General features: G+C 73.0%; 49 protein-coding genes (2 of these 49 cut by a window edge). 35 read left to right on the plus strand and 14 right to left on the minus strand.

The window, feature by feature from the left end:
* The 3 genes from IGS67_RS00225 to IGS67_RS00235 form a co-directional block, all read left to right on the plus strand.
* Positions 1-1,363 carry the 3' portion of an ABC-F family ATP-binding cassette domain-containing protein gene (locus tag IGS67_RS00225; protein ID WP_192276570.1) on the plus strand. It extends 302 nt beyond the left edge of the window, so the window shows 1,363 of its 1,665 coding nt (coding positions 303-1,665); the start codon falls outside the window, past its left edge; it ends in the stop codon at positions 1,361-1,363.
* Between the two features lie 150 nt (positions 1,364-1,513).
* Positions 1,514-2,533 carry a class II fructose-bisphosphate aldolase gene (gene fbaA / locus IGS67_RS00230; RefSeq protein ID WP_102509927.1) on the plus strand — a complete coding sequence of 340 codons (1,020 nt, stop codon included), beginning with the start codon at positions 1,514-1,516 and terminating at the stop codon, positions 2,531-2,533.
* A gap of 143 nt (positions 2,534-2,676) precedes the next feature.
* The gene (locus IGS67_RS00235) at positions 2,677-3,369 is read left to right on the plus strand and encodes a hypothetical protein (RefSeq protein WP_192276573.1); all 693 of its coding nucleotides are present in this window, start codon (positions 2,677-2,679) and stop codon (positions 3,367-3,369) included.
* Between the two features lie 7 nt (positions 3,370-3,376).
* On the opposite strand, the gene IGS67_RS00240 is transcribed toward IGS67_RS00235, so the two are convergent.
* Positions 3,377-3,802: an STAS domain-containing protein gene (locus IGS67_RS00240; RefSeq protein WP_328741223.1), complete on the minus strand. Its 426-nt coding sequence runs from the start codon at positions 3,800-3,802 to the stop codon at positions 3,377-3,379.
* 194 nt (positions 3,803-3,996) lie between these two features.
* Here IGS67_RS00240 and IGS67_RS14245 point away from each other — a divergent pair, with 194 nt between their 5' ends.
* The gene (locus tag IGS67_RS14245) at positions 3,997-6,177 is read left to right on the plus strand and encodes an ATP-binding SpoIIE family protein phosphatase (RefSeq protein ID WP_328741225.1); all 2,181 of its coding nucleotides are present in this window, start codon (positions 3,997-3,999) and stop codon (positions 6,175-6,177) included.
* Between the two features lie 7 nt (positions 6,178-6,184).
* Here IGS67_RS14245 and IGS67_RS00250 read toward each other — a convergent pair whose 3' ends face one another.
* Positions 6,185-6,520 carry an STAS domain-containing protein gene (locus IGS67_RS00250; protein WP_192277771.1) on the minus strand — a complete coding sequence of 112 codons (336 nt, stop codon included), beginning with the start codon at positions 6,518-6,520 and terminating at the stop codon, positions 6,185-6,187.
* 131 nt (positions 6,521-6,651) lie between these two features.
* Here IGS67_RS00250 and IGS67_RS00255 point away from each other — a divergent pair, with 131 nt between their 5' ends.
* Positions 6,652-7,098, plus strand: a complete 447-nt coding sequence (locus IGS67_RS00255) for a DUF3151 family protein (protein WP_192276576.1) — start codon at positions 6,652-6,654, stop codon at positions 7,096-7,098.
* A gap of 136 nt (positions 7,099-7,234) precedes the next feature.
* The gene (locus IGS67_RS00260) at positions 7,235-8,518 is read left to right on the plus strand and encodes an adenylosuccinate synthase (protein WP_192276579.1); all 1,284 of its coding nucleotides are present in this window, start codon (positions 7,235-7,237) and stop codon (positions 8,516-8,518) included.
* A 159-nt stretch (positions 8,519-8,677) separates the two neighbouring features.
* Here IGS67_RS00260 and IGS67_RS00265 read toward each other — a convergent pair whose 3' ends face one another.
* Entirely contained in the window at positions 8,678-9,832 is a 1,155-nt protein-coding gene (locus tag IGS67_RS00265; RefSeq protein WP_192276582.1) for an LCP family protein, read from the minus strand.
* 137 nt (positions 9,833-9,969) lie between these two features.
* Between IGS67_RS00265 and purD the strand changes: the two genes are divergently transcribed.
* The 13 genes from purD to IGS67_RS00330 all read left to right on the plus strand — a co-directional run bounded on the left by purD (position 9,970) and on the right by IGS67_RS00330 (position 22,838).
* Positions 9,970-12,213, plus strand: coding sequence for a phosphoribosylamine--glycine ligase (gene purD, locus IGS67_RS00270; RefSeq protein WP_192276585.1), 2,244 nt, complete (start codon positions 9,970-9,972; stop codon positions 12,211-12,213).
* 101 nt (positions 12,214-12,314) lie between these two features.
* Entirely contained in the window at positions 12,315-12,674 is a 360-nt protein-coding gene (locus tag IGS67_RS00275) for a PadR family transcriptional regulator (protein WP_235977471.1), read from the plus strand.
* Positions 12,671-13,291, plus strand: coding sequence for a hypothetical protein (locus IGS67_RS00280; RefSeq protein WP_192276588.1), 621 nt, complete (start codon positions 12,671-12,673; stop codon positions 13,289-13,291). Before IGS67_RS00275 ends, IGS67_RS00280 begins: the two co-directional genes overlap by 4 nt.
* Before the next feature lie 131 nt (positions 13,292-13,422).
* A complete protein-coding gene (locus IGS67_RS00285) occupies positions 13,423-14,526 on the plus strand; it encodes a siderophore-interacting protein (RefSeq protein WP_192276591.1) in 1,104 nt (367 codons plus the stop codon).
* An 83-nt stretch (positions 14,527-14,609) separates the two neighbouring features.
* Entirely contained in the window at positions 14,610-15,659 is a 1,050-nt protein-coding gene (locus tag IGS67_RS00290; protein ID WP_192276594.1) for an iron-siderophore ABC transporter substrate-binding protein, read from the plus strand.
* A gap of 4 nt (positions 15,660-15,663) precedes the next feature.
* On the plus strand, positions 15,664-16,713 hold the full coding sequence (locus IGS67_RS00295) for a FecCD family ABC transporter permease (protein ID WP_192276597.1): 1,050 nt from the start codon (positions 15,664-15,666) through the stop codon (positions 16,711-16,713).
* On the plus strand, positions 16,710-17,810 hold the full coding sequence (locus IGS67_RS00300; RefSeq protein WP_192276601.1) for a FecCD family ABC transporter permease: 1,101 nt from the start codon (positions 16,710-16,712) through the stop codon (positions 17,808-17,810). The genes IGS67_RS00295 and IGS67_RS00300 overlap by 4 nt, the downstream gene beginning before the upstream one ends.
* Positions 17,811-18,617 (plus strand): ABC transporter ATP-binding protein, encoded by an 807-nt coding sequence (locus IGS67_RS00305; RefSeq protein ID WP_192276604.1) that lies wholly within the window; start codon positions 17,811-17,813, stop codon positions 18,615-18,617.
* A gap of 168 nt (positions 18,618-18,785) precedes the next feature.
* Complete coding sequence (purS, locus tag IGS67_RS00310; protein WP_192276607.1) at positions 18,786-19,034, plus strand: phosphoribosylformylglycinamidine synthase subunit PurS; 249 nt, start codon at positions 18,786-18,788, stop codon at positions 19,032-19,034.
* A complete protein-coding gene (purQ, locus tag IGS67_RS00315; protein WP_192276610.1) occupies positions 19,034-19,747 on the plus strand; it encodes a phosphoribosylformylglycinamidine synthase subunit PurQ in 714 nt (237 codons plus the stop codon). The genes purS and purQ overlap by 1 nt, the downstream gene beginning before the upstream one ends.
* Positions 19,744-20,859, plus strand: coding sequence for a GNAT family N-acetyltransferase (locus IGS67_RS00320; protein WP_192276613.1), 1,116 nt, complete (start codon positions 19,744-19,746; stop codon positions 20,857-20,859). The genes purQ and IGS67_RS00320 overlap by 4 nt, the downstream gene beginning before the upstream one ends.
* Before the next feature lie 41 nt (positions 20,860-20,900).
* Entirely contained in the window at positions 20,901-21,128 is a 228-nt protein-coding gene (locus IGS67_RS00325; RefSeq protein WP_192276616.1) for a hypothetical protein, read from the plus strand.
* A 360-nt stretch (positions 21,129-21,488) separates the two neighbouring features.
* Positions 21,489-22,838: a COG1470 family protein gene (locus tag IGS67_RS00330; protein ID WP_192276620.1), complete on the plus strand. Its 1,350-nt coding sequence runs from the start codon at positions 21,489-21,491 to the stop codon at positions 22,836-22,838.
* A 168-nt stretch (positions 22,839-23,006) separates the two neighbouring features.
* On the opposite strand, the gene nirD (IGS67_RS00335) is transcribed toward IGS67_RS00330, so the two are convergent.
* Together nirD (IGS67_RS00335) and nirB (IGS67_RS00340) are read right to left on the minus strand one after the other, a co-directional pair.
* Positions 23,007-23,339, minus strand: a complete 333-nt coding sequence (nirD, locus tag IGS67_RS00335) for a nitrite reductase small subunit NirD (protein WP_192276623.1) — start codon at positions 23,337-23,339, stop codon at positions 23,007-23,009.
* On the minus strand, positions 23,336-25,981 hold the full coding sequence (nirB, locus tag IGS67_RS00340) for a nitrite reductase large subunit NirB (protein ID WP_192276626.1): 2,646 nt from the start codon (positions 25,979-25,981) through the stop codon (positions 23,336-23,338). The genes nirD (IGS67_RS00335) and nirB (IGS67_RS00340) overlap by 4 nt, the downstream gene beginning before the upstream one ends.
* Before the next feature lie 413 nt (positions 25,982-26,394).
* On the opposite strand from nirB (IGS67_RS00340), the gene IGS67_RS00345 reads away from it, so the two are divergent.
* Positions 26,395-27,321: a hypothetical protein gene (locus IGS67_RS00345; RefSeq protein WP_192276629.1), complete on the plus strand. Its 927-nt coding sequence runs from the start codon at positions 26,395-26,397 to the stop codon at positions 27,319-27,321.
* A gap of 103 nt (positions 27,322-27,424) precedes the next feature.
* On the opposite strand, the gene IGS67_RS00350 is transcribed toward IGS67_RS00345, so the two are convergent.
* Together IGS67_RS00350 and IGS67_RS00355 are read right to left on the minus strand one after the other, a co-directional pair.
* Positions 27,425-28,639 carry an O-succinylhomoserine sulfhydrylase gene (locus IGS67_RS00350; protein WP_328741228.1) on the minus strand — a complete coding sequence of 405 codons (1,215 nt, stop codon included), beginning with the start codon at positions 28,637-28,639 and terminating at the stop codon, positions 27,425-27,427.
* On the minus strand, positions 28,636-29,058 hold the full coding sequence (locus IGS67_RS00355; RefSeq protein WP_102509951.1) for a rhodanese-like domain-containing protein: 423 nt from the start codon (positions 29,056-29,058) through the stop codon (positions 28,636-28,638). The genes IGS67_RS00350 and IGS67_RS00355 overlap by 4 nt, the downstream gene beginning before the upstream one ends.
* A gap of 352 nt (positions 29,059-29,410) precedes the next feature.
* Between IGS67_RS00355 and IGS67_RS00360 the strand changes: the two genes are divergently transcribed.
* Together IGS67_RS00360 and IGS67_RS00365 are read left to right on the plus strand one after the other, a co-directional pair.
* Positions 29,411-30,169, plus strand: coding sequence for a GNAT family N-acetyltransferase (locus IGS67_RS00360; protein WP_192276632.1), 759 nt, complete (start codon positions 29,411-29,413; stop codon positions 30,167-30,169).
* Positions 30,170-30,284: 115 nt separating this feature from the next.
* Complete coding sequence (locus tag IGS67_RS00365) at positions 30,285-30,860, plus strand: GNAT family N-acetyltransferase (protein ID WP_192276635.1); 576 nt, start codon at positions 30,285-30,287, stop codon at positions 30,858-30,860.
* A 153-nt stretch (positions 30,861-31,013) separates the two neighbouring features.
* Here the strand turns inward: IGS67_RS00365 and IGS67_RS00370 are convergent, their stop codons facing one another.
* Positions 31,014-31,598 (minus strand): pentapeptide repeat-containing protein, encoded by a 585-nt coding sequence (locus IGS67_RS00370; RefSeq protein ID WP_192276638.1) that lies wholly within the window; start codon positions 31,596-31,598, stop codon positions 31,014-31,016.
* Positions 31,599-31,928: 330 nt separating this feature from the next.
* On the opposite strand from IGS67_RS00370, the gene IGS67_RS00375 reads away from it, so the two are divergent.
* Together IGS67_RS00375 and IGS67_RS00380 are read left to right on the plus strand one after the other, a co-directional pair.
* Positions 31,929-32,258 (plus strand): PadR family transcriptional regulator, encoded by a 330-nt coding sequence (locus IGS67_RS00375; RefSeq protein WP_166414862.1) that lies wholly within the window; start codon positions 31,929-31,931, stop codon positions 32,256-32,258.
* Positions 32,258-33,496 (plus strand): hypothetical protein, encoded by a 1,239-nt coding sequence (locus tag IGS67_RS00380; protein WP_192276641.1) that lies wholly within the window; start codon positions 32,258-32,260, stop codon positions 33,494-33,496. The genes IGS67_RS00375 and IGS67_RS00380 overlap by 1 nt, the downstream gene beginning before the upstream one ends.
* 71 nt (positions 33,497-33,567) lie before the next feature.
* Here IGS67_RS00380 and IGS67_RS00385 read toward each other — a convergent pair whose 3' ends face one another.
* The 3 genes from IGS67_RS00385 to IGS67_RS00395 are packed head-to-tail and all read right to left on the minus strand — an operon-like array spanning position 33,568 to position 37,219.
* Positions 33,568-34,521: a MaoC family dehydratase gene (locus IGS67_RS00385; protein WP_192276644.1), complete on the minus strand. Its 954-nt coding sequence runs from the start codon at positions 34,519-34,521 to the stop codon at positions 33,568-33,570.
* Positions 34,521-35,873, minus strand: coding sequence for a 3-oxoacyl-ACP reductase (locus IGS67_RS00390; RefSeq protein WP_192276646.1), 1,353 nt, complete (start codon positions 35,871-35,873; stop codon positions 34,521-34,523). The genes IGS67_RS00385 and IGS67_RS00390 overlap by 1 nt, the downstream gene beginning before the upstream one ends.
* Positions 35,870-37,219, minus strand: a complete 1,350-nt coding sequence (locus tag IGS67_RS00395) for an acetyl-CoA C-acetyltransferase (RefSeq protein WP_192276649.1) — start codon at positions 37,217-37,219, stop codon at positions 35,870-35,872. The genes IGS67_RS00390 and IGS67_RS00395 overlap by 4 nt, the downstream gene beginning before the upstream one ends.
* Positions 37,220-37,282: 63 nt before the next feature.
* Here IGS67_RS00395 and IGS67_RS00400 point away from each other — a divergent pair, with 63 nt between their 5' ends.
* Both IGS67_RS00400 and IGS67_RS00405 read left to right on the plus strand, forming a co-directional pair.
* Entirely contained in the window at positions 37,283-38,092 is an 810-nt protein-coding gene (locus tag IGS67_RS00400; protein ID WP_328741231.1) for a TetR/AcrR family transcriptional regulator, read from the plus strand.
* A gap of 38 nt (positions 38,093-38,130) precedes the next feature.
* On the plus strand, positions 38,131-40,209 hold the full coding sequence (locus IGS67_RS00405) for an acyl-CoA dehydrogenase family protein (RefSeq protein ID WP_192276652.1): 2,079 nt from the start codon (positions 38,131-38,133) through the stop codon (positions 40,207-40,209).
* Positions 40,210-40,276: 67 nt separating this feature from the next.
* Here the strand turns inward: IGS67_RS00405 and IGS67_RS00410 are convergent, their stop codons facing one another.
* The 3 genes from IGS67_RS00410 to IGS67_RS00420 all read right to left on the minus strand — a co-directional run bounded on the left by IGS67_RS00410 (position 40,277) and on the right by IGS67_RS00420 (position 43,169).
* Positions 40,277-40,906, minus strand: a complete 630-nt coding sequence (locus IGS67_RS00410; protein ID WP_192276654.1) for a superinfection immunity protein — start codon at positions 40,904-40,906, stop codon at positions 40,277-40,279.
* 49 nt (positions 40,907-40,955) lie between these two features.
* Positions 40,956-42,410: a heparan-alpha-glucosaminide N-acetyltransferase domain-containing protein gene (locus tag IGS67_RS00415; RefSeq protein ID WP_192276656.1), complete on the minus strand. Its 1,455-nt coding sequence runs from the start codon at positions 42,408-42,410 to the stop codon at positions 40,956-40,958.
* A 105-nt stretch (positions 42,411-42,515) separates the two neighbouring features.
* Positions 42,516-43,169 (minus strand): DUF2599 domain-containing protein, encoded by a 654-nt coding sequence (locus IGS67_RS00420; protein ID WP_192276658.1) that lies wholly within the window; start codon positions 43,167-43,169, stop codon positions 42,516-42,518.
* Between the two features lie 376 nt (positions 43,170-43,545).
* Between IGS67_RS00420 and IGS67_RS00425 the strand changes: the two genes are divergently transcribed.
* From IGS67_RS00425 to cobA, 9 genes are all read left to right on the plus strand, one after another.
* Positions 43,546-44,322 carry a Rossmann-fold NAD(P)-binding domain-containing protein gene (locus IGS67_RS00425; RefSeq protein WP_192276660.1) on the plus strand — a complete coding sequence of 259 codons (777 nt, stop codon included), beginning with the start codon at positions 43,546-43,548 and terminating at the stop codon, positions 44,320-44,322.
* 189 nt (positions 44,323-44,511) lie between these two features.
* On the plus strand, positions 44,512-46,833 hold the full coding sequence (gene purL / locus IGS67_RS00430; protein ID WP_192276662.1) for a phosphoribosylformylglycinamidine synthase subunit PurL: 2,322 nt from the start codon (positions 44,512-44,514) through the stop codon (positions 46,831-46,833).
* Between the two features lie 306 nt (positions 46,834-47,139).
* On the plus strand, positions 47,140-48,549 hold the full coding sequence (locus IGS67_RS00435) for an MFS transporter (protein WP_192276664.1): 1,410 nt from the start codon (positions 47,140-47,142) through the stop codon (positions 48,547-48,549).
* 4 nt (positions 48,550-48,553) lie between these two features.
* On the plus strand, positions 48,554-50,800 hold the full coding sequence (locus IGS67_RS00440; protein ID WP_192276666.1) for a molybdopterin oxidoreductase family protein: 2,247 nt from the start codon (positions 48,554-48,556) through the stop codon (positions 50,798-50,800).
* A complete protein-coding gene (locus tag IGS67_RS00445; RefSeq protein WP_192276668.1) occupies positions 50,797-52,512 on the plus strand; it encodes an FAD-dependent oxidoreductase in 1,716 nt (571 codons plus the stop codon). Before IGS67_RS00440 ends, IGS67_RS00445 begins: the two co-directional genes overlap by 4 nt.
* A 106-nt stretch (positions 52,513-52,618) precedes the next feature.
* Positions 52,619-53,641, plus strand: coding sequence for a hypothetical protein (locus IGS67_RS00450; RefSeq protein ID WP_192276671.1), 1,023 nt, complete (start codon positions 52,619-52,621; stop codon positions 53,639-53,641).
* A 351-nt stretch (positions 53,642-53,992) separates the two neighbouring features.
* Complete coding sequence (gene nirB, locus IGS67_RS00455; protein WP_235977501.1) at positions 53,993-56,548, plus strand: nitrite reductase large subunit NirB; 2,556 nt, start codon at positions 53,993-53,995, stop codon at positions 56,546-56,548.
* Complete coding sequence (gene nirD / locus IGS67_RS00460; RefSeq protein ID WP_192276677.1) at positions 56,545-56,970, plus strand: nitrite reductase small subunit NirD; 426 nt, start codon at positions 56,545-56,547, stop codon at positions 56,968-56,970. Before nirB (IGS67_RS00455) ends, nirD (IGS67_RS00460) begins: the two co-directional genes overlap by 4 nt.
* A protein-coding gene (gene cobA / locus IGS67_RS00465; protein ID WP_328741232.1) for a uroporphyrinogen-III C-methyltransferase crosses the window boundary here: on the plus strand, positions 56,967-57,671 show its 5' portion. Its footprint extends 165 nt past the window's final position; the window shows 705 of its 870 coding nt (coding positions 1-705); it begins with the start codon at positions 56,967-56,969; its stop codon lies beyond the right edge, outside the window. Before nirD (IGS67_RS00460) ends, cobA begins: the two co-directional genes overlap by 4 nt.

Raw genomic sequence — 57,671 nt, forward strand, 5'->3', positions numbered from 1 at the left:
GCTTGACGCGACGACGACCGCGCTCGTCGAGGGGGCCCCGGGGGCCGACGACGCCTACGCCGATGCCCTCGAGCGCTGGCTCGCCCTCGGCGCGGCCGACCTCGAGGACCGCACGGGAGCCGTCCTCGCGGACCTCGGCCTCGACGTCGACCCTGGCCACCCTGTCGTCGGGCTCTCGGGCGGGCAGGCCGCACGCCTCGGACTCGCGGCCCTCCTCCTGTCGCGCTTCGACGTCCTCCTGCTCGACGAGCCGACGAACGACCTCGACCTCGACGGCCTCGCACGCCTCGAACGGTTCGTCGCGGAGCAGCGTGCCGGCATCGTCGTCGTCTCCCACGACCGCGAGTTCCTCGCACGCTGCGTGACGCGCGTCGTCGAGCTCGACCTCGCTCAGCAGCAGGTCGGCGTGTACGCGGGCGGCTACGAGGCGTACCTCGAGGAGCGGGCGACGGCCCGCCGCCACGCGCGCGAGGCGTACGACGAGTACGCGGGCCGGCTCGGCGCCCTCGAGTCCCGGGCGCAGATGCAGCGGCAGTGGCTCGCCAAGGGCGTGCGGGACGCGGTGAAGAAGTCGTCGGACCCTGACAAGCACATCAAGCACGCGCACCGCGAGGGCTCCGAGAAGCAGGCGGCGAAGGCACGCCAGACACAGCGGATGATCGAGCGGCTCGAGGAGGTCGTCGAGCCGCGCAAGGAGTGGGAGCTGCGGTACTCGATCGCGGCTGCGCCGCGCTCGTCGAGCGTCGTCGCGACGCTGCGCGGCGCCGTCGTCCACCGCGGCGAGGCCCCCGAGGGGACGCCGGCCTTCACGCTCGGACCGGTCGACCTCCAGCTCGACGCCGGCGATCGTGTCGCGATCACGGGCGCGAACGGCTCGGGCAAAACGACGCTCCTCGCGGCACTGCTCGGCCGTGCCGAGCTCGCGTCCGGTGCCGCGAGCCTCGGCGCGTCGGTCGCGATCGGCGAGGTCGACCAGGCGCGTGCGGCGCTCGCGTCCGAGCACGGGCAGGGGCTGCTCGACGCGTTCTGCGCGCAGGTCCCCGACATGGCGCCGGCCGACGTGCGCACGCTGCTCGCGAAGTTCGGGCTGCGCGCCGACCACGTGCTGCGTCCCCTCGCGTCGCTGTCGCCGGGGGAGCGCACGCGTGCGTCGCTCGCGCTGCTCCAGGCGCGCGGCGTCAACCTCCTCGTGCTCGACGAGCCGACGAACCACCTCGACCTGCCCGCGATCGAGCAGCTCGAGGAGGCGCTCGCGGCCTACACGGGCACGCTGCTGCTCGTCACGCACGACCGCCGGATGCTCGACGCGGTCTACATGACCCGACGCTGGCGTCTCGACGCAGGACGGCTCACCGAGTCCTGAGGCGGTCCCGGCCCCCGGGACACACCGTTCACCCACCGGACGGACGTCGGACGACCGCGGGTCGAACGGCCCACCCCGCTCCGGCACGGAACGTGAGAAACTATCCCCTGGAAGTTCCTTAGAAACCCCACGCTCAACAGGAGACTCTTCATGGCCATCGCAACCCCCGAGGTCTACGCCGAGATGATCGACCGGGCGAAGGCTGGCAAGTTCGCCTACCCCGCTGTCAACATCACGTCCTCGCAGACCGTCACGGCCGCCATCCAGGGCTTCGCCGAGGCTGAGAGCGACGGCATCATCCAGGTGTCGGTCGGTGGCGCGGAGTACGCGTCCGGCTCGACCGTCAAGGACCGCGTCGCCGGCTCCCTCGCGCTCGCCGCGTACGCGGCCGAGGTCGCCAAGGGTTACGGCGTGACGATCGCCCTCCACACCGACCACTGCACCAAGCAGAACCTCGACTCCTGGGTCCGCCCGCTCCTCGCGATCGAGGCCGAGCAGGTCAAGGCCGGCAAGAACCCGACGTTCCAGTCGCACATGTTCGACGGCTCGAACATCCCGCTCGACGAGAACCTCGTCATCGCCGAGGAGCTCCTCGCGCTCTCCCAGGCCGCCCGCACGCTCCTCGAGATCGAGGTCGGCGTCGTCGGTGGCGAGGAGGACGGCCACGAGGCCGAGATCAACGAGAAGCTCTACACGACGGTCGAGGATGGCCTCGCGACGGTCAAGGCGCTCGGCACGGGCGAGAAGGGCCGCTACCTCACGGCCCTGACGTTCGGCAACGTCCACGGCGTCTACAAGCCGGGCGCGGTCAAGCTCCGCCCGTCGCTCCTCCGTGAGATCCAGGACGGCGTCGGTGCCGCGGTCGGCAAGGAGAACCCGTTCGACCTCGTCTTCCACGGCGGCTCGGGCTCGACGGCCGAGGAGATCGCCGAGGCGGTCGACAACGGCGTCATCAAGATGAACATCGACACCGACACGCAGTACGCGTTCTCGCGTCCCGTCGCGGACCACTTCTTCCGCAACTACGACGGCGTCCTCAAGGTGGACGGCGAGGTCGGCAACAAGAAGGCGTACGACCCGCGTGCGTGGGGCAAGCTCGCCGAGGCCGGCATGGCCGCGCGCATCGTCGAGGCTGCCCAGCAGCTCCGCTCGGCCGGTCAGAAGCTCTGACGCTGACGCGCACGCCCTGACGGGCACCTGCTAGCGACGAAGGCTCCCACCCTCCAGGGTGGGAGCCTTCGTCGTCGACGGCCGTGCAAGCGAGACCGGGCTCACCACACAGACGGTGTGAAAGGACGGGACGGGACGCGTGGGTGCGTGAGCCCCACGGCGCGATCCTGCGGACCGACGACGAGACGAGGCGCCTCATGATGCTGCAGCACTCCCGCCTCGGCCTGCCCGCGGTGGCCCTTGTGACGCTGGGCGTGCTGGCCGCGTGCATCCCGGCACCCGACGACGCCCGGGCGACGGGGACGGTGACGATGATGGTCGACCACGTCGTCTACCCGACGGCCGACGAGCTCAGCGACGCTGCCGACACGGTCGTCCGCGGCGTCGTGCGCGCCTCGGAGGCCGAGTACGTCTCGCTGGTCCCCGACACCTCGAGCGACGACCCGCAGCTCAACCCGCAGGCGGGGCTGTCGGACGACGAGATCGACGCGCACCTCGCGCGACGTCACGGGTACGTCGCGACGGCGCACTCCCTCGAGGTGACCAAGGTGCTGCGAGGCGAGGTCGAGGTCGGGGCCACGGTGACGGTCCCGCAGACGGGCGGGACGCTCGGCGGTGTGACGTTCGTCGTCCCGGGCGTCGCGCAGATGAGCGTCGGCGACGAGTACCTGCTCGTCACGACGGCGGGCACGGGTGGCCGGCTCGCGCTCGTGAGCCCGGAGCAGTCGATCTTCACCGTCGGGGCGGACGGTGTCCTCGCTCCGCTCGCGGCGAACCCGGTCGGCTACGTCCTGCGCGGGACGCTCGCCGACGCGCGCGAGGTCTTCGGCGGGTAGCCCGCGGTCAGCGAGGCGGGAAGGGCTGCCCGGGCAGCCGCTCGATCGTGAACTCGTCGATGGGCGCGAACTCGAAGCCTGGGTCCTCGTCGAGGATCTCGACGAGCTCGCCGACGCGCGTCACCTCGAGGAGGAAGCGCATCGTCTGGGGCGCGCGCAGCACCCGCACCTTCTGCGGAGCCTGTGCCGCGAGCCGCGCGAGGAACGCGACGCCGGAGGAATCCATGAACGTCACATGGTGGGCGTCGACCTCGACGGGAAGGCCGATCTCCTGCGCGTCCGCCATCGCATCGCTGAACTCGGGGGCGAGGTTCGCGTCGATCTCTCCCGACAGGACGATGCGCGTGCGGTTCGCGCCCACGAGGACATGCAGCGTCCCGGGCTCGTCCTGGACAGGGGCGATGTCGTCGCCGGCGGCGTTCTCGTCGCGCACTGCGTGCTCCTCACGTCCTCGGGTGGGTGGTTCCCGGTCGAATCTTCGCACGTCGTGGCCGTTGCGTCGCGGGCTGTCCTCAGCGGGGGCCGCCGAGGACGTCCGAGGAGCGGGACGCGCGGTCGGTCCGGGCACGGGCGCGTCCGGCCAAGTACCCTGCGAGGACTGGAGGAGCGGACTGGAGGAGCAGCAGGGTGGACGGACGTGAGACGGTGCCGGGCGGCGCCGTGCCGGTCGTCGCCCCTGCGGAGGTCGTCGCGCTGCTCCCTGCCCTCGCCGCGCAGCACGTCGGCGTCGGTGTGACGGTGCTCGCGGTGCGTGACGGCGTCGTCCGCATGCTCTGGGTCAACGACGTGTTCACGCGGGTCACGGGCTATGCCGCGCACGAGGTCGTCGGGCTCGAGCCGCGACTCTTCTACTCCGACCAGTGGTCGGAGGTCGGCGTCGCGTCGCTCGCGGACGAGGTGCGGGCGGGGCGCGCGGCGTCGATCACCCTGCCGTTCCGACGTCCCGACGGTGCCGCGGTGTGGCTCGCTCTGTGCCTGACAGCGGTTCCGGCCGGCGACGTCGCGACGGTGCTCGCGGCCGCGCCAGCCATGCCGGCGGGTGACGGGCCCGCCGAGATGTGGATCGCGTCGTTCTCCGACGTCACCGGAACGGTCGAGCGCAGCGTTCACCTCCGGGACGCGGTGCGTGCCGAACGCCGCGCGCGCCTGCACCTCGCGCTCCTCTCACGCGTCTCGGACGTGCTGTCGGAACCCGACGCCGACGAGGCGCTCGCTCAGGTGAGCGCGCTGCTCGCACCGTCGCTCGTGCCGTGGGCCGGGGCGTTCATCGTCGAGGGCGGCCTCCGGCTCGTCGGGCTCGACACGGGACGGGGCGACGGCCAACGGCCGGCGTCGGACCGGCGGCGGACGCTGCGACGTGTCCCTCCGGGCGACCCGACGGGCGCGCACGAGATCGACCGGGTTCTCGGGGGTCTCCAGCCCGAGGCGATCCTCGACCTCACGCTCGTCCACCCGACCGAGAGCGCGGCGGCGCTCGTCCAGGGGCAGCTCCTCGCCGCAGAACCGGGCCTTGCGCTCCTCTCGCCGCGCGTGCGCGTCGTCGCCATCCACGGGTCGCGTTCCGTCCTCGCGCTGCTCGCCCACGCCGTCCACGAGTCCGATGGCACGCCGCGGCTCACCGAGGAGCTCGAGCAGGTGCTCGACGTCGTCGTCCGGCGCATCGGTCTCGCGCTCGACAACGCACGCCTCTACGCGCGCGAGCACGAGCTCGCCGAGACGATGCAGCGTTCACTCCTGCCGCAGCAGGTCGAGATCGACGGCCTCGACCTGTGGACGTACTACGCGCCGTCCGTCGCGCACGCCCAGGTCGGCGGTGACTGGTACGACGTGCTCGAGGTCGCGCCGGGCGTCGCCGGCGTCGTCGTCGGGGACGTCGTCGGGCACGACGTCGAGGCGGCCGCGCTCATGGGGCAGCTCCGCTCTGTCGTGCGGGCGTACGCGTTCGAGGGTGGTACGCCCGCGTCGGTGCTCGACCGCACCGACCAGCTCATGCGTGGCATGCGCGCCCCGCGCGGGGCGAGCGCGGTCTACGGCACGCTCATGCCGCGCGTCGGCACGCCTGGCTCATGGATCTTCGAGTACGCGCGCGCCGGGCACCTGCCTGCGGTGCTCGTGCGCGACGGCCAGGCGACGCAGCTCGCCCAGGGGTCGGGCGCGCTCATCGGCTTCGGACGGCGCGCCCGCACGGGCGGCCGCGCCGTGCTCGTCCCCGGGGACACGCTCATCCTCTACACGGACGGGCTCATCGAACGACGCGAACGCCCCCTGCGGGCAGGGCTCGAGGCGCTCCTCGCGGCAGCCGCCCGGACGCAGGCCGACGACGCCGCGGGCATCGGCGAGGAGCTGCTCGCCGCGCTCGCCGACTCCCCTGAGGACGACGTCGCCGTCGTCATCGCCCGTGTGCCGCGGGCGGGCGGCCCGGTGTCCGCAAGCTCGGCGGGACCGCGCTCCCGACGCTGGTCGATGCCGTCGGACCCGACGGCGATCGCACGGTCCCGTCATGCAGTCCTGCGGACCTGTGAGGCGTGGGGGATCGACAAGGTCGCGGACGCGGAGCTCGTCGTCTCCGAGCTCGTCGCGAACGCCGTCCTCCACGGGTGGGGGACCGTCGAGCTGCGGCTCTTCGATACGGGCGACGGCCTGCGCATCGAGGTCGAGGACTCCAACCCGGCGCCGCCCGTCAAGCTCGACGGGCACGCGCACGGCGTCGGCGGCTACGGCGTGCAGATCGTCGACCGGCTCGCCGACTGGGGCTGGCGTGCGGCGAACGACGGCAAGATCGTGTGGGCGCGCCTGCGCGCTCGGTGACCGTGGGTCAGGCTGACGCGTCGTCGCGCGCGCACGCGTGATCCGTGTCGATGCGGAAGAGGTCGAGCGCCCCGCACACCTCGAGCACGAAGAGGTCTCGCTCGTCGCAGCCCCGCAGGACCGTGGCGCCACCCCGTCGACGTCCCGCGTCCGCGAGGGAGATGAGGAACGCGGCGCCTGTCGAGTCCATGAACGTCACGCCGCACATGTCGAGGACGAGCAGCTGGCGTCGCAGTCCGACGACGCGCGCCGTGATCTCGGGGAACTGGTCACGCTCGGCGAGGTCGAGGTCGCCGGTGATCGTCAACGTCGTCGTCGCGGGCGACGTGGCGATCTGGATCATCGGTGCCTGGCCTTCGTCGTCGTACGGGTGGTGGGACGTCCCGGAGGGACGTGCGACGAGCGTACCCACCGTGCGGGCGCGCTGCGACGTCGGCACGCCACGCCCCGCCGGGGGCGTGGCACGATGGCGCCATGACCTCACCCAATGGCCCCCGCCCCGAGCGCCTCGACCTTGGCCGGATCGTCACGCACCTGCCGGCCGACGGGCCCGACGCGACCGTGCGCGCTCTGCTCGGCGACGGCATGCCCGTCCGCGAGGCCGCGCGCCGGGTGCCGTCGTCGTCCCTCGCGTGGGCGCTGCTCGCCGAGGCGAGCCTCGCCGCCGATGCGGTCGCGTCGTACGCCTACGCGCGCACCGGCTACCACCGTGGCCTCGACGCGCTGCGCCGCGCCGGCTGGCGCGGCGTCGGCGAGGTTCCGCTCACTCACGAGCCCAACGCAGGCTTCCTCCGGGCGCTCGCCGCGCTCGCCCGCGCGGCCCGCGCGATCGGAGAGGACGACGAGGCCGAACGCTGTACGGCCTTCGTCCACGACTGCGGCGTCGACCCGGCCGCCCTCGACGCGCTCGCAGGAGCCTGACACGATCCGACCGTCCCGGAGTCGCGCCGCGCGGGTCCGGTAGACTCACGTGGGATCCCGGCCGCTGTCGCCGGCCCCCGGTGAGAGGCGCAGCCGCCCGGCCGTCACGAGGACAGCTTCGGAAGCGGTGATCCACATGCCAGCGATCGTGGTCGTCGGCGCCCAGTGGGGCGACGAGGGCAAGGGCAAGGCGACGGACCAGCTCGGCTCCCAGGTCGACTTCGTCGTGAAGTTCAACGGTGGCAACAACGCCGGCCACACGGTCGTCGTCGGGAGCGAGAAGTACGCGCTCCACCTCCTGCCGTCGGGCATCCTCTCGCCGGGCGTCACGCCCGTCATCGGCAACGGCGTCGTCGTCGACATCGAGGTGCTCTTCCAGGAGCTCGACGCGCTCGTCGCGCGCGGCGTCGACGTCTCGCGCCTGCTCGTCTCCTCGGCGGCGCACGTCATCGCGCCGTTCCACCGCACCCTCGACAAGGTGTCCGAGCGCTTCCTCGGCAAGCGTCGCATCGGCACGACCGGCCGCGGCATCGGCCCCGCGTATGCGGACAAGATCAACCGCGTCGGCATCCGCGTCCAGGACCTCTTCGACGAGAACATCCTGCGCCAGAAGATCGAGGGTTCTCTCGACCAGAAGAATCACCTGCTCGTCAAGGTGTACAACCGTCGGGCCATCACGGTCGACGAGACCGTCGAGGAGCTGCTCGCGTACGCCGAGCGTCTGCGCCCCATGGTCGCGGACACCTCGCTCGTCCTCAACGAGGCGCTCGATGCGGGCAAGACCGTCCTCTTCGAGGGTGGCCAGGCGACGATGCTCGACGTCGACCACGGCACGTACCCGTTCGTCACGTCGTCGAACGCGACCGCTGGCGGCGTCTGCACGGGCTCGGGCATCGGCCCCACCCGGATCGACCGCGTCGTCGGTGTCATCAAGGCGTACACGACGCGCGTCGGCGAGGGCCCGTTCCCGACCGAGCTCCACGACGACATGGGTGAGTTCCTTCGCACGACGGGCGGCGAGTTCGGTGTGACGACCGGCCGTCCGCGCCGCTGCGGCTGGTACGACGCCGTCATCGCGCGCTACTCCGCGCGGGTCAACGGGCTCACCGACTTCGCGCTCACGAAGCTCGACGTCCTCACGGGTCTCGAGCAGATCCCCGTGTGTGTCGCGTACGACGTCGACGGCACGCGGTTCGACGAGATGCCGCTCGACCAGTCGGACTTCCACCACGCGAAGCCGATCCTCGAGTACTTCCCCGGTTGGACCGAGGACATCACGGGGGCCCGCACGTTCGAGGACCTGCCGGCGAACGCCCAGGCGTACGTCCTGGCGCTCGAGGGGATGTCGGGCTCGCGCATGAGCGTCATCGGCGTCGGCCCGGACCGCGAGCAGACGATCGTCCGTCACGAGCTCGTCTGAGCCGAGCCCCGCACGTGAGGTCCGCCCCCGGTCGCAGCGCGACCGGGGGCGGACCTGTCTGCGGGCTGTGACGCGCGCAGCGGTCCACACGTCCCGGACGCATTGACGGAGCCTCACCGTCGAACGGTGGGGCTCCGTCAATGCGTCGGGGCGTCGGGGTCAGGCGTTGGCGCCCGCGGTCGCCTTCTCGGTCGACGTGTCCGTCGCGCCGTCCGTGGGCTCGTCGGTCGGCTTCGGCGCCGGCTCGTCGTGGATGATGCGCTGCCAGATCTCGTCGGCCTCGGGGAGCCACACGACGCGGTTCTTGTCGCGCGGGTCCGTGCCGAGCGGCAGCTCGGTGAAGACGATGTTCTCGCTCGGGGTGTCCTTGAGGGAGAACGCGAGGCCCGCGAGGGCCGACGTCGTGCCGAGGTCGGGGCTCGTGCTGATGGCCGCGAGGACCGACTTCACGACGCCGTAGAGCTTGGGGGAGTCGGTGACGAGGTTCTGCGAGAGGATCTGGTCGACCATTGCGTCGAGGAAGAACTGCTGACGCGTGATGCGCGTGAGGTCCGAGCGCTGCTCGAGGCCCATGCCCGTGCCCTTGCGGACGCGGAGGAACTCGATCGACGTGCGGCCGTCGAGCGTCTGCTTGCCCGCAGGAAGGTCGATGTTCGAGTACTTCTTGTCGCCGTGAATGGGCTCGGGCAGGTCGACCTCGACACCACCGAGTGCGTCGACAACATCAACGACGCCCGTCATCTTCAGCACGACGTGACTCGTGATGCGCACGCCCGTGAGCTGCTCGACGGCCTTGATGGTGCAAGCCGCGGCGGTCTCGAGGTTCTGTGCGCTGCCGCCCCCGAGCGCGAAGGCCGAGTTGAACATCGCATAGTCGCTCGCGTACGACGTGCCGCCGTCACCCGTCGTGCACGCAGGCAGGGCGACCATCGAGTCGCGAGGGATCGAGACGACCTCGACGTTCTTCCGGTCGCCCGAGATGTGGACGAGCATCGTCGTGTCCGACGCCATCGTGTCGGCCTTGCCAGCGATCGCCTCGTTCTCGGCGTCGCGCAGGTCGGTGCCCATGACGAGGATGTTGAGCTGCTTGCCCGCGTACGGGTCGCTCGGGTCCTCGACGATCGTCGGCCGGTCCGTCCCGAGCAGACCGTCGATGTTCTGGACGTTGAGGGACCGCTGCAGGTCGCTGTTGACCATCGCGGCGGCGGTCCCGCCGAAGGCGAGGATGCCGGCGAGGGTGAGACCGGTCGCCCGCAGGGCTCGGTGGTCGCGGCGAGGCTGGGCGTGGCGGATGAGGCGCGTAGTGGCGGGCACGCGTCGAATCTACTGGTCGCGCCGTCGCTGGTGGCGTGGAACGGCCGTCGGATCAGGTGAGAGTTCGTGAAGAACGCGTGCGAGCGGGGGATGGACGGCCCCGGCGCGCGCGCCGCCGCGCCCGTAGGATTCCCCGCGTGAAGATCCTCGTCCTGGGAACAGGTGCCCGCGAGCACGCCATCGTCCACTCCCTCGCGTCGGAGGACGCGCACGAGCTGCACGCCGCGCCCGGCAACCCCGGCATCGGTGGGCTCGCGACGCTGCACGCGGTCGTCGCGACCGACGCCGACGCGGTCGTCGCGCTCGCGCGGTCGCTCGACGCGGAGCTCGTCGTCGTCGGTCCGGAGGCGCCGCTCGTCGCGGGCGTCGGTGACGCCCTGCGCGCCGCGGGCTTCCCGGTCTTCGGGCCGGACGCCGCTGCGGCGCAGCTCGAGGGTTCGAAGGCCTTCGCGAAGGAGGTCATGGCGGCCGCCGGCGTGCCGACGGCCCGTCCCGTCGTGTGCACGACGGTCGCAGAGCTCGAGGCGGGGCTCGACGAGCTCGGTGCGCCGTACGTCGTCAAGGACGACGGGCTCGCGGCGGGCAAGGGCGTCGTCGTGACGACGGACCGTGCGGAGGCGCTCGCGCACGGCACCGCGTGCCTCGAGGCGCGCGGCGCTGAGGGTCGTGTCGTCCTCGAGGAGTTCCTCGACGGCCCCGAGGTCTCGCTGTTCTGCGTGTCCGACGGGACGACCGTCGTGCCGCTGCAGCCCGCCCAGGACTTCAAGCGTGCGCACGACGACGATGCGGGCCCGAACACGGGCGGCATGGGCGCCTACTCGCCGCTGCCGTGGGCGCCCGCGGGCCTCGTCGACGAGGTTGTGCGGCACGTCGCGCAGCCGACGATCGACGAGATGGCGCGCCGCGGCACGCCGTTCGCCGGCATCCTCTACGTCGGTCTGGCTCTCACGTCGAAGGGGACGCGGGTTGTCGAGTTCAACGCGCGCTTCGGGGACCCGGAGACGCAGGTCGTGCTCGCGCGCCTGCGCACGCCGCTGTCGCGGGTGCTGCTCGCGTCCGCGACGGGCACGCTTGCGGAGCTCGGTGCGCTCGAGTGGTCCGAAGACGCCGCGGTGACCGTCGTCGTCGCGGCGCACGGGTACCCGGCGGACGTCCGCTCGGGCGACCCTGTGGACGGCATCGCTGACGCGGAGGCTGTGGACGGGGTGCACGTGCTCCATGCCGGGACGTCCGTCGCCGGTGGCGCGCTCGTCGCGTCGGGCGGGCGCGTCCTGTCCGTCGTCGGCGTCGGCAGCGACGTTGCCGCGGCGCGCGACGCCGCGTACGCGGGCGTCGGCCGCATCACCCTGCCCGGCTCCCACCACCGCAGCGACATCGCGGCACGCGCCGCGGGGATCGGCGAGCCGATCACCGTGCCGGGCGCCGCCGTGCCGGCAAGCACCGCCCCGGCGGTGCCGGGCGGCGGCGCCGCACGCGACCTGCCGGGCTGGCGCCACGTGTACTCGGGCAAGGTGCGCGACCTCTATGAGCCCGTCGGTGAGCACCCGCTCGGCGACGTCGTGCTCGTCGTCGCGTCCGACCGCATCTCGGCGTACGACTTCGTCCTCGAGAGCGAGATCCCCGGCAAGGGCGAGGTCCTCACGCAGCTGAGCCTGTGGTGGTTCGAGCAGCTCGCGGACGTCGTCGACAACCACGTCGTCTCCACCGAGGTCTCCGTGACACCGGGCGACGGTCTCGTGCCCGCCGAGGTCGCGGGGCGCGCGATGATCTGCCGCCGCCTCGAGATGTTCCCCGTCGAGTGCGTCGCGCGCGGCTACCTCACGGGCTCGGGGCTCCTCGAGTACCGGGCGTCGCGCACGGTGTGCGGGGTGCCGCTGCCCGACGGCCTCGAGGACGGTTCGCGCCTGCCGGAGCCGATCTTCACGCCCGCGACGAAGGCGGAGGTCGGCGAGCACGACGAGAACGTGTCGTTCGACGTCGTGGTCTCGCGGATCGGTGTCGAGAACGCGGCGCGGCTGCGTGCGCTCACCCTCGAGGTCTACTCGCGGGCCGCGGAGCTTGCGCGGGAGCGCGGGATCATCCTCGCGGACACGAAGCTCGAGTTCGGCGTCGACCCGGTGACGGGCGAGATCGTCCTCGGTGACGAGGTGCTCACGCCGGACTCGTCGCGGTTCTGGCCCGCGGACGAGTGGCAGCCGGGGCGCGCCCAGCCGAGCTTCGACAAGCAGCACGTCCGTGACTGGCTCGTCTCGCCGGCGTCGGGCTGGGACCGGGCGAGCGGGGAGGAGCCGCCGGCGCTCCCGGCGGAGGTCGTCGACGCGACCCGCGAACGCTACGAGGAGGCGTACGCCCGCCTCACGGGCACCCCTCTCGCGAGATAGGGGTGCGTGCTCGGGGTAGGGGTCGGTGGACCCCTACCCCCGGGGGCCTCGCACGCGGAAGCGGGTTGTGCGGATACGTCGTCGCGCGATATATATCTGTCATGACTTCGTTTCGCATGACGCAGCAGGCGTACCTGCTCCTCCTCGCGCTCGCCGACGGGCGGCAGCACGGGTACGGCCTCGCGGGCCGCGTGCGTGAGATCTCCGACGGCGACGTCTCCCTCGGCGCCGGCACGCTCTACGGCAACCTCGAACGGCTCCTCGGTGCAGGGCTCGTCGCCGACGACGGCGAGGAGATCGCCGACGGCCGCGCCCGCCGCTACTACCGGCTCACCGACGACGGCCTCCGCGCGGCGCGCGCCGAGACCCTCCGTCTCGCGGAGCTTGCGGCGCGCGGCCGGGCCGCGCTCGGAGCCCTCGGTGCGCCCGGCCCCGACGGGGTCGTGGGCGGTGTCGCATGACGGGGATGGTGCGGCCCGGGGCGGGTGGCGCGGCGGAGCGGGTGTCGTCGTCGGGCGCTGCGGCGTCGGGCCGTACGTCGTCGTCGGCCGACGCGTTCGAGCGTTCCGTGCGCCGCTGGATGAACGCGTACCCGCGCCGGTGGCGCGTGACGTTCGGTGACGACCTCGTCGCGACGGCCCTCGAGCTCGCCGAGCCCGGGCGGCGTCGGCTCGGCCTGCGCGAGGGCCTTGCGCTCGCGCGCGGCGGGTGGGCGCTGCGGCGTCGGGAGCGGCCTCCGCTGCGGGTGCGGATGCTCACCGGGTTCGGGTGGCGCGTCTCGGCGCGGGACCGGGCTGCGCATCGCGCATGGATCGTCGACGTTGCGCTCAGTCCCTGGCTGCGCCTGCCGGCGCAGCTGGCCTTCTTCGTGCCGCTCGCGCTCATGCAGCTGTACGCCTGGTGGCAGGGCGGGTTGGTCATCACCCTCGTGGCGGCGTGCGTCGTGCCCGTGGGGCTGCTCGGGCCGTGCCTCGTCCCCGCATGGGGTCGTCGGGTGAGCCGGGCGACGTGGCGGACACTCTTCCCTGACGAGCCGGTCCCGCCCCTGCTCGAGCGCCCAGCCCGTCCCCCGAGATAGCGTTCCTGCGTCGAGATAGCGCGCGTCACGCGCTAACTCGACGCAGGAACGCTATCTCGCGGACAGGGGGGGAGGCAGGGTGTGAGCGGGGTCACCTTTCAGTGTTGAGGTTAGGCATGCCATAGTTAGGCATGCCTACTTCGACGGTCGCCCGGGTGCGACGCGCTCGCACCGCGTCCGCCTACCGCGCGTTCGACGTCACCGTCGCACGCGTCGCACGGCTCTCGCCGTCGTTCGTCCGCGTGACGTTCGTCGGCCCGGACCTCGCGCACCTCGGCCGTGCCGGCCTCGACCAGCGTCTCAAGCTGGCGCTCCCGACGCCCGACGGTACCCCTGCCCGCGCGAGCGACTTCGACGGCGACGACTGGTTCGCCCGCTGGCGCACCACCCCCGTCGAGCACCGCAACCCCATCCGCACCTACACCGTCCGCGCGATCCGCGGCGAGGGCACCGCGACCGAGCTCGACGTCGACATGGTCCTCCACGGCACCGGCCCTTCGGCCGGCCCCGCCTCCCGCTGGGCCGCCGACCTCGTCCACGGCACGACCGCCGTCCTCTCCGGACCGGACGCCGACTGGGACGGCGCCCCGGTTGGGCTCGAGTGGTCACCGCCTCCCGGCACGCGCCGCGTCGTCCTCGCGGGCGACGAGACCGCTGCCCCCGCGATCGCTGCGATCTGCGAGCAGCTCGCCCCCGGCACGGACGCCGAGGCCTACGTCGAGATCCCGACGCCCGACGACGCCCTCGACCTCACCCTGCCCGCAGGGGTCCGCCTCACCTGGCTCCCGCGGACCCCGGGACTTCCGGCACGCGGCCGTGAGCTCCCCGGCGGCACGCTCGTCGCCGAGCACGACGGCGCGCCGCTCCCGCACGGTGCCCGCCTTGACGATGCGGTGCGCCGTGCCATGGCTGCGCGCGTCGACGGCTGCAGCGTGTGCGCGGTCGGCCGCTCGTGCGGGCTCGGCCACGCCCGGCTGCCCGAGCCCGTCGAGGACGTCGACGTCGACACGACGATCCTCTGGGACACACCCGCCGTCCGCGCCCTCGCAGGCGTGGCCGGCGCAGCAGACTCGCCCGCCGAGCCCTCCGGGGCCGCTGACGGGTGCTACGCCTGGATCGCCGGGGAGGCCGCGACCGTGCGTGACCTGCGCCGCCACCTCGTCCAGGACCTCGGTGCCGACCGCCGCTGGGTGGCCTTCATGGGCTACTGGCGGCTCGGCCGCGCCGAGTGCTGACCCGCGCGACACGAGTCCTCGCGGGACGCTGACACGCAGGGCGCGCACCGTCGCGCCCGCCACCGACGAAAGGCACCACCGACGTGACCCCCTCACGCACCCGCCGCAGCCGCGCGCTCGCGGCCGCTGTCACCGGCCTGCTCGCTGCGACGGCGCTCGCCGCGTGCACGACCGACACCCCGGGCGGCACCACGATGACGCCCGCCCCCACGACCGCCGGGAGCGCCGCGTTCCCCGTGACGATCGACCACGTCTTCGGCAGCACGACGATCGACGCGCAGCCGCAGCGGGTCGCCGCGATCTCGTGGGCCAACCAGGACGCTGCGCTCGCGCTCGGCGTCGTGCCCGTCGCGATGCCGTTCGCGGCGTACGGCGGCGACGCGGACGGCCTTCTGCCGTGGGTGAAGGACGCGCTCACGGGCCTCGGCGCGCAGACGCCCGCGCTCCTCGACGAGGCTGACGGCTTCGACTACGACGGTCTCGCGAAGGCCGCCCCGGACCTCGTCCTCGGCGTCTACGGCGGCTTCGAGAAGGCCGACTACGACAAGCTCTCGAAGGCCGCGAGGACCGTCGCGTACCCGGGCGCCGCGTGGGGCACGTCGTGGCAGGACCAGCTGACGACGACGGGCAAGGCCCTCGGCCGCGAGGCGAAGGCCACCGAGGTCAAGGCGCAGATCGAGAAGAAGATCGCCGACGCGGTCGCCGCGAACCCGCAGATCCAGGGCAAGAGCTTCGCGTACCTGTCGTTCACGTCGTCCGACCCGTCGAGCGTCTACTACTACACGGCGTCGGACGCGCGCGTGCAGTTCGTCAAGGCGCTCGGCATGGTCGACGCGCCGAAGATCACGGAGCTCTCGCAGGGCACCGACGACTTCTTCGGGACCCTCTCGGCCGAGCTCGTCGACGAGATCGACGCGGACGTCGTCCTCGCGTACGTCGACGACGCCGCACACCTCGAGGCCGTGACGAAGGACCCGCTGCTCGGCAAGATCCCCGCGATCCAGCGCGGCTCGGTCGTCGTGCTCGACGACCCGACGTTCAACCTCTCGACGTCGGCGCCGTCGCCGTTGTCGGTGCCGTGGGCGATCGACGCGTACGTGCCGAAGCTCGTCGAGGCCGTCGGCAAGCTCTGACGCAATGACGACGACCGCGCCCGCAGCGGCCGCACCCGGACGGGTGCGGCCGCTGCGCCGTGCGCCCGCGCTCGCCGCGGGGCTCGTCGTCGGGCTCGTGCTGCTCGCTGTGCTCGCGGTCGTTTCGGTGGGGGTCGGCGCGCGGCAGGTGGCACCGCTCGACGCGTGGCACGCGCTCACCGCGTTCGACCCGACGAGCTTCGACCATGCCGCCGTACGGTCGCGGGTGCCGCGCACGGCCGTCGCGCTCGTCGTCGGCGCGGCGCTCGGTCTCGCCGGGACGCTCATGCAGGGACTCACGCGCAACCCGCTGGGCGACCCGGGGATCCTCGGGATCAACGCGGGTGCGAGCGCGGCGGTCGTCCTCGGGATCTTCGTCGCGAGGGTGAGCGACCCGCGCGGCTACGTGTGGTTCGCCTTCGTGGGGGCGGCGGCCGCGGCCGTCGTCGTGCACCTCGTCGCGTCCGCGGGCCGCGAGGGGGCGACGCCCGTCAAGCTCGCGCTCGCGGGGGCGTGCGTCGCGGCTGCGCTCACGAGCCTCGTCACGGCGGTGCTCGTGACGCGCACGGACGCGCTCGACACGTTCCGGTTCTGGCAGGTCGGCTCGGTCGGCGGGCGGGACCTCAGCCAGGTCGCGGAGCTCGCCCCGTTCCTCGTGGTGGGGGCGGTGCTCGCGCTCGCGTCGGGCCGCATGCTCGACGCGGCCGCGCTCGGCGAGGACGTCGCGCGGGGCCTCGGTCAGCACGTGGGGCGGGCGCGCGCGATCGTCGGCGTGGCCGTCGTCCTGCTGTGCGGGGCGGCGACGGCGCTCGCGGGGCCCATCGCGTTCGTCGGGCTCGTCGTGCCGCACGTCGGCCGTGCGATCACGGGGCCGGACCACCGGTGGCTGCTGCCGTACTCGGCGCTCCTGGGGGCGGCGCTGCTCGTCGTGTCCGACGTCCTCGGGCGGGTCGTCGCGGCGCCTGGGCAGCTCGAGGTCGGGCTCGTCACGGCCGTCGTCGGGGCGCCCGTGTTCGTCGCGCTCGTGCGCCGTCGTCGGTTGGCGGAGCTGTGAGCGCGGCCGCGGCCGCGCGCGACGCGGGACCCGCGCCCGACGCTCGCAGCGCTCCTGAGCGCCCGGCACCCGACGCCGCCGTGAACCGCGTCCGCGCTGTCCGCGCGCGCGGCCGACGCCGTTGCGCGACGGTCGCGGCAGTGCTCGTCGTCCTGGTGGTTGCGCTTGTCGTCGTCACGCTGACGCTCGGGCCGTTCAAGGTCGCGCTCGTCGACGTCGTGCGGATCCTCGGCGGGGAGCAGATCCCGGGCGCGACGTTCATCGTCATGGAGCAGCGGCTGCCCCGGCTGCTCGTCGCGCTCGGCGTGGGCGCGGCCTTCGGCGCGTCGGGCACGATCATCCAGACGCTCGTGCGCAACCCGCTCGCGAGCCCTGACGTCATTGGCATCACGGCGGGCGCGAGCGCCGCGGCGGTCCTCGGCATGACGGTCGGCGGGCTCGGCGCGGTCGCGGTCGCGCCCGTCGCGTTCGGGGGCGCGCTCGTGACGGCGGCCGGCATCTACGTGCTCGCGCGGCGCGGCACGATCTCCGGCTACCGCTTTGTGCTCGTCGGTGTGGGCGTCGCGGCGGTCCTCAACGCGGTGACCGCGTGGGGGCTCACGCGCGCGGAGGTCACGGAGGCGTCGCGCGCGCTCGTGTGGATCACGGGCTCGCTCTCGCGTGCGTCGTGGGACCAGGTGCCCGTGCTGTGGGCCGCGCTCGCGGTGCTGCTACCGCTTGCGGCGCTCGCCGCGCTGCGGCTGCGCGCGCTCGAGCTCGGCGACGACGCGGCGGCCGGCCTCGGCGCGCGTGTCGAGCCCGCGAAGGCGGGACTCCTCGTCGTCGCCGTCGCGCTCGCGGCGGTCGCGACGGCCGCGGCGGGACCCGTCGCGTTCGTCGCGTTCCTCTCGGGTCCGCTCGCCCGGCGCCTCACCGGGGGAGGCGTCTCCCTCGGCGCGTCCGCGCTCACGGGCGCGTGCCTCGTCCTCGCGGCGGACCTCGTCGCGACCTCCCTCCTGCCGACGGCGCTGCCCGTCGGTGTCGTCACGGGTGTGCTCGGCGCGCCCGTCCTGCTGTGGCTCCTGGCGCGGGCGAACCGTTCCGGGGAAGGTGGATAGATGAACCACGCTGAGCACACGCTCGCGGCCGCGGGGCTGAGCCTCGGCTACGGGGAGCGGCTCGTCGTCGACGACCTCACGGTGACGATCCCGCCGGGGAAGGTCACGGTCGTCGTCGGCGCGAACGCGTGCGGCAAGTCGACGCTCCTGCGCGGGCTCGCGCGCCTGCTCGCGCCGCGCTCGGGCGCGGTGCTGCTCGACGGCGCGGACATCGCGAGCCGCCCGACGAAGGACGTCGCGCGCGTGCTCGGCCTGCTGCCTCAGACGCCGATCGCGCCCGACGGCATCACGGTTGCCGACCTCGTGGGGCGAGGCCGCTACCCGCACCAGGGCTGGCTGCGCCGGTGGACGCCCGACGACGACGCCGCCGTGGCCGACGCGCTCGAGCTCACGGGCGCCCTCGACCTGGCCGGCCGGTCGGTCGACGAGCTCTCGGGCGGGCAGCGCCAGCGAGTGTGGATCGCCATGACGCTCGCGCAGCGCACGCCGTTGCTGCTGCTCGACGAGCCGACGACGTTTCTTGACGTCGCCCACCAGGTCGACGTGCTCGACCTTCTGGCGGATCTCAACCGTGACCTTGGCCGGACCGTCGTCATGGTGCTGCACGACCTCAACCTTGCGGCGCGCTACGCGCACCACCTCGTCGCGATGAAGGACGGGCGGATCGTCGCGGAGGGCGCACCGGCCGACGTCGTCACGGAGGCGATCGTCGAGGAGGTGTTCGGACTGCGATGCCGCGTGGTGCCGGATCCGGTGACGGGTACCCCTCTGGTCGTCCCCCTCTCCCGTTCCCCCCGCCCCCGCTGACCGCGGGACAGAGGCCGACCGTCCCCGGCCTCGAACGACCCCCCTGTCTCGGGGACAGGTGTCCAGCGTGTGGTTCCCGCGAGGGACCGCAGGAGCGGGGCGGTAGGCTGGCCGCGAAACCCTCACGACCGTCGGACCCCGAGTCCGCGAGATCCTCAGGAGCACCCCGTGGGACGCGTTGTCGTCGATGTCATGCCCAAGCCCGAGATCCTCGACCCGCAGGGCAAGGCCGTCGTCGGGGCGCTGCCCCGTCTCGGCTTCACCCAGTTCACGAGCGTCCGCCAGGGCAAGCGCTTCGAGCTCGAGGTCGAGGGTCCCGTGACCCCCGAGATCCTCGCCGCGGCGCAGCAGGCGGCGGAGACGCTGCTCTCGAACCCGGTCATCGAGGACGTCGTCCGCGTCGCGGACGCGAGCTGATGGCCGCCGCGACCGGCGCCCGTATCGGCGTCGTCACCTTCCCCGGCACGCTTGACGACCGCGACGCCGCACGTGCTGTGCGCCTCGCGGGCGCCGAGGCCGTCGCGCTCTGGCACGCGGACGACGACCTCCAGGGCGTCGACGCCGTCGTCCTGCCCGGCGGGTTCTCCTACGGCGACTACCTGCGCGCCGGCGCGATCGCACGCTTCGCGCCCATGATGGACAAGATCGTCGACGCCGCCCACGGCGGGCTGCCCGTCCTCGGCATCTGCAACGGCTTCCAGCTCCTCACCGAGTCGCATCTGCTGCCGGGCTCGATGATCAAGAACAACCACCTGCATTTCATCTGCCGCGAGCAGGTCCTCACCGTCGAGAACGCCTCGACCGTCTGGACGAACGAGTACGCGGCTGGCGAGCGCATCACGATCCCGCTGAAGAACCAAGACGGCCAGTACGTCGCCGACGAGCGCACGCTCGACGAGCTCGAGGGGGAGGGCCGCGTCGCGTTCCGCTACGAGGGCGTCAACCCCAACGGCTCGCGCCGCGGCATCGCCGGCATCACCAACGCACGCGGCAACGTCGTCGGCCTCATGCCGCACCCCGAGCACGCCGTCGAGGCCGGCTTCGGCCCCGACTCCGAGCACGGTGCCAAAGCCGGCACGGACGGCCTGCGGTTCTTCACGTCCGTCATCGCCTCACTCGTCCACGCATGAGCGCCGGGCACCCCGGGGCCTCGGCCGCCGGGGTGCTCCCGGCCGGCGTGACCCTCACGGACGTCCCGTGGGACGACGCTGACGGCGCGCGGCTGCGCGCCGCGCAGCAGGCGGAGATTGCCCTCCGGTACGGCTCCGACGACGCCGCCCCGCCCGACGATCCTCACGACCCCGGCACGGACCCCAGGCCGCGCGGCAAGCCCGCGCCCACCCCACCTCCAGGCCCGACCGACGAGGCGTATCACGGCGTCAACGCGGCCACCATCGTCGCGGCCGTCATGCTGCACGTCGACGGTGATCCTGTCGGGTTCGGTGCGCTCCGCGACATCTCAGGGACCGACGACCCGTCGGGCATCATCCACGCCCCCGGAACCGTCGAGCTCAAGCGCCTCTACGTCGCGCCCGGCCACCGCGGCCGCGGCCTCTCGCGGCTCCTCCTGCGCGCGCTCGAGGTCCGCGCGCTCGCGCTCGGCATGCGCCGCATCCTCCTCGAGACCGGCACGCAGCAGCCCGAGTCCATGGGCCTCTACCTCGGCGAGAACTACCAGCCGATCGAGCAGTACGGCGAGTACTGGGGCGAGCCCGACTCCCGCTGCTTCGCGAAGGACCTGCCGCTGCCCGTCGTCGTGACGCGCACGGCCTGGGACGACCCGGCCGGACGCGACCTGCGCGCCCGCTTTCAGACGGACGAGGTTGAACCGCACTACCCGCACCTCAGCAAGGCCGTCGCGAGCGCCGGTGGCTTCGAGGTCGTCGACGCAGCCCTCGGCGAACGCGTCGTCAGCACGGTCCTTGCGCGGCGCGACGACGCCGTCGTCGGCTGCGGCTCCCTCGCGACGGCCCCCGCCGGCACGGACGACGAGGACGGCCTGCTCGAGGTCGTCAAGGTGTACGTCACGCCCGAGGCCCGCCGCTGGGGCGTCGCCCGCGCCGTCATGAACGAGCTCGTGATGATCGCGCGCGACCGCGGCGCACGGCGGCTCGTGCTCGTCACCGGGGTGCGCCAGCCCGCTGCGGTGACCCTCTACCGGTCGCTCGGGTTCCGGCCCGTCTACCCGTTCGGAGAGCACGCAGGCTCGGCGACGGCGCTCTTCTTCGCGCTCGACCTCTGACACTCTGGCGCGACCGCAGCGCGGGCGGATACGTTCGTGCCATGACGAACGGTGCAGCCCCCGACCCTGCCGACACCACGCTCGACGACCTCGGAACACCCACGCCGGACACCACCGAGACGCCGAGCGCAGACCCTGCCGCCCGCTTCCGGCACCTCCCGGAGCCCGTCGACCCGCGCACGCTCGTCGCGAGCATCGAGACCGAGGCGGCCCCCGACCCCGACGGCGGCCGCGACGCGAACACCGAGTGGATGCTCCGCCACGGGTGAGTCCCTGGGGCCTACGCCCGACTCGCGGGCCGGACCGGCTCGCCCCGGATGCCAGCACGTCCGATCTCGGTTAGCGTCTGGTGACGGGTGGGCTGAGGCGCATGAGCGCGAGCGGAGGCAACCATGGGCACAGGCGCGATTCGCATGGTGGGCGGCAACCGCCGCACGGGGGCGCCTCGGCGCCCCACGACGCGGCGCAGACGATGGGCGGCACGCTCCCTCGTCCTGTCAGCGGCACTCGTCGGAAGCGTGCTCGTGCCCGCTTCCCCCGGGAGCGAGCAGGTCGCTCACGCTGCGCAGCAGCCCGTCATCAAGCGTTCGGTCAGCTTCACGTCACTTCCTGGGAACCCACCAGCGGGCATGCCGCGTGTCACCAAGGTGGCCGTCGTCCAGGACGTCGCCGCCAAGACCGTGCGGGCCACAGCCACCTGGTCGTCGCCGCAACCCGCAGGTGATCCCGCAGCGCTCTACGTGTTCGTCGGCCGCTCGAGCGGCGGGACCTGCAGCGCGAGCCTCGGGCTCGCCCTCCATGCGGGTGCGAACGACCACGCCGCCGTGCTCCTGCCGAGCGGCACGACGATCCCTTCCTCCCGTGAGGTGTCCGGATCGACCGGAAGCGTGACGGCCTCCGGCCGCAGCGAGCTCGGGACCACCGTCTACACGTGCGCGTACGCGGCAACGATCGCGAGCGGCACGACGTACCAGGAGTCAGCCTGGTACGGCCTCACCGAGGAGCGTCGCAAGGCGCCCGAGCTCGAGCTCGTCGCCCTCACGCCGCGGGCAGGAGCCACGGTCGGCAGGTGGAAGACCGTCAAGGTGCGCGTCCGCAACAACGGCGACGCGACCGCCACAAAGGTCGTCGTCCGGATCAAGGGAGCCGGGGTCAAGACATCGTCATCGAAGGTCTCGGTCGGGACCATCAAGCCCGGCAAGCAGGTGACGAAGAAGATCAGGGTGCGCATCGCGTCGAACAAGACCCGCACCGCCACGCTCACGGCAACGGCATCCGGAGGGCACAAGGCCACCGCGAAGCAAGTCATCCTGCCCGCGAAGCGCACGACGACGCCGAAGTCGCTCTCGGGACGCCTCTACTGGGGCGCTGACTCGAGCCTGGACGAGGCCTGGCAGAATCGCATGGTCTGGTTCGTCGACAAGCGCTGGGCCTACACAGGCATCGCCCAGAAGGGCCGGCCCGTGTGCAAGAGCGGCAAGAAGGACTGCGTCCGCTACACGTACTCGCCCAAGACCGGCAAGGTCAAGGTCGGCAACCGCACCGGCAAGGTGACGAGCAAGGCGCTCATGCTGCCACCGCGCAAGGGGGCTCCCGTCGACTCCTACGTGCCGGTCTCGATCCCCAAGGCGGGCACCCGTCTCGCGACTAAGCTCGTCCACCAGGGCTCGAGCGGCTGCGGCTATGGGTACGGAAAGACGTGCTACACGTACACGTGGCGACTCCAGCTCGCGAAGAACGGAAAGTTCGTCGAGCGGCGCAAGGGCCTCACGAGCACGACGGTCGGGGGCAGCTGGTTCATCGGCGGGTCGGACGACGAGCGCGGGACGTACAAGATCCTCAGCAAGGGGCGGATCCTCCTGAAGTACGCCAACGGCAAGTCCGAGATCAAGACCTTCGGGATCCTCCAGGACGTCCGTGAGAAGCCCGACGCTACGCACGTGGGCGTCGTCATCCGGGGCACCAAGTACTACCCGTGAGTCCGTCGGGCCCGGCCGGAGCGGCCGGGCCCGACCTCTCGCGACGAGCGGTCTCCTCGACGAGCGTCGTCCCGCGGCAGGGCTGCCGCGGGACGCCTCGCCTCGGCTCCACGCGCTGTCCTCGCGCGACACGACACGGTCGCACCCGAGATGCCGTGACCCGACGCGTCACGAGCCGACGTGCACTGTCCCGTCACGCACCTCGACCGCGAACACCGCCAGATCGACCGGATCCTTGCCAGCCGCGTCGAGGCACTCGCCCGTGACGAGGTCCCACACCTGCTTGTGCATGGGCGACGTCACCGTCGTGCGCTCACCGTGCGTCCCGACGATCCCGCGCGAGACAACGTTCGCGCCCGAGAACGGATCGTGGTTGGCGACGCCGAGCACACGGCCGTCGTCGAGCAGGAACAGCGCGACCTGCACGCCGTCGACGAGCGCGGCCACGCCGCGCTCCGGGTCGAGCGCCGCGAGCTCGCACACCGGGGTCCACCTAGTCACAGGGCATCCTCCATCTCGACGTCGGACGGGCGGACCGCGATGGTCCGCGCGATGACAGGGTTCGGGTCCGAGACCTCGCCCAGACGGGCCGGGCGCACCTGCCCGCGCTCGGGCGTGTACGCGAGGTCCGGATCGGGGGTGTCGGGCGCATTGACGAACGACGCGAACCGCGCCAGGCGCACCGGGTCGGCGAGCGTCGCCGCCCACTCGTCCTCGTACGCCTCGACGTGCGCCGCGATCGACGCCTCGAGGTCCTCGCAGATGCCGAGCGTGTCGTCGACGAGCACCTTGCGGAGCTCGGCGATGCCGCCCGGATAGTCCGCGACCCACGGTGCCGTCCGCTGCAGACGGTCGGCCGAGCGGATGTAGTACGCGAGGAACCGGTCGATGACGCGCAGCAGCATCTCGTCGTCGAGGTCCTCCGCGAGCAGCTCTGCGTGCCGCGGCGTGAAGCCGCCGTTGCCGCCGACGTAGACGTTCCAGCCGCGCTCCGTCGCGATGACGCCGACGTCCTTGCCGCGGGCCTCCGCGCACTCGCGCGCGCAGCCCGAGACGCCGACCTTGAACTTGTGCGGCGCCCGCAGGCCCCGGTAGCGCAGCTCGAGGCGCACACCCATGCCGACGGAGTCCTGCACGCCGAAGCGGCACCACGACTGCCCGACGCACGACTTCACCGCACGCAGCGACTTGCCGTACGCCTGCCCCGACTCCATGCCCGCGTCGACGAGCCGCTGCCAGATCGCCGGGAGCTGCTCGAGGCGCGCACCGAACATGCCGATGCGCTGCGCACCCGTGATGCGCGTGTAGAGGCCGTACTCGCGTGCGACGTCCGCGATGACGGCGAGCTTCTCCGGGGTGATCTCGCCGCCGGGGATGCGAGGGATGACGGAGTACGTGCCGTCCTTCTGCATGTTGGCGAGCGCGTGGTCGTTCGTGTCCTGCAGAGGAGCGTTCGCGGGGTCGAGAACGTGCCCGACGCCGAGGGACGAGAGGATCGACGCGACGACCGGCTTGCAGACGACGCAGCCGCGACCCGTGCCGTGCGCCGCGACGACCTCGGAGAACGTCCTCAGCCCCTCGGCCTTGACGAGCGCGAAGAGGTCGGCGCGCGTCATCGGGAAGTGCTCGCACATCGCACGCGACACCTCGACGCCCGACGCCTCGAGCTGGGTGTTGACGAGCTTCGTGAGGAGCGGCACGCACGAGCCGCAGATCGTGCCCGCCTTCGTGCACTTCTTGACGTCCGCGACGGACGTGCAGCCGTGCTCGGTCACCGCGCCGCGCACCGTCCCGGCCGTGACGTTCGCGCACGAGCACACGACGACGTCGTCGGGCAGGTCCGCGCTCGGCACCGCCGCGCCGCCCTCGGGCGCGAGGAACGCGCTCGGGTCCGCGCCGAGGGCGCGGCCCAGCATGGGCCGCAGGCTCGAGTAGAGCGCCGCGTCGCCGACGAACACGCCGCCGAGGAGCGTGCGCGCGTCGTCGGACACGACAAGCTTCTTGTACGTCTTCGCGACGGGGTCCGCGAACGTCACCTCGAGCGCGCCCGGCGTGAGCGCGTTGACGTCACCGAACGACGCGGCCTCGACCGGCACACCGTCGTGGAGGACGCCCTTGAGCTTCGTGCCCTCGGGCGCGGGGGCGTACTCGGCGGTGCCGCCGAGCAGCTGGTCGACGACGACGTCCGCCTGCGCGTTGCCCGGCGCGACGAGACCCGCGCACACGCCCTCGTACGACGCGACCTCGCCGATCGCCCACACGAACGGGTCCGACGTCCGGCACGTCGGACCGACGACGACGCCGCCGCGCTCGCCGATCGCCAGGCCAGACTCCCGCGCGAGGCGGTCGCGCGGGCGGATGCCCGTGGAGAAGACGACGACGTCGACGTCGAGCGTCGACCCGTCGGACAGGACGAGCAGGCCAACCGCGCCGTCGGGAGCCGCGACGAGGCGCGTCGCACCCGTCCCGAGGCGCACGTCGACACCCATGTCGGCGATGCGGACGCGCAGCGTCTCACCGCCGCCCTCATCGAGCTGGACGGACATGAGACGATCGGCGAACTCGACGACCGTCGCGTGCGCGCCGAGGCGCTGCAGCGCGCTCGCGGCCTCGAGACCGAGGACGCCGCCGCCGACGACCGCGCCCCGCAGGGGACGGCCGAGCGTGTCCTCGCGGGCCTGGATCCAGTCGCGCAGCGCCGAGACGTCGTCGAGCGTGCGGTAGGACACGACGCCCGGGAGCTCGATGCCCGTCGTCCGTGGCGTCCATGCCCACGAGCCTGTCGCGAGGACGAGGTTGTCGTACGGGACGCGCACGCCCGCGCGCGTGACGACGACCTGCTCGTCGCGGTCGATGCTCGCGACCGCGTCGCCGGTGCGGAGCGTGACGCGCGCGTCGTCCCACACCGTCGGGGCGAGCGCGAGGGCGTCGGCGTCGCGGCCGTCGAAGAACTCCGAGAGGTGCACGCGGTCGTATGGGCGGTACGGCTCGTCACCGAGGACGGTGATCTCCCAGGCGGCGTGCTCGCCGCGGGCGAGCATCTGCTCGACGAGGCGGTGCGCGACCATGCCGGCGCCGACGACGACGACGCGTCCGGGGTCGGTGGGTCCGCCGGTGGGACGGACGGGCGAGACGACGGTCATGGGTGTCCTCCTGGGATGCTCTGTCCAGAATTCAACAGGCTACCTCCGAAGGAATGATGGGACCTTTGGCTCGGCCGCGCCCGGCCGCGGTGGCGGGCCAGACGCCCGAGCTCGCCTACCCGCGGGTTTGTGCGCTACCCGCAAGTTCGAACTTGCGGGTAGCGCACAAACTTGCGGGTGCATGGCACGGTCCGGCGCGCGTCCGGGGCGGGGCGGGGTCGGGCGGGGGAGGGTTGTGCACAGGTGGGTTTGCGGGGTGGGCATCCACAGGTCGAGATTCGTCTGCTGCGAGCTGGTCGCAGAGATGGTCGGCTGCGTTCATGGCCCGCCGAGAGCGCATCGTCCCACTGTCACCGAGGCAACTCCTCCCGATCCACCTTGCCTCGCAGCTCGATCCCACGACGGTGCGGACGATGCTCCGCGACGGTTCCTGGGTCAAGGCCCGGTCAGGTGCCTACGTCTCGCGGATGGACCTCGACGACGCAGCCCAGCGGCTCGCTGCCGAGCGGTATGCACGTCCGACCACCTTCGACCACGAGCGCGCGCGTGCGCTCGCCGGCATCTCGGCGGTCGTCGCGCGGGCCCAGGTGCGTGGCGTCCCGGAGACGCTCGTGCACCAGAGCGCGGCGCTCGTCCATGGGCTCGACGTGTGGTACATACCTGCGAAGACTCACGTCGGGAGGCGGGGCTTCCCCGGACGAGGCACAGCGCCTGACCTGGCAGTGCACACCGCCGCGGTCCACGAGGACGAGATCGTCACGGTCAACGGTGCGCGGGTGACCGGCGTCGTCCGGACCGCGCTCGACATCGCGCGGTTCAATCCGGTGCGCGACGGTGTGGTCGTGCTCGACCGCGCGCTGCGCGCGGGCATTCCGCGCGCAGCGCTCGACGCGGCGGTGCGTGGCCTCGGCAGCGTGCCGGGGTCCCGTCGCGCGAGGGTGGCGCTCGAGCACGCGGACGACGGCGCCGAGTCTCCGTGGGAGTCGTGGACGCGCGTCCGGGCGCTCGCGTTCGGGCTTCCACGTCCGACGACGCAGCTCGAGATCGTCACGGATATCGGAGTCTTCTACGTCGACATGGCCTGGCCCGAGCTGCGGCTCGTCGTCGAGTACGACGGCCAGGTGAAGTACGACGACCTCGCCGGGGGAGACCCGGCGCGGGTCGTCGCTGCCGAGAAGGACCGCGAGGACGCGATCCGTGCGCAGGGCTGGACGTTCGTGCGGATGACTGCCCGGCAGCTCAGCACGCCGGACCTCTTCGAGGGGCGTCTGCGTCGGGCCATTGCTGGCCACCGGCCCGTCCCGCTGGCGCCTCGACCGGAGCTCTTCCTCCGGAGGTGATCCGGCTACCCGCAAGTCTGTGCCCTACCCGCAAGTTCAGACTCGCGGGTAGGGCACAAATTTGCGGGTAGCCGAGCTGTGGCCGACGAGCGCCGCTGCTGGGCTATGCGTCGAGCGCCTGGCGGAGGTCTGCCAGGAGGTCCTCGACGTCCTCGAGACCCACCGAGAGGCGCACCGTCGTCTCGCCGATGCCGACGCGCGCGCGGCCCTCGGCCCCGACCTTCTTGTGCGTCGTCGTCGCCGGGTGCGTGACGAGCGACTTCGCGTCACCGAGGTTGTTCGAGATGTCGATGACCTGCAGCGCGTCGAGGAAGCGGAACGTCCGCTCCTTCGCAGCCTCGGGCGACGTGCCGTCGGGCACCGCGAGGTCGAACGTCACGACCGTGCCGCCCGCCGACTGCTGCCGCACCGCGAGCTCGTGCTGCGGGTGCGACGCGAGGTACGGGTAGCGGACCTGCGCGACGCGGTCATCGGCCTCGAGCGCCGTCGCGACCTCGAGCGCGGCCGCGGACTGCGCGCGCACGCGCAGCGGAAGCGTCTCGAGCGCCTTGAGCAGCACCCACGCGTTGAACGCGGACATCGTCGGGCCCGTGTTGCGCACCAGGTGCTGGACCGGCCCGTGGACGAACTCCTCGGAGCCGAGGATCGCGCCGCCGAGGACGCGCCCCTGCCCGTCGATGTGCTTCGTCGCGGAGTAGATGACGACGTCCGCGCCGAACTCGAGCGGCCGTGAGAGGACGGGCGTCGCGAAGACGTTGTCGACCATGACGATCGCGCCCGCCGCGTGCGCGAGGTCCGCGACCGCGCGCATGTCGACGATGTCCATCATGGGGTTCGACGGCGACTCGAAGAACACGACGTCGGCGGGCGTCGCGAGCGCGGCCCGCCACTGCTCGACGTCGTGGCCGTCGACGAGCTCGGTGACGACGCCCCAGCCCGCGAGGATGTCCGTGAGCACGACGAGCGTCGAGCCGAACAGAGCATGCGACGCGACGACGCGCGAGCCAGCACGGCACACCGCGGCGAGCGCCGTGAACACCGCGGACATGCCCGTCGCGGTCGCGAAGCACGCCTCGGCGCCCTCGAGGAGACGCAGCCGCTCCTCGAAGTTCGTCACCGTCGGGTTGCCGTAGCGCGAGTAGACGTAGCGGTCGATCTCGCCCGTGAACGCGGCCTCGCACTCGGCGGCCGTCGGGTAGATGTAGCCCTGCGTGAGGAAGAGCGGCTCCGCGGTCTCGTCGTACGGGGTGCGCTCCTGGCCGCCGCGCACCGCGAGCGTCGCGGGGCGCAGCCCCTCGGGCAGGGGGCCGCGGCTCACTCGACGGGCCCGGCGTACGACGTCGTCGGCAGGCCCGCGTTGAGCCAGCCGTTGACGGTGCGGCCGCCGAGCGCGTCGAAGTCGCCCTCGAAGCCCTGCAGCACGTTGTACGACGACGCCCAGCCGGCGGCCGTTGCGGCCTCGGCCGCGGCGACCGAACGGCCGCCCGAGCGGCACAGGAAGAGGACCGTCGCGTCCTTGGCGACGCCTGCGGCCTCAAGCTGTGCGAGGAAGCGCGGGTTGGGGCCGTCGTGCGTGGCCCACTCGACGAAGCGGACGGGCTTGTCGTCGCTCGGCGAGTCGGGGACGCCGACCTCGAGCCACTCCTCGACGGTCCGGACGTCGACGAGGACCGTCTGGGGGTCGATTGTCAGCTGGTCCCAGGCGTCGCGGGGGGTGACGTCTCCTGCGTAGGGCATGGCGTTCTCCGTTCGCATCGGCCGTGGCGGGAGCACCCTGACCCGGTCCGGGGGGTTGCTGCGGCGTCGTCGTGCCACGTCACTCGGCCGCTCTGGATGGTGCCTCGGATGCTACCGGTGCGCCGGTGTGCGGACACGGGCCGTCCCGGTGGCCGGACGGGGCGTCCGGGAGGTGCGGCAACGCGTGTGACGAGCGTCGCGACGCAGCGGTGGGTGAAGTCGTCGGAGCCGCAGGATCTTGCGGCTCCCGACAGTTCACGCCGTTGTCCACAGGCAGCGTTCCGTGCGCGCCACCGACAGTTCGCCGTCCGGGTGTTGGCACACGGCCTGAGGTGTGTTCTTATTTTTCGCTGTGGAGCACGATCGCACTCTCTCGGGGCACGGTTTTCGCCTCGAGCCGCTGACGCAGAAGCACGTCGGCGACCTCGCCCGCATGGTCGACGCAGACCTGTGGTCCGGGATGAGCACACCCCTGCCCGAGGGCGAGGTGGGGATGATGAACTACATCGAGGACTCCCGCTCGCTCGAGGGCTGCTACCCGTTCGCCGTCGTCGACGCGATCAGTGCTGAGGTGCGGGGCTCGACGGCGCTCGTCGCGCACGATCCCGTGGCCCGGCGGGTCGAGATCGGCCGCACCTTCTACGACCGCGCCGTGTGGGGTCGGCTCATCAACCCCGCCGCGAAGTTCCTCCTCCTCGAGCACGCGTTCGAGGACCTCGGCGTCTTCCGGGTCGCGATGCGCGCCGACGCGCGCAACTCCCGCTCGCTCGCTGCGATCGAGCGGCTCGGCGCAACTCGCGAGGGCACGCTCCGTGGCTTCCGCGACGGGCCCGACGGCACGCGCGTCGACTCGGTGATGTTCTCGATCCTCGCGCCCGAGTGGCCGGGCGTGCGCGAGCGACTGATCGCCCGCATCGACCCGCTGCGCGCCATCGAGGGGCAGCTCGGCGGCGGCCAGCTGGCGGCCGTCGGCGCGTCGGTCGGGGAGCCGTCGTCGGTCGACGAGCCCGTGCTCGACGTTCCGGGAGCCGCAGGTGCTGGCATGGCGTCGCGCCGCTGGCGCGGCCCGCGCCTGCGCGGCAAGGGCCGACGCCCGCGCCCGCAGCGCTGACCTGGCGAGCTAGTCCTGCGGGGACCCTAGGTCGCGTCGCGAGGACTGTCTCACGTGGCGTCGGCGGGTCGGAAAGCGGCTGCGACGTGGTCGGTCGACGTGTGAGGGTAGGCGCATGACGGCAATCCCCACCCTCGTCGGGCGTGGTGTGCGGCTCGAGCCGCTCGCGGCCGAGCACGCGCCTGCCCTCGCCCCGCTCGTCGACGCCGCCCTGTGGGCGGGCATGACGACGCCGCTGCCGGACACGACCGACGGGATGGAACGGCACGTCGCCGGCCTCGCGGCCCGCCCGGGTGTGATGGCGTTCGCGGTGGTCGACGAGTTGCTCGAGCCGGGCCTCGTCGTCGGCATGACGTCGTTCTACGACGTCGACCTGCGGATCGGCCGCGTCGAGATCGGTCACACGTTCTACGGTCGCCGCTGGTGGGGGACGCACGTCAACCCCGCGGCGAAGCTCGCGCTGCTCACGCACGCGTTCGACGGGTGGGGTGTCGAGCGGGTCGCGCTGCGGGCCGACGCGCGTAACGTGCGCTCGCTCGCGGCGATCGAGCGGCTCGGGGCGACGCGGGAGGGCGTGCTGCGCTCGCACCGGCTCGCGCCCGACGGGTCGCGCGGCGACACGGTGTACTTCTCGGTCCTCCGCGACGAGTGGCCGGCGACCCGAGCGTCGCTCGAGGCGCGACTCGCCTGACCTCCGGCCGCCCTCTCCCGAGAATCCGCGCGCCTGGCTAGTGGCAGTAACCAGACGCGCGGAATCCCGGGGCGGGGGTGGACGCGCGGGCTGGCTGGCCCGTGGCGGACGGACGGGCCTGCGCGTGGGTGGGTGGGGCGTCGGTGTGCGGGGTCAGCCCAGCCTGATGCCGAGGGCAGCCGCCATGCCGGCTGCGAGGCCGTGGAGCTGGGCGGTCGAGACCGTCGCGCCGCGCAGCCCGGCGGCGCCCTCGACCTCGGCGAGGTCGATACCGCGCAGGTCGACGTCCTTGAGCCGCGCCTCGGAGGCGACGAGCCGCCGGATCGTCGTCCCGCGCGTGCGGAGGCGGGTGACGGTCGCGCCGGCGAGGTCGAGGTCGCCGATCGTCACGCCGTCGAGGTAGAGGCCGTCGACCTTGGCGCCGCGCAGGCTGAGGTGGTCGATGCGTCCGCCGACGATCGAGAGGCGGGCGACGCTCGCGCCGGGTGCGGTGAGGGCGCCTGCGCGCAGGTCGGTCCATGTGCCGCCGAGGATCGAGGCGCCCTTGAGGCTCACGGCGGTCCCGCGGACGTCCTCCCAGTCGGTGTCGACGAGGCGCGCGCCGGTGAGCGTGACGTCGTCGAGCGTGCAGGCGCTGAGCGCGCACTCGAGAAAGCGGCTGTCGGTGAGATCGCGCCCGGAGAGATCGACCCCGTCGAGCCGGACGTCGTCAACTGTCGCACCCCGGGTGATCTCCATCCCCCCACCCAACCACGCCACCCCGACAGCCGGTGACGTGCGCGACCTAGTTCTCCTGCTTCGGCCTAGTCGGCGCGGGCGACTAGGTCGAAGCGGGAGGACTGGCTCGGCGCAGAAGGGCCCGCTCAGCGCAGGGGGGCTGGCTCGGCGAAGAAGGAGCAGGCCGACGATGCGGGAGGGCGACGCAGTACGACACGCCGCAGGGTTCTGCGTGCCGGACGGTAGTGCGCGTTGCGTAGTAGTGTGCGGTGCGTAAGGTCGGGACGACGGGGCAGGGGGCTGCCGCGCCGACGGAGGGCGAACGCCGCGCGCGCGGCACGAGAGGGACGCATGGACACCACACAGCTCCTCCGAGGAGTGCTCGACGCGGCGGTCCTCGCCGTGCTCGACCGCGAGGACGGCTACGGCTACGACGTCGTCCGCCGCCTGCGCGCCGCGGGGCTCGCCGAGGTCGGCGACGCCTCCGTCTACGGGACGCTCCGCCGCCTCTACGCGGCCGGCTCCCTCACGAGCTACGTCGTGCCCTCCGACGAGGGCCCGCACCGCAAGTACTACGGCATGACACCCCAGGGCCGCGCGTCGCTCGAGACGCAGCGCAAGGAGTGGCACGAGTTCTCCGGGGCCCTCACCGGCCTCCTCGACCTGGAAGGAGCCGCGTGATGACCGCGCCCACGACGCTCGACCCCGTCGTCGCCTACGCCGCGGCGGTGCGCGACCACCTCGCCGACCTCGGCCCCGAGGTGCTCGACGACCTCACGGGCGGCCTCGAGGCCGACCTCGCCGAGTCCCTCGCCGACGCCCTCGGCGGCGCCGCGCCGACCGACACCGACCTCACCGCTCGCTTCGGTGCCGCGCAGGCCTACGCGGCCGAGCTCCGGGAGTCGGCCGGTCTCCCACCCGCAGGGTCGACGCGCAGGCGCCCGACCATCGCGGAGAGGCTCACGCGTACCGGCCACGCCTGGGCCCGCGGCCTCGACGCCCTGCCCGGCGGTGCGCAAACGCGCGACTTCCTCCTCGCGCTGCGGCCGGTGTGGTGGGTCCTGCGCGGGTGGGCCCTCATGATCCTCGTCGGCGCCTCGTTCGATCTCGTCCTCGGCGCGTACGCCATCTCACCCCTGCCGCCGCAGACGCTCCAGTCGTGGGTGCTCACCGGTGCGGCCATCGTCCTCTCGGTCCAGCTCGGCCGAGGAGCCTGGACGCTGCCCCGCGGGTGGTCGACGACCTGGCGGATCGCCTCCGTCGTCCTCGTGCCTGTCGCGATCTGGGCATCGGCGTTCGTCCTCGCGGGCGCCGGACGCGGCCCGATGATCGTCACCATCCCTGCCTCCGGAAGCACCGGGCCGCAGCTCTCGGAGTCCCAGAACGCCGTGCTCTGGGCGATGCGAGACGACACGAGCGGGATCGTCGTCGACGGCGTGCGGGCGACGAACCTCTTCGTCTACGCCAAGGACGGCACCCTCGTCGAGGGAGCCCAGGTCTTCGACCAGGGCGGCAGGCCCGTCGTCCTGGGCCCGACGGACACGCTCGTCTCAGGGGGGCTGTGGGCAGGCGGCTGGTGGACGGACGACAGTGTTGGCCAGGCTCGGTTCCCGCTCCGAACGACGGACGGGCTCGCGGTGCGCAACGCCTTCCCGCAGCCCGAGATCTGGTGGGCAGACGGTGCGGTGCGGCTCGACGACAGCGGCGTGCCGCTGCTGCCGGTCGGTCTCACGCCGTCGACACCGGCGCCGCGTGCGACCCCGGTGGTCCTGGGCTCCGATGACCGAGAAGACGCGACCACGGACGGCGCCAAGCCGGGCACCGCCGACCCCGGGACGGCCGACCCGGACGGCGCCGGCCCCGACGCCTCGGGCGCAGCGTCGGACGCGAGCAATCCTTCGCCCTCAGCGACGTCCTGACGACCGTGCCGCCGCGGGTCCGGGGACCCGCGGCGGCACGGCGCTGCCGTCGACCACGGCACTGCCGTCCGTCAAGCGTTGGGGATGACGGTCCCCGCGAGGTGGGGGCGTCCCGACGACGAGCGCCCCGCGTAGGTCCAGGCGCCGTCCGCCCCGGTCGTGTACGTGACGTCGACGCGGCCGGGCAGGAGGACCGGCTTGGCGAACTCGACGGTCCAGTCGTACGTCGGGCCGCGCCGGGCACCGACGTCCGCGAGGGCGCGGGCTGCGGTGTACATGCCGTGCGCGATCGCGCGCGGGAACCCGAAGGCCTTGGCGGAGAGCGCGGACATGTGGATGGGGTTGCGGTCTCCGGAGACAGCGCCGTAGGCGCGTCCGACGTCGGCGCTGAGGCGCCACACGACGGACGCCCCGACCTCGCCCGACGACTCCTGGTCCGACGCGTCAGCAGTGACCGACGACTCCGCGTCCGACGACTCAGCGCCCCCCACGAGGTGAACCCCCTTGGCGAGGTACGTCGAGATGCCCCGCCAGGCGACCTCGCCGTCGACGGCTATCTCGGCGCACACGTCGAGCTGCGTGCCGCGCCGGTGGGCGCGCAGGTCCTGCGTCCACGCGGTGACGTCGAGGGCATCGCCCAGGTGGACGGGCCGCAGGACGGACGCGGCGTTGGCGACGTGCACCATGCCGAGCAGCGGCAGCGGGAAGTCGGTCCGCACCATGACGGCGGTCGCGACGGGGAACGCGAGGACGTGGCAGAAGCCTGACGGCAGGGCGTCGGACCCGGTCTCGCCGAGCAGGTGCTGGTAGGAGGTGAGGTGCCCGGGGTCGACGCGGACACCCTCGACGCGGTGTGCGACGGCCGGCAGCGTCGTCGCCGTCGTGCGGCCCGGGATCTGGGCCGCAGCCGAGCCCGCCGCGCCGCGCACGTAGAGACCGCCGAGGCCCGGCACCGACGGCAGGGTCTCGACGCGTGTGCCCGGCGGCGGCCCGGTGACCGTCCGCGAGGGGGGAAGGACGGTCATCACGCCCCCACGAGGTTCTGGCCGCACACGCGCAGCACCTGGCCGGAGACTGCGCCCGCGCCGGGGGACCCGAGGAACGCGACGGCCTCGGCGACGTCGACGGGCTGCCCGCCCTGCTGGAGGGAGTTGAGGCGCCGGGCGACCTCGCGCGTCGCGAACGGGATGCGCGCGGTCATCTCGGTCTCGATGAAGCCGGGTGCGACGGCGTTCGCGGTGCCGCCGACGTCCGCGAGCAGCGGCGAGGTCGCGCGGACCATGCCGATGACGCCGGCCTTCGACGCGCCGTAGTTCGTCTGCCCGCGGTTACCCGCGATGCCGGACGTCGAGGCGAGGGAGACGATGCGCGGCGCGTCACGGAAGAGGTCGGAGGCGAGCAGCACGTCGTTGATCCGCAGCTGGGCCGCTGTGTTGACGGCGAGGACGGAGTCCCAGCGGGCCGCGTCCATGTTCGCGAGGAGCTTGTCCCGCGTGATGCCGGCGTTGTGGACGACGACGTCGAGGCGCCCGTGCCGTGCACGGGCGTGTGCGACGATGCGCTCGCCCGCGTCGTCGGCCGTGATGTCGAGTTGCAGCGCGGTGCCACGGACCTCGTTGGCGACCTTCGCGAGGTGCTCGCCCGCGGCGGGCACGTCGACGCACACGACGGCCGCGCCGTCGCGGGCGAGGGTGCGGGCGATCGCGGCGCCGATGCCGCGGGCGGCGCCGGTGACGACGGCGACGCGGCCCTCGAGCGGCCGGGCGTCGTCCTGAGCGGGGACGTCGGCGGGACCGACGGTGAGGAGCTGTCCGTCGACGAACGCGGAGCGTGCCGAGAGGAACCAGCGCAGCGGGGCGAGCACGCCCTCGCCCCCCGCGGCGGCGCCGCCGGCGAGCACGAGCCCGTTCGCGGTCGCGCCGCCCCGCAGCTCCTTGGCGAGCGAGCGTGTGAAGCCGTCGACGGCCTGGCGTGCAGCGGCGAGGGCCGGAGCGTCGTCGGGCTGCGGCTCACGGACGAGCGTGACGACGCGCGCGCCGCGCGCCGTCTGCTTGAGCACGGAACCCGCGGCGAGGACGTGCTCGGAGAGGTCCTCGACGCGCTCGATCTCCGTGAGGACGAGGACGACGGCGCCCCAGCGAGCAGTGCCTGTCGAGGGGGAGCGGTGGACGTCGAGGTCGAGGCCGAGCAGGTGCTGCGCGACGGCGTCGGAGTCGGAACCGTCGTGCGTGTCGGGTCCGAGGACGAGGACGGGGCCGGGCACGAGAGGGTCGCCCGCGCTGAAGCGGCGGAGGATCGCGGGCTGCGGCAGGCCGAGGCGCTTGGCGAGCGTCGCGGTGAAGCCCGTGTTGACGAGGTGGGTGTAGCGGTCGGTCATCGCGGGTCTCCCTCGGTGGTGGGGACGGACTCGAGGATCGCGGCGACGCCGAGGCCGCCGGCGGCGCAGATCGAGACGAGCGCGCGGAACGGGCCGGCCGCGGGTGAGGCGGCCTGGAGCTCGGCGAGCTGCTTGGCGGTCTGGGCGACGATGCGTCCGCCGGTCGCCGCGAAGGGGTGGCCTGCGGCGAGCGAGGAGCCGTTGACGTTGACCTTGGCGGGGTCGATCGTGCCGAGGGCGCCGGGCAGGCCGAGCTCGGTGCGGCAGTAGTCGTCGTCGGCCCACGCGGCCTGGGTCGTGAGGACGACGCTCGCGAACGCCTCGTGGATCTCGACGAGGTCGAGGTCGCCGAGCGTGAGTCCCTGGCGGGTGAGGAGGCGGGCGACGGCGTGGACGGGAGCCATGAGGAGGCCTTCGTGGCCGTGGACGAAGTCGACGGCGGCGGTCTCGGCGTCGACGACGCGCGCGAGGAGCGGCAGGTTGCGTGCGGCGGCCCAGTCGGCGGAGCCGAGGAGAACGGCGGACGCGCCGTCCGACAGGGGAGTGGAGTTGCCCGCGGTCATCGTCGGCATGTGGTCGAGGCGCTTGCCGAAGACGGGGCTGAGCTTGCCGAGCTTCTCCGCGGAGGTGTCGGGGCGCAGGATCTGGTCGCGGACGAGGCCGCGGTAGGGGGTGACAAGGTCGTCCTGGAAGCCGCGCTCGTAGGAGGCGGCAAGGTTGTGGTGGGAGCGCAGGGCGATCTCGTCCTGGGCCTCGCGCGTGATGCCCCAGCGGGCGGTCGTCACGGCCTGGTGCTCGCCCATCGACAGGCCGGTGCGGGGCTCGTCCGTGCGCGGGGCGTCGGGTGCGAGGTCAGCGGGGCGGACCTTGGCGAACGCCTTGAGGCGGGTGGGCAGGTCCCGGGCGCGGGCCGCGGTGAGGAGCGCGCGGCGCAGGCCGGGGGACACGGCGACGGGGGCGTCGGACGTCGAGTCGACTCCGCCGGCGATGGCGGACTCGATCTGGCCGAGGCGGATCTTGTTGGAGACGGTGATGACGGCTTCGAGGCCGGTCGCGCACGCCTGCTGGAGGTCGAAGGCGGGGGTGCGGGGGTCGAGCGCCGTGCCGAGGGCGGACTCGCGGACGAGGTTGAAGTCCTTGGAGTGCTTGAGGACGGCGCCGCCGACGATCTCGCCGAGGCGTTCGCCCTGGAGCCCGTAGCGGGCGACGAGGCCGTCGAGCGCCGCGGTGAGCATGTCCTGGTTGGACGAGCGGGCGTAGGCGCCGCCGACCTTGCCGAAGGGGATGCGGTTGCCGCCGAGGACGTAGGCCTCGCGGGGGCTGCTGGGGGTGGGTGACGTCGTCATCGTGGGCCTCTCGCTCCGTTGCTCGGGTTCCTGGAACTCAGAGTACCTGATACTGTGGGTTTCGTGAGTCCGATCACACCGGGACGTGGCACCGACGCCACCGAGGACGACGGCGCCCCCGTCGCCCGTCGACGCACGTCCGCCGCCACCACGCCGCGCACGACAAGCCTCCCCTCCCCGGCCGAGTCCGTCGACGGCCGGTCCACCCGCTGGGACACGCACCGCGAGGCCCGCCGCCGCGAGCTCACCCACGCCGCCCGCCGCGCGGTCCACCGCCGCGGCCCCGACGTCTCCATGGACGACATCGCCGCCGACCTCGGCACCTCGAAGTCCATCCTCTACCGCTACTTCACCGACAAGGTCGGCCTCCAGAACGCCGTCGGCGAAGCCGTCGTCGCCGCCATCACCGCCAACCTCCGCGCCGCCGTCGAGAACGCGCCCACCCCGCGCGCCGCCCTCCACGGCATGATCGACGCCTACCTCGCGATGATCGAGCACTCGCCGAGCGTCTACTACTTCGTCACCCGCAACACCGCGATCGCCAACGCCGTCGCGCTCCCCGCCCAGGGCGACGCAGCCCGCTCCGCACCGCTGTCGTCGTTCCTCGGCTCCATCACGACGGTCGTCGCCCAACCCTTCGCGCAGGCCGTCGGCAGCGACGACCACCTCGACGTCGAGGCCTGGGCCGCCGGCGCCGTCGGCTTCATCTCCGGAACCGGCGAATGGTGGCTCGCGCGCCTCGGCGAGCCCGGCACGCCCGGCCGCGAGCACATCGCGACCCGCATCACCGCCTGGCTGTGGGCTGGCCCCATCGGCCTGCTCGCCCGCGAACGCCAGACCACCACCGACCCCCAGGACACCACCCAGGGCTGACACCCCCCACCCGCACCGTTGGAGACGAAGGAGTCCCGATGACCGCGACAGCAGCACCCCGGAACGCACAGCAGACGGCGGACGACGACGTCACGCTCGACGCCGCTGCCCTCACCCCCCAGCTCCTCGGACGTTGGGGCCACCTGCGTGCGTTCACGCGCGAGATCCTCAAGGACGAGAAGTTCCACAAGATCGAGGGCCTGACGAAGGAGGAGCACCGCGAGCGGGTCCTCGGCCAGCTCAAGGCGCTCGTCACCGAGGGCAAGGTCCTGCGCGCCTTCCCCGAGCGGCTCGGTGGGGGCGACGAGCACGGCGGCTCCCTCGCCGCGTTCGAGGAGCTCGTCGCGGGCGACCCGTCGATGCAGATCAAGGCCGGCGTCCAGTGGGGGCTCTTCGCGTCCGCGATCCTCCACCTCGGCACCCCGGAGCAGCAGGACCGGCTCCTGCCCGCCGCGATGACCCTCGAGACGCCCGGCGCGTTCGCGATGACGGAGATCGGCCACGGCTCGGACGTCGCGTCGATCGCGACGACGGCGACGTACGACGCCGAGACGCAGGAGTTCGTCATCCACACGCCGTTCCGTGCCGCGTGGAAGGAGTACCTAGGCAACGCCGCCCTCCACGGGCAGGCCGCCGTCGTCTTCGCACAGCTCGTGACGAAGGGCGTCAACCATGGCGTCCACGCGTTCTACGTGCCCGTGCGCGAGCGGCTCGCCGACGGCTCGGCCGGTCCCCTCCTGCCGGGCGTCCAGAGTGAGGACGACGGCCAGAAGGGCGGGCTCAACGGCATCGACAACGGTCGCTTCGCGTTCGACCACGTGCGCGTGCCGCGCACCGACCTCCTCGCGCGCTACGGCTACGTCGCCGAGGACGGCACGTACTCCTCACCCATCGAGAGCCCCGGGCGACGGTTCTTCACGATGCTCGGCTCCCTCGTCCAAGGTCGCGTCTCGCTCGACGGCGCGGCCGTCAACGCGCAGAAGATCGCCCTCGCGATCGCCGTGCGCTACGCGACCGAGCGACGTCAGTTCCCCGGCGCAGGCGGCGAGGAGACCGTCCTGCTCGACTACGGCGAGCACCAGCGTCGCCTCGTGCCGCTCGTCGCGCGCACGTACGCGGGTCTCTTCGCGCACGCCGAGCTCCTCGAGCTCTTCGACGACGTCTTTTCGGGACGCAACGACACTGACGAGTCCCGCGAGGACCTCGAGACGCTCGCCGCGACGCTCAAGCCCGCATCGACGTGGACCGCGCTCTCGACGATCCAGACGTGCCGCGAGGCGTGCGGCGGCGCGGGCTTCATGGCGGAGAACCGCATGACGGGCCTCCATGCGGACCTCGACGTCTACGTGACGTTCGAGGGGGACAACACGGTGCTCCTGCAGCTCGTCGGCAAGCGGCTCCTCGCCGACTATGCGAAGAAGTTCAAGGGCATCGACGCCGCAGGCATCGCGCGCATCGCTGCCGAACGAGCAGCGGACACGGTCCGCTACGCGACGCCTTTCGGCCGCGCGCTGCAGAAGATCTCCGACTCGGGCCAGGCGGCACGTAAGGTCGCGCACCTGCGGGGCGAGGAGGCCCAGCGGGCGCTCCTCACCGACCGTGTCGAGACGATGGTCGAGGAGGTCGCTGACCGGCTGCGCCCCGCGCAGAAACTGCCCGACGACAAGGCGACGGCGCTCTTCAACCAGCACCAGCACGACCTCATCGAGGCAGCGAAGGCGCACGCCGACCTCGTCCAGTGGGAGGCGTTCACGCGGGCGCTCGACGCGGTGACCGACGACGGCAACCGCACGATCCTCACGTGGCTGCGCGACCTCTACGGCCTCGCTGTCATCGAGGAGAACCTCGCGTGGTACCTCATGCACGGTCGCCTCACTGGCGAACGCGCGCGCATGGTGTCGTCGTACATGACGCGCCTCGTCGGACGCCTGCGCCCGCACGTCCTCGGCCTCACCGAGGCGTGGGGCTACGCGCCCGAGCACCTGCGCGCACCCATTGCGACAGGTGCGGAGAAGGTCCGGCAGGACGAGGCGATCGCGTACTACAGGGCCCAGCGGGCCTCGGGGGACGCTCCGATCAGCGAGAAGGCGCTCAAGCGTCACGCGAAGAAGCGCTGACCCGCGGCTGACGAGGCCCCCGCACGCGGCGCGTGCGGGGGCCTCGTGCGTCGGCCGTCAGGTGTCCTCAGGGGTGCGTGTGCCCCGTCCAGGCGTAGCCGTCCCAGAACTGCTGGCCGACGCCCGTCGGGCTCGGGTACCAGCCGGGCGGCGGGAGCGTCGAGGTACGGGTCGTTCCGGTGAGCGACCAGATGAGGCCGATGATCCAGCCGATGCCCGTCCAGCCGGTGAACAGGGTGACGAGGGCGATCGCGACGGTGGAGTCGTGGCGTCGCGTCACAGCGATCGCCCACGGCAGCATGTAGAAGCCCGTGAAGACTGCGGCGATCCATGCGACGACGACGAGCGTCGTGTCGGTGCCCTGCTGGTACGTCTGAGCGCCGTAGGCGGGCTGGTATCCCGCCGGCCCTTGCGGGTATCCCGCTGGGCCCTGCTGGTGGCCCGTGGCGCCCTGGGGGTACCCCGTCGGGGTGCCGTACGGGTCGCCGCCGTAGGGAGCGGCGGCCGCGGTGCCGCCGCTGTACTGGCCCGGCGTGTAGGGGCCGAGGCCCGACGTGCCGCCGCCTCCGCTCGCGCCGTACCCTCCGGCGGGTGACGTGCTGCCGCTCAGCGGGCGGCCCGCGCTGTCGTAGCGGAGCTCGGGGTACGGGGTCGAGGACGACGGCGGTGTCACTGGTCCGTACGGGTTGTCAGTCATGGTGGTCCCTGGGCGTGGCGGTGCGACGCCGGTCCGTCGCGCGACCAGCCTAGGGGACCTCGGGCGGGCCTGGCAGGTGCGGACGTCCCGGACCGCCGTCGCTCGGCATCCGGAGCTTCTCGCCCGACGTGCGGACGGCGTAGCGCGACGCGACCCACGCCGTCATCCGCTCGAGCGGGCCCTTCCCGAGCGTGAGCGCCCAGAGGGTCGCGGCCGGCAGGAGCACGCCGACCTGCCAGAGCCAGGTCATGAGCCCGGCCGGTTCGACGAACCTCGGCACGAAGAAGCTGACGATGTGCAGGGAGTACACGGTGAGCGGCATGCTGCCGAGCGCGGCGATCGGCACGAGCAGCTGCCGCAGGACGCGCGGACGTCCGAGCGCGAGGCAGAGGCCGAGCGTCGCGAGCACGAACCCGCCGGAGCCCACGACCTCGCCGAGTCCCCCGGAGTGCGGCTCCGCGGAGACGAGCGCCCCGCGGACCGCGTCCCACGTGAGGCTGTCGGTCATGAGGGGCGAGCGCCACCATCCGTCGGCCGGGTCCGCGCCCCACCCGGACGACGCTGCGCTGCCGAGCTCGATGAGCGTCGAGCCGGACATCACCGAGCCGGGCACAGGTGCCTCGACGGTCGCGCCGGCGGTGCGCCAGCACGACACCGACTCCTCGTCCTGCCGGATGCAGGTGAAGCCTGCGAGGTCGACGTCCTCGCCAGGCACCTCGACGATTGACGACCCCGGGTCGGAGGGTTCCTCGACGGGCGGCGCGTCCGCGTCCGCCGGCGCGAGGAGGGTTGCTCCGCCGTAGCCTGCGATGCAGAGGACGATGCCGACGGCGACCATCGCCCCGGCCCGGCGCAGAGAACCGAGATCGCCACGGCCCACGACGAGGCCCGTGAGGACGAGCGCGAGCCACACCGGCAGCGGGTACATGCCGAGGAGGACGAGCTGGGCGGCGCTGCCGCCGAGGAGGTAGGTGGCCTTCGCGAGCGACACGAGCGGGCCGAGCACGACGACGAGGACCGCGACGAGGAGGAGGAGCCGACGCGTCGACCACCCGACGACCGGCGCCACGATGATGAAGAGGATCCCGTAGAAGCCGAGGATGATCGCGACGGGTGAGCCCACGAGCTCGAGCAGCACGCCGAGCCCGAAGACGACGACCCCGCGCCCGACGAGCGCGAGCCGGGTGCGACGCACCTCGTCGGCCGGTGCCGTCCGGACGCCTCGGGTCATGAGGGCGATCGACACGCCGGCGACGAGCGCGAAGAGCAGGGACGAGCGGCCGTGGACGACACCGGCCCACGTCCCGGGGTCGCCGACGACGAACTGCGGCGGGTTCCCGACGTGCGCGGCGATCATGCCGACGACGGCGAGGGCCCGGGCGACGTCGAGGCCCGCGACGCGTGGTGGGCGGACGATCCGCGACCAACGCTCACCGATGCCGCGACGAGGGCGGGACGGCGTGCTGGACAGTGGGGCGCCAGCGCCCTCGAGTGTGGTCGTCACGGGTGCGAGCCTAGGGGCTGCCGGGGGCCCGGAGAACGAACTGCGCAAGCGCAACTTTGCGGATCCTGTGAAGGAAGTTGGACGGTGTCCGCGCAGGTCAGGCGCTCACGTGGGGTTGCAGCGGGCCAGAAGGTACGCGAGGTAGTCGACCTCGGGCCGCCATGGCTCGAGGTTCCACGTCTCCTTGCCTGGGGCCCCGAGCGCGTGGCAGCGCAACTGGTGGTCCATGACCGTCGTCGTCGCGTCGGGCCCCGAGGCGACGAGCTCGGCGCGCACGGCCTCGAGCGCGGCCGTCGAGCCCGAACGGCCGAACGCCGTCGGGTCCACCTGGAGGGAGCGGCCGCCCTCGACGTCGTCGGCCCACGTCGCGCTCTCGACGGCGCGCGGCGCGACCGTGAGCGTCACGTTCGCGGGCGGGGTCGCGGTCGTCGACGATGCCGACGCGCGGGCTGCGACCTCGACGACGAGCCGGCGGCCGTCGTCCTCGGTGCGGGTGCTCACCCGGCGGATGCCGTCGGCATCACGGGCCGACGGGTCCGTGCCGCCGACGCGAGGAGGGTCTGCGGCGTCGGTGAGCGTCGCCGACCCGTCCGGGTACGCGGCCCAGCGGGCGCCGTCGACGGTGACCTCGAGCGACTCGCCGTCGCCGAGCGTCGCGGACACGACGACGATGCCGTCAACGAGTGCGGCCTCCGGCGCGTCGGCCCCGCCGGGTGCGGTCACCGTCGTCGCGCGCCCGAGCGCGTCGGAGACGCGCACCGACGCGGACGGCGACGGTCCGGTCGTGCCCTCGGGAGCGGCCGACGGAGGCGTGGCGGACGTGGTCGGCTCCGCCAGCGTCGGACCACGGCCGTCCCCCGACGGGCCAGGGCCGCACGCAACCAGCGCAGATGCGCAGGTCAGCGCCGCGACGAGGCGTCGCACACGCCTCGTCACGACACGCTGCCCAGTGCTGGTCGTCGACGTCACCCTGCCGACCCTAGCGACCCGCTCCCCGTGCGAGTGCCGGGTGAAAGCACCTACGCTGAGCGCGGTCCGGGTGAGACGAGACGCGCGTCATACCGACACGTGTCACGACGGTGCCACCCTCATGGGCGGACCCGCACGAGCGACGAGCAGCACGAGGAGGACACGGGTGGGGCGCACGATCATCGTCGGCACAGGAGTCCTCGCCCAGGCCGCGGCCCGGGCGATTGAACGACACGGACGCCAGGCCGTGCTCGTCGGACGCCGCGACGGCGTCGACGTGCGCGGACCCATCGACCTCCGTCCGTTCACCGACGGCGAGCCCGTCGACGCGGTCCTCGAGGCGACGAGCACGCACGCGAACCGCCCAGCGGACGCCGTCCGGTTCTTCGAGGCGTCCGCCCGGCACGTCGCAGCCGCTGCCCACGACGTCGACGCCGGCATGCACGTCGTCGTGTCGATCGTCGGCTGCCACCGCGCGACCGGGTACGCGCACTACGCGGGCAAGGTCGCGCAGGAACGCGCCGCGCGCGCCGCCGCGACCGACGCGACCCCCGCGATCATCGTCCGGTCCACCCAGTGGTTCACGTTCCCCGGACAGCTCGTCGACCGCCTCGCGCGCGGCCCCGTCATGCCCGTCCCGAGCATGCGGCTGCGACCCGTCGCGCTCGACTCCGTCGCCGACGTCGTCGCCGAGATCGTCGTCGGGAAGCGTGAGCGCGAGAGCGCATGCGTGTGCGGGCCCGAGACGATGACGCTCGCGCAGATGGTCGCCCGCCTCGAGGGGAGGCCCGCGGTGCGCATCCCCGTGCCGCTGCCCGGCGCCGCGCGCGAGGCGCGCACCGGGGCCCTGCTCCCGACCGGCGGCGTCGAGGTCGTCGGGCCCCGCTTCGAGGACTGGCTGCGTGAGCACCCCGACGGACGCCAGCGCGAACTCGACGCCTGACCGGCGCGACGGGCCGTCCCGCGCCTGCCGAACCCGCGCCGCCGGAGGCTGAGACGCGCGTCCGGCGCGTCCGCAGGCGCGGCTAGACTGGCGGCGTCTCGCACCGTACGGAGGAGCACCCGGCCGCGCCCACGCCCGCGCGGACGACGCCGGCTCGCCGCACGCCGCCCACCACGCCCGAGGGAAACGATGACCGCGCCCAAGCCCACCCTGGACACCGTCGAGAACGCAGCAGCCACTCCCGACGAGGAGCAGCCCTTCGCGTCTCTCGGGCTCAAGCCCGACGAGTACCAGCGGATCAAGGACATCCTGGGTCGCCGCCCCACGGCCGCCGAGCTCGCGATGTACTCCGTCATGTGGTCCGAGCACTGCTCGTACAAGTCCTCGAAGATCCACCTGTCGAAGTTCGGCGCCAAGACGACCGACGAGATGAAGAAGCACCTCCTCGTCGGCATCGGCGAGAACGCGGGCGTCGTCGAAATCGGTGACGGCTGGGCCGTGACCTTCAAGGTCGAGTCCCACAACCACCCGTCGTTCGTCGAGCCCTACCAGGGCGCCGCGACGGGCGTCGGCGGCATCGTCCGCGACATCATCTCCATGGGCGCGCGCCCCGTCGCCGTCATGGACCAGCTGCGCTTCGGTGACGTCGAGCACCCCGACACGGCGCGCGTCGTCCACGGCGTCGTCTCCGGCGTCGGCGGCTACGGCAACTCCCTCGGCCTGCCGAACATCGGCGGCGAGCTCGTCTTCGACGCCTCCTACCAGGGCAACCCCCTCGTCAACGCGCTCTGCCTCGGCGTCCTGCGTCACGAGGACATCCACCTCGCCAACGCCTCGGGCGTCGGCAACAAGGTCGTGCTCTTCGGCGCCCGCACGGGCGGCGACGGCATCGGCGGCGCCTCGATCCTCGCGTCCGAGACCTTCGAGGACGGCGTCCCCGCCAAGCGTCCGTCGGTGCAGGTGGGCGACCCCTTCATGGAGAAGGTGCTCATCGAGTGCTGCCTCGAGCTTTACGCAGCCGAGGTCGTCGAGGGCATCCAGGACCTCGGCGCAGCCGGCATCTCCTGCGCGACGAGCGAGCTCGCGTCCAACGGTGACGGCGGCATGCACGTGTGGCTCGACGACGTCCTGCTGCGCGACCCGACGCTCAACGCCGGCGAGATCCTCATGTCGGAGTCGCAGGAGCGCATGATGGCCGTCGTCACGCCGGCCAAGCTCGAGCAGTTCCTCGCGATCACGAAGAAGTGGGACGTCGAGACCGCCGTCATCGGCGAGGTTAACGACTCCGGGCGCCTGACGATCGACCACCACGGTCAGCGCATCGTCGACGTCGACCCCCGCACCGTCGCCCACGAGGGACCGGTCTACGACCGTCCCTACGCGCGTCCCGCGTGGCAGGACGGGCTCAACGCCGACACGACCGTCGCCGCTGGCCTCGCCCGCCCGGCCACGGGCGACGAGTTGCGCGCCGCCGCGCTCGCCGTGCTCGGCTCGCCCAACCACTCGTCCAAGGCGTGGGTGACCAACCAGTACGACCGCTTCGTCCAGGGCAACACGGCGCTCGCGCAGCCCGACGACTCGGGCGTCGTCCGCGTCGACGAGTCCACGAACCTCGGCGTCGCCCTCTCGACCGACGCCAACGGCCGCTACGCGAAGCTCGACCCGCGCACCGGCGCCCAGCTCGCGCTCGCCGAGGCGTACCGCAACGTCGCCACGACGGGCGCCCGCCCCCTCGCGATCACCGACTGCCTGAACTTCGGTTCGCCCGAGGACCCGGACTCCATGTGGCAGCTCGTCGAGGCCATCGAGGGCCTCGCCGACGGCTGCTTCGAGCTCGGCACGCCCGTCACGGGCGGCAACGTGTCGCTCTACAACGGCACGGGCGAGCCCGGCCAGATCGACTCCTCGATCCACCCGACGCCCGTCGTCGGCGTCCTCGGGGTCATCGACGACGTCACGCGCGCGACCGCGTCCGGCTGGCGCACCGAGGGGCAGACGATCTTCCTCCTCGGCACGACGCGCGCCGAGCTCGACGGCTCGGCCTGGGCCGACGTCGTCCACCGCCACCTCGGTGGCGTGCCCCCGCGGCTCGACCTCGCCGCGGAGAAGGCGCTCGCCGACGTCCTCGTCAACGCCTCGCGCGACGAGCTCGTCGACGCCGCGCACGACCTCTCCGAGGGCGGCCTCGTCCAGGCGCTCCTCGAGTCCTGCCTGCGCTACGGCGTCGGCGCGCGCGTCTCGATCGCGGGCCTCGTCGAGCGCGACGGCGTCACCGAGTTCGAGGCGCTCTTCTCCGAGTCCGTCGCCCGCGCCGTCGTCTCCGTGCCGCGCGGCGAGGAGCAGCGCCTCGTCGACGCGTGCGTCGCCCGTGGCGTGCCGCTCCTCAAACTCGGCGAGACCGGCGCGGTCGTGGGCGACGAGCCCGCGCTCGTCGTCGACGGCCTCTTCGAGGTGCCGCTCGCCGAGGCCCGCGAGGTCTTCGAGGGTGCGCTCCCCGCGATCTTCGGCTGAGCTCGGAGCTGCGGCGAAGTAGGGGGCTGCGCGCGAGGTAGGTGGTCGCCCGCGAGGTAGGGCCCGACAAGGCCCTACCTCGCGTGCGCGGGCCTACCTCGGCGACGCCGGGGCGCTGCCGGACCCCGACGACGCCAGGCCGCGGCGCCGCGACGTCGCAGCGCCGCGAACCGGCGGCTCGGCGCTTTGCCTCACAGAGGTCGGCCCCGCGATGTGCGGACCTCGTTACGGGTGATTTACCCCGACCCAGCGGGGGCGAAACAACGCGCCGAAAGACTCCTTCCACGCCCCTGGAAGGAGCCCGCCATGACCGCACCCGGCACGACAGCACCCGTCACGACAGCACCCGTCACGACCGAGCCCGCCGCGACCGAGCCAGTCACGACCCCGCGAGCAACCGCGGCCCCGCCCACGCTCACGACCCGCCCCGGCCGCTGGATCGACGGCTGGAACCCTGAGGACGAGCGGTTCTGGACCGCCGTCGGCCGCAAGGTCGCCCGCCGCAACCTCGTCGGCTCGGTCTACGCCGAGTTCCTGGGGTTCTGCGTCTGGGCGCTGTGGAGCGTCGTCGTCCCGCACCTGCCCGCCGCCGGGTTCGACCTCACCGTCGACCAGCAGTTCTGGCTCATCGCCGTCCCGAGCCTCGTCGGTGCCGCGATGCGCATCCCGTACACGTTCACGGTACCGGTCTTCGGCGGCCGCAACTGGACGATCATCTCCTCGCTGCTGCTGCTCCTGCCGGTGCTCGCGCTCGCCTGGGTGGTCCAGCGCCCCGAGACGGGCTTCGGCACGCTCCTCGCCGTCGCTGCGCTCGCGGGCTTCGGCGGTGGCAACTTCGCGTCGTCGATGACCAACATCACCTTCTTCTACCCCGAGCGGGAGAAGGGCAAGGCGCTCGGCCTCAACGCGGCGGGCGGCAACCTCGGCACCGGCCTCGTGCAGCTCGCCGTCCCGCTCGTCATCGTCACGGGCGCAGGCCTGAACCTCGAGCGTGCCGGGCTCGTGTTCGTCCCGCTCGTCCTGATCGCCGCCGTCGTCGCGTGGCGGTTCATGGACAACCTCAGCGGCGTCGCGAGTGACCCCCGCAGCTTCGCCGCAGCCGGCCGCCACCCGCACACGTGGCTCATCTCGTTCCTGTACATCGGCACGTTCGGCTCGTTCATCGGCTACTCGGGCGCGTTCCCGACGCTCCTCAAGACGCAGTTCCCCGAGGCGACGACGTCGCTCGCCTTCCTGGGCGCGCTCGTCGGGGCGCTCATGCGTCCGCTCGGCGGCGCGCTCGCCGACCGCGTGGGCGGTGCCCGCCTCACGATCATCTGCTTCGGCGGGCTCGCCGTCGGGGCGGGTGGCGCGATCCTCGGGCTGCAGGAGCACTCGTTCCCGCTGTTCTTCGCCGCGTTCCTGCTGCTCTTCGCGTCGTCCGGCGTCGGCAACGGCTCGACGTACCGCATGATCCCCGCCGTCTTCCGCACGGGTGTCGCGCCAGCCGACCTGGGGCGCGCCCGCCAGGCCGCTGCAGGCTGCCTCGGCATCGCGGGCGCCGTCGGCGCCGTCGGCGGCTTCCTCATCCCGCGCGGCTTCGCGATGTCGACGTCCCTCGCCGGGACGCTCGTGCCCGCCCTGACGATCTTCATCGCCGTGTACGTCGCCATGGCCGCGCTCACGTGGGCGCTCTACGTCCGCCGCGGCTCGGCGTTCGCCGCCGAGGGTGTGTGAGCCTGTGCCGGCCACGGAAACGCACTGCCCGTACTGCGCGCTGCAGTGCGGCATGCGCCTCTCCCCGCCGAGCGCGGAGGACCGCACGGCACCGCCCGACGGCGGGGAGCGCCGTCGGCTCCCTGTCACGGTCGAGGGGCGGCAGTTCCCCACGAACCGGGGCGGGCTGTGCCAGAAGGGCTGGACGTCCGCGAGCGTACTCGCGGCCCCTGACCGCCTGACGACGCCGCTCGTCCGGGACGCCACCGGCACCCTCGTCGCGGCGACGTGGGACGACGCGCTCGACGTCGTCGCCGACCGGTTCCGCGCGGTCCGTGCGCGGTACGGCCCCGACGCCGTCGCCGTCTTCGGCGGCGGCGGGCTCACCAACGAGAAGGCCTACCAGCTCGGCAAGTTCGCGCGCACCGCCCTGCGCACCCGCAACATCGACTACAACGGACGCTTCTGCATGGCCTCCGCAGCCGCAGCGGCGAACCGCTCGCTCGGTCTCGACCGCGGCCTGCCGTTCCCCGTCACCGACCTCGACGGCGGGCAGGCGATCCTCCTCGTCGGCTCCAACCCCGCCGAGACGATGCCCCCGCTCGTCGCGCACCTCGCCGGAGCGCGCGAGCACGGCGGGCTCGTCGTCGTCGACCCACGGCGCTCCGCCACGGCCGAGCTCACCGACGACGGCGCCGGGATGCACCTGCAGCCCGTCCCCGGGACCGACCTCGCGGTGCTGCTCGGGCTCGCGCACGTCGTCGTGCACGAGCAGCTCGCCGACACGGACTACCTCGACGCCCGCACGACGGGGCTCGACGACCTGCGGCCAGACCTCGCGCAGTGGTGGCCCGAACGCACCGAGCAGGTCACCGGCGTCCCCGCCGACGACCTGCGCCGCGCCGCACGCCTGCTCGCCCACGCCAGCCCGCACCGCGGCGGCGTAGGCGCCTACGTCCTCACCGGCCGCGGGCTCGAGCAGTCCCGCCAAGGGACCGACGGCGTCACCGCCGCGATCAACCTCGCGCTGCTCCTCGGGCTCGTCGGCCGGTCCGGGTCGGGGTTCGGTACCCTCACCGGCCAGGGCAACGGGCAGGGAGGCCGCGAGCATGGCCAGAAGGCCGACCAGCTCCCCGGCTACCGCTCGATCACCGACCCTGCAGCGCGCGAGCACGTCGCGCGCGTGTGGGGAGTCGACCCGGCGGAGATCCCGGGGCCAGGCCTGCCCGCCGCCGAGCTGCTGCGGGCGCTCGGCACCCCGGGCGGACCGCGCGCCCTCCTCGTGCACGGGTCCAACCTGCTCGTCTCGGCGCCCGACGCCGCGCGTGTGCGCGAGCGCCTCGCTGCTCTCGACCTGCTCGTCGTGTGCGACTTCGTGCCGTCCGAGACCGCGCTGAGCGCCGACGTCGTGCTCCCCGTCCTGCAGTGGGCAGAGGAGGACGGCACGATGACGAACCTCGAAGGTCGCGTGCTGCGCCGTCGAGCCGCGCTGCCTGCGCCCGAGGGGGCGCGCAGCGAGCTGTGGATCTGGTCCGAGCTCGCGCGACGGCTCGACGCGCCCGGCCGCTGGTCCACCGACCCGTCCGCCGTCTTCGACGAGCTCGCCCGCGCGAGCGCAGGCGGCCGCGCCGACTACTCCGGCCTCTCGCACGCACGCCTCGACGCGCACGAGACCGCGACCAACGGCGCCGACGGCGGCGGCCTCTACTGGCCCGTCCCCAGCCCCGACCACCCCGGCACGCCGCGCGCCTTCCTCGACACGTTCCCCCTGCCCGGCGGCCGCGCCCGCCTCCTGCCCGTGCACCACCGCGGGCCCGACGACGTCCTCGACACCGCGCACCCCGTCCACCTCGTCACCGGCCGGGTCCTCCAGCACTACCAGTCCGGCGCGCAGACGCGCCGCGTCCCCGAGCTCGCCCGGGCCGTGAGCGACGCGTACGTCGAGATCCACCCGCTGCTCGCCGAGCTGTACGACGTCGCGGAAGGCGACACGGTCCGCCTCACCTCACGTCGCGGCACCGCGGTCGCGGTCGTGCGCCTGACGCGCAGCGTGCGGCCCGACACGCTGTTCATGCCGTTCCACTGGCCCGGCGAGAACAGCGTCAACAGGCTCACCAACCCGATCACCGACCCCGTCTCCGGGATGCCCGAGTTCAAGGTCGCGACCGTCCGGCTCGCGGTCGTCACCGGGGAGACCGTGGGTGCCGCGCCGGTCGCGGTCGTGACGGTCGCCGCCGCGCCGGTCGCGGTCACGAGGGGAGGGGCGCGATGAAGGTCGTCGTCGTCGGGAACGGGATGGTCGGGTCGCGGCTGGTGACGGAGCTGTGCGCGAGCGCCGAGCCGGGCGCCGCCGCGCTCGACATCACCGTGCTCGGTGCCGAGGACCATGCGCCCTACAACCGCGTCCTGCTCAGCGAGGTCGTCGCCGGGGCGTACGACGTCGCGGCGATCGACCTGCCAGGCGTCGTGGACCCCCGGGTCGGGGTGTGGGCCGGGGTGTGCGCGGTCGCCGTCGACCGCGCAGCCCAGGTCGTCGTCGACTCGACCGGTGGGCGGCACCGCTACGACGCGCTCGTGCTCGCCACCGGTGCCGCAGCGCGCGTCCCCGAGCTGCCGGGGCTGCGCCGCGACGACGCTGCCCTCACGCCACCTCCGGCCCTCACCCCGACCGGCCTGGGCTGCGACGCCGCAGGTGCGGCCGCCAGCCCGCTACCCGGCTTGCTCGCCCCACGAAGTGACAGCGCGGGCCTCGTCCCTGGCGCGCACGTCCTACGCACGATCGACGACGCCCGCGAGATCGTCGCCGCGAGCGTCAACGCACGCCACGTCGTCGTGCTCGGTGCGGGCGTCCTCGGGGTTGAGGTCGCCGTCGGGCTCGCCGGCCGGGTCGGGCCGGACGCGGTCGTGCACCTCGTGCACCCGCGCGGGCTCATGAACGCCCAGCTCGACGCGGCCGCCAGCGAGGTGGCAGCCGACGCCGTCGCGCGCCTCGGCGTGCACGTGCGCACCAACGTCGGCGCGGCCGCGGTCGTGCTGCACGACGGCCGTGTCACGGGCGTCGTCCTCGACGACGGCACCCAGCTCCCCGCTGACCTGCTCGTCGTCACGGTCGGGACCCTGCCCGAGACGACCCTCGCTCGAGGCGCGGGACTCGACGTGGACCGTGGCGTCGTCGTCGGGCCCGACCTCGCGACGCTGCGTGACCACCGCGTCTACGCGGTCGGCGACTGCGCGCAGCCGCCGGATGGCGGGTCTGGGCTCGTGGGGCAGGGCTGGGACCAGGCCCGACGCCTCGCGCGGACCCTCGCTGAACGTGCCGGGGCGCTCGCCGTGACGCCTGCCGGCCCACGCCCGGAGGCCTCCGACGGCGTGCCGGGCGACGACTGCTCGTGCGGTCCCGTCGACGACAGCTCGGTCGTCAAGGTCAAGGGACGCGGTGTCGACATCGTCGCGATGGGCGTGTCCGGCAGCGCGCGGCCCCCAGCGTGCGGCGCGCACCCGCGCCGCACGGTCCGCCTCAGCGACCCTGATGCTGTGCGGCACCTCGAGGTCGTCGTCCAGGGCGGCCGGGTCGTCGGCGCGACGTGCGTCGGAGGCGGCGCCGTCGCCGCGGACCTCGTCGCTGCATTCACTCGCGGCACCCCGGCGCCGCGCGACCCGGCGCAGCTCCTGGTCCGCGCCGTCGGCCCGGTCGGCGGCAGCGCCGAGACGCCCGTGCGGATCCCGGACCGCGCGACCATCTGCCGGTGCAACGGCGTCACCAAGGGCGACCTGGTGCAGGCCTGGGCCGACGGCAGCCGCACGGTCGAGGACGTCGCCCGGACGACGCGCGCCACAACGGGCTGCGGCGGCTGCAAGGCTCCGGTCTGCGGCATCCTCGACTGGCTCCGCGCAGCAGAGCCCGCGCGGTCGGCCCCGGCTGCGCCCACCGCCCCGGCCGCCGCAGAGCGCGGCGAGGTCGTGAGGTCAGACTCGAGGTCGTGAGGTTTGGCTCGCGACGTCGGTGTGAAGGTCGCGACCTCGGGGGAAGCGGCCGAGAGAAACATGTGGACAACCGCTGTCGTGTGCGCGGTGCGTCTTTGCTTGGAGGATGAGCTTCCGACGGATGCCCGCCGCGCGTGAGACCCGGGCGATTCCGACCATCCACCTTGCCGCGCAGCACTCGCCTCATGACGTCCGCGCGCTCGTGGCCGACGGCGTCTGGCGTCGCGTCCGGCGGGGCGCCTACGTCGACGCGGACTTTCTCGAACCGCTCGCGGATCCAGCCGGCACGGTGCCATCCCGTCACGTGCTGGCACGACGGGCCGCGCTCGCTCAGGTCGCGGCGGTTGCGGCCGACCACCGGCTCCGCGGTGCGGACGTGGTCCTCAGCTACGAGTCGGCGGCGCTGCTCTGGGGCCTGCCGTTGTGGCGGGTGCCGGACCGAGTCCATGTGGTCGTCAGCGAGAGGCGGTCGGCTCGCGCGGCCGCGGACGTCGCTGGTCACCGCGTGCGCCTCACACCTGGGGAGGTGACCAGGCGTGCTGGGATCCTGGTCACCAGCCTCGAGCGGACGGTGCTGGACCTTGCGTCGCACCGGTCCGCAGCCGAGGGGCTCGTGGTGGCCGACGCGGCGCTGCGGCAAGGAGTGTCACGGGCGCGTCTCGAGGAGCTGATGACCGAGCGCGCCGCGACCCGTGGGATCGCTCGCGCGCGCGAGGTGATTGCGCTAGGTGACGGCCTCGCGGAGTCACCGTGGGAGTCCTTCACGCGGCTGCACGTGATTGCTGCCGGTATGCCCCCGCCCCAGCTGCAGGTTCCGATCCTCACGAGGCTCGGGACCTACCGAGCGGACATGGGGTGGGACGAGTGGCGAGGTCTCATCGAGTTCGACGGGCTGGTGAAGTACACCGAGCTCGCGGACGGCGACCCGGCGCGGGTGGTGTTCGAGGAGAAACGTCGCCATGACGCGATCGAAGAGTGCGGGTGGCGGATACGACGAGTGACGAGCCAGGACTTTCGCGACCATCACGCGCTTCACGAGCGGATCAGGAGTCTGGTTCCGGCGGCTGCGCGGCGCCGGCTCGTGCCCCGTCCGCACCTGCTCCTCGCGACTCGTACGTCGAGGTCGTGACTTCGAGACCCAGGTCGTGAGTTCCACGGCACGACCTCGCGCCCGAACTCACGACCTCGACGGGAAGAGGGGAACGGGGTGGGCGGGGCTCACAGCGGGGGAGCGGGGGGCGTGAGGAGAGGTTTACTGCCGGGTAACAGCCGGGGTATGGCGTCGAAATCGCGCGGCCATAGCGTCGCAGACATGAACACTTCTCCCTCCCAGACCCAGCCCGACGGCGGCTCGGCCGATCCCGACGTCGCCGCACGTCCGCTCGCCGGCTCGACCGCTGCCGCGCTGCCCGCGGAGGTCGCCGCTCCCGCGGCGTCCCAGGTCAGCGCGCCGCAGCGGGTCGTGGTGGTCGGCGGTGGGATGGTCGCGCAGCGGTTCGTCGAGGCGCTCCGCGACCGGGACGACGCCGGACGTCACCACGTCACGGTCCTCGCCGAGGAGCCGCGCGCGCCCTACGACCGCGTCGCGTTGACGTCGTACTTCTCGGGCCGTGACCCGGAGGCCCTTGCGCTCGGCGACCCCGCGTTGTGGCAGGACCCGCTCGTCAGGCTCGTGCGCGGTGACGCCGTGACGCGGGTGGACCGCGACGCGAGGACGGTCATGACTGCCTCGGGCCGCACGTTCCCGTATGACGAGCTGGTCCTCGCGACCGGCTCAGATGCCGCAGTCCCGCCGATCGAGGGCAACGACCTGCCGGGCGTGTTCGTGTACCGCACGATCGACGACGTCGCGGCGCTGCGCGGTTGGGTCGAGGAGCGTGCGGCGGCGGCGAGCCGGCCCGTGCGGGGCGCGGTGATCGGCGGCGGCCTGCTCGGCCTCGAGGCGGCGGGCGCGCTCAAGGCGCTCGGCGCGCAGGCGACGGTCGTGCAGTTCGGCACCCATCTCATGAGCGCGCAGGTCGACCTCGGTGGTGGTGAGGCGTTGCGCCGCCTCATCAACAGCCTCGGGGTGGCGGTGCGCGTCAACACGGCGACGCAGCGGATGCGTCCGTCGCGGCGGACGGGCGCCGTCGGTCGCCTCGACTTCGCGGACGGCGGCCGGCTCGACGTCGACGTCGTCGTCCTCGCGACGGGCGTGCGGCCGCGCGACGAGCTGGGCCGTGCCATGGGTTTGGAGATCGGCGCGCGGGGCGGGGTCGTCGTCGATGACGCGTGCCGCACCGCGGTGCAGAACGTGTGGGCGATCGGCGAGGTCGCGTGCATCCAGGGAGCGTGCATCGGTCTGGTGGCGCCGGGGTACGCGATGGCGGAGGTCGTCGTCGACCGTCTGCTGGGCGGTGCGGCGACGTTCCCGGGTGCGGACACGGCGACGAAGCTCAAGCTGGCGGGGGTCGACGTCGCGTCGTGGGGTGACGCGTTCGGCTCGACGCCGGGCTCGATGGAGGTCGTGTGGGCGGACCCCGTCGGCGGCGTCTACAAGAAGCTCGTGCTCGCGGACGACGCACGCACCCTCCTCGGCGGCGTGCTCGTCGGTGACGCGACGGCGTACGCGAGCCTGCGGCCGATGCTCGGCCGTGCCTTGCCGGGCGACCCGGCGGCGTTCCTCCTGCCCGAGGGCGGCGCGGGCGCGCCCGAACTCGAGCTGCCCGACGACGCGGGTGTGTGCTCGTGCAACAACGTCTCCGCGGGCACGGTGCGCGCGGCGGTCACGGAGCACGGCTGCACGGACCTCGCGGGGGTCAAGGCATGCACCCGCGCGGGCACGAGCTGCGGCTCGTGCCTGCCGCTCGTGAAGAAACTCATGACGGCGGAGCTCGCGAGGTCCGGAGTGGAGGTGTCGAACGCGCTCTGCGAGCACTTCGACCTGTCGCGTGCGCAGCTGTACGACGCCGTCCGGGTGGCGGGCCTGACGTCGTTCAGCGAGGTGGTCGCGCGGTTCGGGACGGCCGAGGCGGGTCGCGGCTGCGACATCTGCAAGCCGGTGGTCGCGTCGATCCTGTCGACGGTCGCTCCGGCGCACGTGCTCGACGGTGAGCGTGCGACGCTCCAGGACACGAACGACCACGTCATGGCGAACATGCAGAAGGACGGCACGTACTCGGTGGTCCCGCGCATCCCGGGCGGGGAGATCACGCCGGAGGGGCTGCTCGTGATCGGGCAGGTCGCGAAGGACTTCGGGCTGTACACGAAGATCACGGGCGGTCAGCGGATCGACATGTTCGGTGCGCGGATCGACCAGCTGCCGGGGATCTGGCAGCGGCTCGTCGACGCGGGCTTCGAGTCGGGCCACGCGTATGGCAAGTCGTTGCGCACGGTGAAGTCGTGCGTCGGGTCGACGTGGTGCCGGTTCGGTGTGCAGGACTCGGTCGGGCTCGCGGTGGATCTCGAGCTGCGGTACCGGGGCCTGCGGTCGCCTCACAAGATCAAGCTCGGGGTGTCGGGCTGCGCGCGGGAGTGCGCGGAGGCGCGTGGCAAGGACGTCGGGGTGATCGCGACGGACAACGGCTGGAACGTGTACGTCGGCGGCAACGGTGGGTTCACGCCGAAGCATGCGGTGCTCCTCGCGGAGGACCTGTCGACCGAGGAGCTGGTGCGCACGATCGACCGCTTCCTCATGTACTACATCCGGACCGCGGACCGCCTGCAGCGCACGGCCGCGTGGGTGGCCGACTACGAGGGTGGCGTCGACGCGATCCGCGCCGTGGTCCTGGAGGACTCGCTCGGCATCTGTGCCGACCTGGACGCTGCGATGGTGTTGCACCTCGAGACGTACGAGGACGAGTGGGCGGCGACCCTCGCGGACCCGGACAAGCTGCGGCACTTCCGCAGCTTCGTCAACGCTCCTGACGAGCACGACCGCACGCTCGCGTACGTCGCGGAGCGGGGGCAGGCGCGCCCGGCGACGGCGGCCGAGCGTGCGGGTGCAGGGGCAGGCCCTGTCCTTGTTGCCGGAACTACCTTGGAGGTCCGCTCATGACCCGCAGCCCGGCTCTCATCGCCGCGACCCCCGACGCCGCGACGCCCGCCGTGTCGCCCGACGACGCCTGGCTCCCGGTCTGCGCGCTCGCGGACCTCGCGGTCGAGCGCGGCGCGGTGGCGCTCATGGACGGCGAGCAGGTCGCGCTCTTCAGGCTGCTCGACGACACGGTCCTCGCAGTGCAGCAGCACGAGCCCCACACGCAGGCGATGGTCATGTCACGGGGAATCGTCGGGACGCGCGGCGGACGCCCGGTCGTCACGTCGCCCCTCTACAAGCAGGTGTTCGACCTGGCGTCGGGCGAGTGCCTCGACACGACGAAGGGCGAGCGCGTTGCTCTCGTGACGTGGCAGGTCGAGGTGCGCGACGGCGTCGTGCACCTCGGGTCGGCGCACGGCCCAGGCGCGAGGGCTGCGGCGTGAGCGTGCCGGGTGCGGTCGTGCTCGTCGGCGGCGGCCCTGGTGCGGCTGACCTGATGACGGTGCGCGCGCGGCGCGCGCTGTTCTCTGCGGACGTGGTCGTGGCGGACCGGTTGGGCCCGACGTCGGTGCTCGCGGACCTGCCGTCGCGCGTGCGCGTGATCGACGTCGGCAAGCGCCCGGGCGCGCACCCGGTGCCGCAGGCGCGCATCAACGAGATCCTCGTCGCGGAGGCGATCGCGGGGAACCGCGTCGTACGGCTCAAGGGCGGCGACCCGTTCCTGTTCGGCCGCGGGGGCGAGGAGGTGGCGGCGTGCCGTGCTCGCGGTATCGCGGTCGAGGTCGTGCCGGGCGTGTCGAGCGCCCTCGCGGCCCCCGCGGCGGCGTGCGTGCCGGTCACCCATCGCGGGACGGCGTCGGCGCTGCTCGTGGTGCAGGGTCACGGCTCGCTGCCTGGGCTCGCGGTCCAGGCGGTCGTGACGCGGGCTGCGACGGTCGCGGTGCTCATGGGTGTCGCGCGGCTTGCGGAGCACGTGGCGGTCCTGCTCGCCGCCGGGGCGAGCCCGTCGACGCCGGTCGCCGTCATCGAGCAGGCGACGACCGACGACGAGCGCACGACCTTCATGACGCTCGGGCGGGCCGTGCGGACGTGCGCGGAGGCCGGGGTGCGCTCGCCTGCCGTCGTCGTGCTCGGCGACGTCGCG

It is taken from the genome of Flavimobilis rhizosphaerae (assembly GCF_014852685.1).
GTDB classification, from domain to species: domain Bacteria; phylum Actinomycetota; class Actinomycetes; order Actinomycetales; family Cellulomonadaceae; genus Flavimobilis; species Flavimobilis rhizosphaerae.

Coding starts and splice junctions, on each gene's coding strand:
- IGS67_RS00390 (WP_192276646.1), bottom strand. CDS start 35,873: ATGACCGACCGCTACACCCACCTCGTCAACACGGGCTTCACCGCGACG.
- IGS67_RS00450 (WP_192276671.1), top strand. CDS start 52,619: ATGAGCTTCCGACGGATGCCCGCCGCGCGTGAGACCCGGGCGATTCCG.
- IGS67_RS00305 (WP_192276604.1), top strand. CDS start 17,811: ATGAACCACGCTGAGCACACGCTCGCGGCCGCGGGGCTGAGCCTCGGC.
- IGS67_RS00325 (WP_192276616.1), top strand. CDS start 20,901: ATGACGAACGGTGCAGCCCCCGACCCTGCCGACACCACGCTCGACGAC.
- IGS67_RS00410 (WP_192276654.1), bottom strand. CDS start 40,906: ATGACTGACAACCCGTACGGACCAGTGACACCGCCGTCGTCCTCGACC.
- IGS67_RS00355 (WP_102509951.1), bottom strand. CDS start 29,058: ATGCCCTACGCAGGAGACGTCACCCCCCGCGACGCCTGGGACCAGCTG.
- IGS67_RS00320 (WP_192276613.1), top strand. CDS start 19,744: ATGAGCGCCGGGCACCCCGGGGCCTCGGCCGCCGGGGTGCTCCCGGCC.
- nirD (WP_192276677.1), top strand. CDS start 56,545: ATGACCCGCAGCCCGGCTCTCATCGCCGCGACCCCCGACGCCGCGACG.
- IGS67_RS00395 (WP_192276649.1), bottom strand. CDS start 37,219: ATGACGACGTCACCCACCCCCAGCAGCCCCCGCGAGGCCTACGTCCTC.
- purQ (WP_192276610.1), top strand. CDS start 19,034: ATGGCCGCCGCGACCGGCGCCCGTATCGGCGTCGTCACCTTCCCCGGC.
- purL (WP_192276662.1), top strand. CDS start 44,512: ATGACCGCGCCCAAGCCCACCCTGGACACCGTCGAGAACGCAGCAGCC.
- IGS67_RS00260 (WP_192276579.1), top strand. CDS start 7,235: ATGCCAGCGATCGTGGTCGTCGGCGCCCAGTGGGGCGACGAGGGCAAG.
- IGS67_RS00365 (WP_192276635.1), top strand. CDS start 30,285: ATGACGGCAATCCCCACCCTCGTCGGGCGTGGTGTGCGGCTCGAGCCG.
- IGS67_RS00250 (WP_192277771.1), bottom strand. CDS start 6,520: ATGATCCAGATCGCCACGTCGCCCGCGACGACGACGTTGACGATCACC.
- IGS67_RS00255 (WP_192276576.1), top strand. CDS start 6,652: ATGACCTCACCCAATGGCCCCCGCCCCGAGCGCCTCGACCTTGGCCGG.
- IGS67_RS00445 (WP_192276668.1), top strand. CDS start 50,797: ATGAAGGTCGTCGTCGTCGGGAACGGGATGGTCGGGTCGCGGCTGGTG.
- IGS67_RS00275 (WP_235977471.1), top strand. CDS start 12,315: ATGACTTCGTTTCGCATGACGCAGCAGGCGTACCTGCTCCTCCTCGCG.
- nirB (WP_192276626.1), bottom strand. CDS start 25,981: ATGACCGTCGTCTCGCCCGTCCGTCCCACCGGCGGACCCACCGACCCC.
- IGS67_RS00345 (WP_192276629.1), top strand. CDS start 26,395: ATGCTCCGCGACGGTTCCTGGGTCAAGGCCCGGTCAGGTGCCTACGTC.
- IGS67_RS00375 (WP_166414862.1), top strand. CDS start 31,929: ATGGACACCACACAGCTCCTCCGAGGAGTGCTCGACGCGGCGGTCCTC.
- IGS67_RS00370 (WP_192276638.1), bottom strand. CDS start 31,598: ATGGAGATCACCCGGGGTGCGACAGTTGACGACGTCCGGCTCGACGGG.
- IGS67_RS00435 (WP_192276664.1), top strand. CDS start 47,140: ATGACCGCACCCGGCACGACAGCACCCGTCACGACAGCACCCGTCACG.
- IGS67_RS00295 (WP_192276597.1), top strand. CDS start 15,664: ATGACGACGACCGCGCCCGCAGCGGCCGCACCCGGACGGGTGCGGCCG.
- IGS67_RS00380 (WP_192276641.1), top strand. CDS start 32,258: ATGACCGCGCCCACGACGCTCGACCCCGTCGTCGCCTACGCCGCGGCG.
- fbaA (WP_102509927.1), top strand. CDS start 1,514: ATGGCCATCGCAACCCCCGAGGTCTACGCCGAGATGATCGACCGGGCG.
- IGS67_RS00330 (WP_192276620.1), top strand. CDS start 21,489: ATGCCGCGTGTCACCAAGGTGGCCGTCGTCCAGGACGTCGCCGCCAAG.
- nirB (WP_235977501.1), top strand. CDS start 53,993: ATGGTCGCGCAGCGGTTCGTCGAGGCGCTCCGCGACCGGGACGACGCC.
- IGS67_RS00385 (WP_192276644.1), bottom strand. CDS start 34,521: ATGACCGTCCTTCCCCCCTCGCGGACGGTCACCGGGCCGCCGCCGGGC.
- IGS67_RS00280 (WP_192276588.1), top strand. CDS start 12,671: ATGACGGGGATGGTGCGGCCCGGGGCGGGTGGCGCGGCGGAGCGGGTG.
- IGS67_RS00405 (WP_192276652.1), top strand. CDS start 38,131: ATGACCGCGACAGCAGCACCCCGGAACGCACAGCAGACGGCGGACGAC.
- IGS67_RS00285 (WP_192276591.1), top strand. CDS start 13,423: ATGCCTACTTCGACGGTCGCCCGGGTGCGACGCGCTCGCACCGCGTCC.